The organism is Phycisphaerales bacterium (assembly GCA_029268515.1).
Classification (GTDB): Bacteria; Planctomycetota; Phycisphaerae; order Phycisphaerales; family SM1A02; genus JAQWNP01.
Genome location: JAQWNP010000012.1, coordinates 57672 through 115342, shown reverse-complemented (window position 1 = coordinate 115342; position 57671 = coordinate 57672). Strand labels below are relative to the sequence as shown.

Here is a 57671-nt window from a genome sequence, read left to right as displayed (position 1 = left end):
TTCGATAGCTGGCCCATATGATTCTCGCTAGATTGCTATCCCGTGGCCGTTCTTGCATCGTTTTGTTGCTAAGAGGCGACGATTGCTTCATGGGATCTGAAGATGAGATCAATGCTTGAGAAAAAGCCAGATATTCTTGATCGCTGCTCCGCAATCTAACTATCATTCTTTCTCTCCGCCAAGGATCAGATAGGTAGTCAGAACGAGTCGCTGGTTAAAGGCCTCTCTTATTGCCTCTTCTGTGGCAGCATTGGTTCCGTTTTTTTAGTGTTTCCGTTTTTATGTTATGAGCACACTTCTTTCCGTCCGTGACCTAGCGAAATCATTCCCTTCAAATGTGCTGTTTGAAGGTCTATCGCTGCATGTTGGTGATGGTGATCGGCTGGGGCTTATTGGCCCCAATGGCGCTAGCAAGTCGACACTACTCAAAATTCTGGCCGATCTTGAAGAACCAGATGAAGGCGAAGTTAATAGGCGTCGCGGATTGCGCCTCGTATATATCGAACAAGATGACGTGTTTCCCGACGGGGCCACGCCAATGTCTGTGATTCGGGAAGCGTTGAAATCTGAAGTTAATGATCGTGTTGATACCGAATCATTGGCAGCCATCTCATTGTCAAAGCTCGGATTTGAGGATTTTGATCGCCTTGTCAGCACCTTGTCAGGAGGATGGAAAAAACGTCTCTCTATTGCGCGTGCACTTTGCCGTGAGCCTGATGTCTTGATGCTGGACGAGCCAACAAATCATCTTGATCTTGAGGGGGTGTTGTGGCTTGAGCAGTTTGTTTTGCGATCTCGAATTGCCATGCTATTCGTAACCCATGATCGTCAATTTTTAGAGAATACGGCGAGTCGGATCGTGGAGCTTTCGCCGGCTTATCCGGGTGGTATTTTTGAGGTCGTGGGTAACTACACTGAATTTGTCAATCGCAAGGAAGCATTTCTTGATGCGCAAGAGGCTGCCGAGTCAGCATTGGCGAATAAAGTGCGTCGCGATACAGCTTGGTTGCGGCAGGGGATTCAAGGGCGGCAAACTCGCAACAAGACACAAGTACGTGACACGGTGAGTCGCCGAGCTGAATTAAAGGCGACCAAAGAAAGAAATGCAGCACCAACTCGTGCGACAACGATCGAGTTTCAGGCGACTGAGCGAAAGACAAAGAAACTTCTGGCATTACATAATGTTGCCAAGGCAATGGGCGAAAAGAAGTTATTTGATTCCCTAGATCTCACGTTGACGCCTGGGCGTCGCATTGGGCTTCTCGGTGTTAATGGGGCTGGCAAGACTACGTTGTTGCGGCTGATGTCTGGTGATTTGAAACCTGACTCAGGCACCATTAAGCGTGCCGCAGATTTGCGAGTCGTCACGTTTAGTCAGCATCGTGACATGCTTGTGCCGACGCAAACATTACAGGAAGCACTTTGTCCTATCGGTGATATGGTTGATTATCGTGGCAAGCAGGTGCACGTGAGTGGTTGGGCGAAACGATTTCTGTTTGACAAATCTCAATTGACGACCTTTGTCAGTAATCTCTCAGGCGGTGAACAAGCACGGGTATTGATTGCTAATTTGATGTTGAAGCCAGCTGACGTTCTATTGCTTGATGAGCCAACCAATGATCTGGATATTCCGTCCCTTGAAGTTCTTGAGCAGGCTCTCTTGGAATTTCCAGGGGCGATGGTACTTGTGACACACGATCGATTCATGATGGATCGAATTGCCACTGAATATGTCGGTATTGACGATGGTGGTAACGCAAGAGAGTTTGCAACGCGTAAGCAGTGGATCACATATCTGAAGAAAGGTGGTTCCTCGGGTGCGGCCGCGGTAAAGAAAGATAAGGAGCCTGCCCCAAACGTTGTCAATACAAGTAAGAGAAAACTTTCGTACAAAGAGAAGCGAGAGTATGAGGGAATGGAAGCAGCTATCTTGACTGCAGAGGCTGAGCTTAAGCAGTTAGAAACAGCAGCGGCAGATCCGTCGCTGGCAAAGAATCATAAGCAATCTTCTGAAACCTTTCAGGCGTTATCAGCAGCGCAAAAAAATGTGAAGGCGCTTTACGCTCGATGGGCAGAGCTTGAGAGCATCTGAGGTTTTTAAAATACAAATGCGATCAGCGTGATTGCTATGGAAGCGGCAATGCTTTTCTTTGGTTTTTGTAACACGGCCCCGGTTTTAGAGCCGGGGCTGTGTTTCTTTTGTGGCTTAAGCAAGGCCGTCAGTTTAAATTTCGGCGGCTTCTTTTTCAGGTATTCGGAAGAGTGTCTTCATCTGATTGTTGTAGATGATTAGGCCGCCACCATCTTCATGCGCAGTAAGCCCTGCAAGGATTCTCTCGTCATTACTCATGATGACCAATCCACCACCATTCTTTCCAGAAGTAAGGCCTGCAACTGAATTCCCTTTCTTATTGAAGATGTTTAACTTCCCGCCATTGGTGCCAGCACTGAAATGTCCAACAGCCTTGCCTTCTTTATCGATGACCTCAAACTTTTTTGCCTGAATCAAATCAGGAATGTCTTGCACACTTGTTGTAGCCAGTGCAATGCCTGCTACAAGTAAACAGGCGAAGCCGTAAACGATGCGTTTGAGTGTTCTCACCTGACCTTCGAGCGATTCAATACGTTTTTCTGAGTTCATTGCTTTGCTCCTGCAGGGGTAAATCCCGTTGGCCTCTCGTCCTTGTTGGCGATGTTCAACACGCCACCCTTTGGTGTTTGCAACACCGCACTGGCTGCTATGGAATCTGTGTTGCAGTCATTTCCAAAGTTTATCAGAAGAAGCGAAAAGTCATCAGCGTCAACATTAAAATCGCCGTTGAAGTCAGCGGAAAGCCCAATGCCTACTTCACCAAACTGAATAAGTAGTTCACTAAAATCTTCTATATCCACAACTTGATCCTGATTGGTATCGCCTTCGCATCTAATTGGTCGGGCCCATATTTCAACGTCATCAAGATTCCAGCCTGAGTAGTCCCACGCGGCGCTCGATACTTGGTAAGACCATTTGATGTAGACAGTTGGTTGATTGTCCGCAACAGATGAAATATCAAAAGTCCATTTTGTCCATTGGTCTTCGGTAATTTCATTAACGTTGCCGTTGTTCCACAGTTCAGACCACTTCTCACCGTCGTAACTGATATGGATCCAAGAGTACACCCATGGTTGCCAGTCGATATTGAGCCAGCGTTGGAAGTGTAGTTCGCTAGAGACAAATCCAGTGCAATCGATCGGACCTGCAATGAGCTCGTAGGGGCCGCCGATCTCGACAGAATAGTCGCCGGCAAGATTCATGCCCATCACATTGTCGCCGGTATGTCCGCTGGTTGGATCTGGCAGTCCAAATGATCCACCAAGTCCCTGCGGCTGTCCAAATTCCCATTCGCCATTGCGAGTCCACCCAGGATCGTTGTCCATGTTCCAGTTGTGTATTCTCGAGAGATCTGCGATGGCCGTGGCGCTTCCTGTGATGATGAGAGCGATGAAGAGCATTGCTCCTATCGTGCTGGAATTCACTTTCATGTCTTGGTGCTCCTGGTTTGAGGTGGGACACGGAATATTGGCAAGAAATGCGTCATGTTGTCATGTAGGACGCCATTGCTGTATCTAGGCAGTTGCGTTGCCGCAGCTATAGGAACATCTTGAAATCACAATTCAAAGATGTCACACAGCTCGGCTATTTTAAGAATCGTCTTGTTACTAATTCTTTTCGTTACTTTGAGGTGCTGAGAAGATTGTCTTGTTGGTGTTGTCGCGGATGCGCAAGACGCCACCATCTGGAAACCCACTAAGTGTTGCAGCTGGCTTCTCGTTCTTGTTGTTGATGAAAAGCCTGCCACCAAGTGGAGTCGCATTCAGTAACGCACCGGTTTTCCCATCCTTGTTGGCGATGTTCAACACGCCACCCTTTGGATTCGTAGCAAGTCCCGCGACTTGCTTTCCATCCTTGTTACGGATGGACAACAGGCCACCATTGAAATCTGAATCGAGTAATACGCTGACGTCCCCATTTTCATTGAGTGTCATCAACATGCCACCATTTGAGGAGTCTGAACCGAGTGATACGCTGGCTTTCCCATTTTCATTGAGTGTCATCAACTTGCCGCCATGGGGGGCAGCGGTCAGTATTGCTGCACGTTGGCCATTCTTGTTGCGAATGGCCAACACGCCACCGTCAGGGCCAGCACCAAGTCCTACAGCAATCTGTTGATCCTTGTTATTGATCAAAAGTCCACCACTGCCGTCGTCATTTCGGCCAAGTATCGCAAGTGTTTTTCCTTCATCATCGACAAGTTTGAATTCTCTTGCTTTTACGACATCAGTGGCGTCTTGGATGCTTGTGGCTGCAACGGCAATACCGGCAGCAAGTAAGCACATTCCTCCAAACATCACGAATTTGAGGGTTCTCACTTGCCTCTGAAGTATCGCGATCTCGTCCTTATTACCTGTTTGGTTAAAACTCATCTCTGAATGCTCCTTGAGGGGGTGTCAACTAAGCATGGTCTCTCTTTATGCAAATGACATGAGACCTCACATATCTTGCAATGAAGGAGGCATTTTTGTGACTATTTTTAAGCAAGAAAAACCCTTCAGGATGATGCCTGCAGGGTAATTTGTTTGAGGGCGATAATGGGATTCAGATCAATGAGGGTTCTTTTAGGCCATCACTTCTTTTTGTCCTTCTTTTTCCCATCTGGATTAAGCAAGGCGCCCGCGATATCAGTTGCTCCAATAGCGGCGGTGCCGACATTTTTCATTTGGTGTTTGGCCGTCTTGCCAACGTCTTCGAGAGCGCTGACACCCTGGCTGATGCGGACTACAAATATAATCTGAAGCACAACTAAGCAAGCGACGAGCACCACCATAATCCACTGATAACCACTCCACGAACCTCTTGTCTGCTCTGACATACTGGCTCCTTTACTTCGTTTGGGCTCGATCGAGCCAGCCTGTATTTGTTGGCAATGATGATACTGCCTCTCAACGTCATCTCATAGTAATTGAATGGCTTGGAGTGCGGCCATGTTTGGCATCAGTAGGGCCCACCTAAAGTTGCTCAAAAGGAGGTTTTATCACTTCAGATGGATCCTTATAAGCGTCCGAGAACAAGCTTGTTCTGTTAAATTAGCCACTGGTAGAATTCGACCATCGGAGGAGTTTACTGTGACAAGAAAGGCGCTCTACTTCTGGTTGTTTGTATTCGTTGAGGCGGCGGTCTTTGCCGGCTTACTGATCTGGATCATTGAGACCAATAGTCCTGTGGCAGTCACGCTGCTCATAATTGATGCCATAGCGATGATCCCGATCATGGCTTGGCTTGCTTTCTGCTTACTGTGGAATCCAATGGTCGATGTCTATTTGCCTCAGAAACCGAACCCCAATTCGGTCCATCGAAGCTACCAAAGTTTCTCTTTAGGTGTGGTCAATATGGGGCTGAGCATTCACGCAGCAGCTGACTCAGAGCACTTACATCTCAGGCCTATTAAGTTGTGGCGTCTTCTAGGCGCTCATTCTTGTAGTATTCCATGGGCAAGTATGGATCCGATGCACAATTCAAAAACAGCGGCTAGGGTTGATGGTCGATTTGTGATAAGAGGTCCTCTTTGGTGTATGCAACTCATGTCTCCAGAGGAAAGCAGTGATTAAAGTGAGCGATCTGTTGAAAGAGATTGAGCTTGCGCGGCAGCGTATTGCGCCATATGTCGTACGAACTGATTTGATTGAATCAAATGTCTTGTCAAAACGATTGGGCTGCCGTGTATTGCTGAAGCTTGAGAACTTGCAGCACACCGGATCATTCAAGGCTCGGGGGGCTCTGAATAAGTTGCTTAGTCTGACCGATGAACAACGATCTTGTGGGATTACGGCAGCATCGACAGGTAATCACGCTTTGGCGGTCGCGTATGCGATGAAGGTGACCAGTACGAATGGCACACTTTATATGCCGACGACAGCGGCTCAGGCAAAGGTCGATAAGTTGAGAGATGCTGGTGTACAGATTCAGCAGATTGGCGAAGATCCGTTGGAGTCTGAATTGAAAGCGCGTGATGTGGCGAAAGAAGAGGGCATGACTTATGTCTCTCCTTATAACGATCTGCAGGTGATGGCCGGACAAGGAACCGTTGCCTCTGAAATCCTTGAGCAGGAACCGGGTGTTGACGCCATCGTTGTATCAGTTGGGGGCGGGGGATTGATTGGTGGCATGGCCGCGGGTGGAAAAAAGCTTAAGCCAGGCCTTCATGCGGTTGGCGTCGTGCCTGCCAATAGTCCAGCAATGTATGACGCCGTACGAGCAGGGCATATTGTTGAATCTATTCTGAAGCCCACGCTTTCCGATGGAACGGCAGGTCGTCTTGAAGAAGGTTCGATCACAGTGGGTCCATGTGCCGAATTTGTTGATCAGTGGATTCAGGTAGAGGAAGAAGAAATCGCCCAGGCCATGGCAATGGTCTTCGACCAGCACGCGATGCGTGTGGAGGGTGCTGCTGGCGTCGCGGTTGCAGGGCTTACACAGATAGCGGACTCATTTGCAACAGATGCGGTTGTCGCTGTGGTGATCTGCGGCGGAAATGTGGCCCCTGCCTAATCAGAGGCAGGCTTGTAGTCACTTTGATAGCGAACTTGTAGGCAGTTATTGAACATGTTGAGCATGTTGATGTATCCAAGAAGCAGGGCGAGTTCTGCAATCTGTGCTTCTGTAAAATGAGTCCGTAGCTCATCAAATATGTTATCTGCGATCGCATTGCTGTCCTGCATTGCTGCAGCCACAAATTGAAGGGCTGCTCGTTGAGCTGGTGTCTGCGATTCACTGTCGAGAAGCATGTTGATCGGATCATCGCTAATGCCAGCATTGCGACAAATATCAACGTGAGAATTGAGGCAGAACTGGCAGTTGTTTGATTGTGATGCCTTGATAATCACGAGTTCTTTTGTGGTCTGATCAAGTGTGCCGCCAGGGTAGACAGCCTGGCTTGCTGCTGCCAGAGTGCGAAGTCCACCTGGAACCATGGAAAGTGCTTGGAGCATTTGCACTGGATCTCGCCCTTGGCTGACCAGGGCAGCGCTTTCAGCAAAGACAGGGTCATCCTTGAATGGCTGGAATTCTTTTTTTGCAACATCCTTGTTCACGGTGATTCGCATGACTCGTTCTCATTTTTCTTCAGTTGTGACATCGCCTGTTCTTGGTCGAGGTAGTGCCACATAGTCAATGCCTGCTTCACTAAACATCTCGATCGCTCCGCTAAGGCTTGCGGCCCATTGAGGGTCAATCGTCTCTTCCTTCCAGGTGACAACCCGAGAGATGCCCGCTTGGACGATCGCAATAGCGCAATGCGAGCAGGGGCTGAATGAAGCGTAGAGCGTGGTGCCTGAACAGGCGGTTCCACTAAAAGCACATTGGACGATCGCATTCATCTCAGCATGGCAGATCAGGTCATACTTGGCGGGGCGTTCAAGTCGCTCTGGCAGATCTTCAATTCCACGGGGGAGTCCATTGAATCCAGTTGCGCAGATTTGCTTGGCTGGATTCACAATAACGCATCCGACACCGCGGCTCGGATCCTTGCTCCATGTAGCGATGGAGTCTGCCAGGGCCAAGAAACGAATATGCCATTTGTCAGACATTTGCTGCAGTGTAGTGTGATGGTCGGGGTTCGGTACAATCTGGTCATGCGAAAATTAATCTTGCTACGGCATGCGAAGTCGGACTGGGATGATGAAACCCTCTCTGATCATGATCGACCTCTTGCGGCTCGAGGTATACGTGATGCCCCGCGTATGGGCCTCTTGCTTGCTGAGAAACAGCTCATTCCGGATCTCATCATCAGCTCCACAGCCTGTCGGGCCCGGACTACGGCACATGCGGTGGCGGAGTCAGGTGGATTCGATGCTCGTCTCATGGAGACAGAGTCTTTGTATCACTCTTCGCCGGGGCAGATTATTTCAGTGCTCAATCGCGAGGCATCAGATGAATCATGCGTCATGCTAGTTGGACATAATCCAGGTATGGAGATGCTTGCAAGTAGTCTTGCTGGGTCCTATCAGGTCTTCCCGACGGCAGCGATTGGCGCCTTTGATTGTGATGTTATGGATTGGGGTTCGTTTGATCTGGGAGATCCCGTTCGTCTGATCGGTCTCTGGCGACCGAAGGAAATTTGATTGGGGCCTGGCTTTGAACGCCAGTCATTATGTTTGGGTGTTAAAAAACATCGGCCTCCCTTGGAAGGCCGATGTCTCTTGGGTTTCGCTCCGTTAGATCCTGTTAGGTATGGCTTATGAGCCAGATCTAAAACGGTGCGGCTCTCAACTCTTGAGCCCCCCTTGAATTTGTTAGAGGCTGGCGCCCCAGTTGACGAGTAGTGTGGAGAAATCATCAGTGTCTACGTCTCCGTCATCGTCAAAGTCAGCACTGCAGCCTCCCTTACATGCGCTTCCGTATTCGAGGAGTAGTACTGTGAAGTCTGAGAGGCCCACGAAGCCGTCACCATCTGCGTCACCCATCAACATTGGGTAGACAGGTGTTCCGTCGAGGCAGTCAATCCAAAGTTCTTCACCGCCGATACCGATAGACTTGACGGGGCCGAGAATGTGGATTTCACCAGCGTCGTTTCCATTACCACCGGCATAGACGTCGAGGTAGCAGCCGCCGAGTGTGAGGCCGTCAAGATTACGGATATCGGGTACGGCGATGAAGTTGCCGTTGATGAGGAATTCAACACCACCGCCATACTCACCGAAGCGTAGTTTTGCGTCCTGGTAGTGAAGGGCACCAGTTGAGGTCAGGTCGATATTTGCCGTGATATTATTGAGGTGGATCTCGTAATCTGCTCCTAAGGCCTGATTGTCAAAGAAGTCTGGAAGGCTATCACGGCCATCTTGGATCTCGGCATAGCCGGGGGCGCCTGATCCAAAGTAAGGCGAAAGCTGTACTGCCAAGCCAAGAGTCGTTACCAAATCACCAACGTTGTAGGTGCTTCCTAATGGTAGGTCGTCCCAAAGTCCATCGGTACAGGGCCGCACGCCCATGTCGACCCAAACATGTAGGCCAGTGATTTCCAAATCGTTTACATCACCAACAAGGCGTACCAGGGCGGGATTGCCATCAGTGCCTCCTGAAACCACATCAATCATGACGCCGGCAGCTCCAGTGCCATTGAAATCAATGACATCAGGATGAACCTGGTTGTACATGCCGAGTGAATTGGAGAACCTAATGCGTAGTTCACCTCCGTATTCTCCTATGTAGAGCAGTAGATTTCGTTGTGGTCCGGGAACCCAGCCACCAGACGAGTCGAAGTCGTAGTGGAGGCCTGCATTGTCAAGATGTACTTCTTGGTTGTGTCCACCAGATCGTCCACCTGGCTCAATGAACACGCCGCCCCAGTTCAAGGTTCCTGAAGAATCAAGAAAAGGTTGGTAATTGAAGGCCACACCTTTTGAAAGGCCTGTCATTGGAATGGGACCAAGAATCAGGTCTTCATGGTGAGGTAGTTGAGCCGAAACGGTACCAGCAATGGTCAGGGTTGCTGCCGCGGCAAAAAGTTTTGTTGTCTGAGTTGAAAAGTTCATTTGGTTAGCTCCTGCTTTTTAGTGTCCTGTTCAAAAGAGGTAGCGAGGAAAGCGACTGTTGGGGGCAAACATTGTTGTGCTTGACGCCTTTGAATTTATGTTATGGGTCCCAAGTGGCGTTTTTGGGCGATGAGGTCTCTTTTGGGCGCCTCTGTGACACATGAATTCATAGAGATGGAACGCGCTGTCCGATGGTGGGTGTTCGATAGAAGGCCATTGCCTAGAACATTGTCATGAGCCAGCAAGGAGCTATTTGAAATGACATTCCATCCACACAGATTTGCGTCAATCACCGTGATTGTCATGACTTTCTCAATGACAATTCTGTTAGCGAGTTGTGGCGATCATCAGATGAAATCGAGATCACTGGTCGTGGGGGCGACGCCAATTGACGTGACTATTGACGCATCACTTAATCAACCAGTGATCTTCAAGAATACCGGTTCGCATGTGGTGCAAATAAAAGCAACCGACCCAGAAGGCAATCAAGATGTCTTAATATTCCTAGGGCCAGGCCAAACTTATCAGGCGGATCCGAGCAATGTTCGGGGCGTCCAGGTGAGTCAAGAAAAAGCGGATGGCCGACTGGAAATAAAGACTGAATATCCCAACAAGGTAACCATTAACTAGACAGTGGTTGGTTCCTTGGTTCCGGCCTATTGATTCTCATCTGGTTCTGGATCCTCATCCAAGATATCCATCAATTCGTCGTCTGGTGATGGAGGCGTGTCAGCATCATCTCCAGTCGAGGGTGTGGATGCTGGTGCCGTCGTTGGGCTTGCTTGAGGTTCACTTTCATCAGAAGCATCAGTGGTTGGCAATTCTGTTTGTTCCGATTGCATTTCTTCATTCAGCTCAGAGATCGTCTGTTCCTGGTCGCTTTGAAGATCGGCTTCCTCAGTTTCGTTCGTCGGGGCGGGTGTCGCTTCCGGTGCAACGTATGAGGGCGTCGTCATTGGTGGAGTCCAGGGGCCTGGCTCAACGACAAGCGCGCCTACAGATTGATCAGGTACGGTGGGATTGCGTTTGACGAGTAGGTGGGCATCGCGACCTTCTTTCCAAAGGGTTGCGGTTGCTTCATCCTGGCTGCCGTCGACATTGATCATCGCCCAGCCTTGGCCTTCGAATTCGACGACAGCAGCATCGATAGAATCCAACGCGTTGTGGGAGGTACCTTCAAAGTGAACGTGGCCGATGAGGCCTTTTTGTGAGCTGGAGTACTTCGCATTCAGCTTTACTTTGTGCATCCCGGGAATAGGGGGGATATCCGACCCCAAGACCGTATGAGTATTGCATCCAACTATTAGAAATGAAATGATCAGTAGCAAACTCATGGTCACAATACGCATGGCAACGCTCCTTTAGCAATCAAGTTCGATGGCAGCATACCCTTTAGTGGCGGCAAAGGTCAGGCAGTATCGAGAGGCGGCAGCAATTTAGTGTCGAGGGGTTCAATTTGTTGATCACTTTTAGCCTTGGTGATGCGGTAGGCCTTGGCGCTAGGGGTGGTTGTGATGACCTCAGCAATCTGTTCATCACGATAAAGCACACCACATCTGTCGTCAGCAGCAATTCCATTTGGAAACCCGCCAGCAATCGCGGCAAGATAAGCTGGTCTACGATGATGCTCACTATCGAAATGGGGACACGCGCTACCTGGCAGCAGCCCAAGGCCATCGCGGATTGGAGCGGAGGTGTTTTTCAGATAAGAATCAGTCATGCCAGCCTGGAACCAGCAGATCATGCCCGCACTGACCCCGCCGAGCACGACGCCAGAATGATAAGCTTCCTTAAGGACATGGTCGACGCCATGTGCTCGCCAAATAGCAAGCATATTGACGGTGTTCCCGCCGCCAACAAAAATTGCATCCGCTTTTAGGATCGCAGGGCGAAGTTGCTCGTGCTCGCGGCGGAACAAAGAAATGACATCAAGCTGGACTGGAACTTGGCTCGCCCATTGCTTCGCCATTGATATTGAATGCTCCGCATCTCCGCCGGCGGTGGGGAGAACGGCCAGTCGGGGCGTTCTCTTGCCAGTGAGCTTGGCCATGAATCGTACAAATCGTATCCAATCGCCTTCTTGTGGACATCCACCAATTGCCAGAATGTGACGGTGCATTGATGTCAAACTGGTCTCCGATTCGTTATGAGCTATCTGTCTGTACCGTAAACAAGCTTGCGTACGGCCTCTTCTTGGTCCGGCGGGTAGAGAATGAATGCATGATCGCCGGGTTCAAGTACGGTCTTGCCGCGAGCGGCAAAAATCTTGGGGCCACGCATGATCATCATCACATTTATGTCTTCTGGAAGTGGGAAGTCTCGCAGCTTAACACCAGCGGCGGGCGAATCTTCAGTAATAAGGAATGTTTGTTGATGTCGATCGAGTTTATCAATGGAGAGGATTTCGATTTCAGCAACTGGTTGTCGTGGAGTGTCGTTTCGAATGCGTAATATTCTTGTGATTGGTCGGACAAAGGCCCCAGGCACAATACAGCTTACAACAACTGCAAAAAACACAAGGCCAAAAAGTTCTTTCATGTTTTCGCTATGTTCATGGGCAGCTTGGATTGATAGTACTGGGATGATTGCGAGGATAATTGGGACCGCGCCTCGCAATCCTAAAAAACTAACTGCAAGCCGTTCATTCCAGCGATAGCGAAAGGGCAACAGGCACAGAATGACTGATGTGGGTCTAGCAACGAATGCAATAAAGAGGCCCAGCAGTGTGCCTGGAATAGCAACGGATCCTAGGTTTGAAGGTTTAATTAGTAGTCCAAGCACAATGAACATTGAGATTTGACCAAGCCAGGCCAATGCATCATGGACACGGAGTAAGACTGACTTGAGTGGAAGGTGCCCACTTGCGGCAGTAATGCCTGCAATATAGACCGCCATGAAACCACTCCCTTGAAGGACTGATGCAAGCCCATATGAGGCCAATGCCATGGCGACCGTACGCACGGGGTAAAGCCCGAGCATCGGAAGGCGAATCCAGTTCATAATCTTTCGATGGATAAATCCGACATAGAGTCCAACCGCTGCACCAATAATGAGCTGATAGAAAATCAGCCCAATGAGCCACCATGACAAGTCCACACTGCCAATCACCCATTCGGTTAGTGCAATCACCAGAATAAAAGCCACGGGATCATTAAGCCCTGACTCAAGTTCAATGGTGTGGCTGACCCGTCCCTTTAGCCTGAGCCCCTTGAGCACAGCAAAGGTAGATGCTGCATCGGTTGAGGCAACAATGGCGCCGAACAGTAATGCATGTTTCCAGCTTAGGATATCGAACCAACCAAGAACGAAGAAGGCGCCAGCAGCAGTAATAGAAGCGACGCCTACAACGCCTGCAGTAGCCAGTACGACGCTTGGGGCGAGGCTGCGACGGACAGTCTTGAAGTCAGTATTTAATCCACCGTGGTAGAGGATGAGGATGAGCGCCATGACGCCGACCCAATAGGCCGCATTGTAATTGGCAAATTGGATGTGCCCGAGCCCATCCTGGCCCGTAAGCATTCCCAGTCCCAGGAATAATAGTGAGATTGGAATTCCCGCCCAAGAACTCAGGCGGCTTACAGAACAGCTGATGCCGAGGAGCAGCCCCAAGGCGAGCGTCACGTAGGCAATATTAAGGAACTGTTGGTCCATTGAGTTGGCGCCATTAATGATTGGCTACATGAGTGCTGTGCTGTCCCATCCGTCTGGTCCAGAAGTCATCGATAACTGCGCAATGACCAATGCTCAAGGCCATGCCGGCATGAGTGAAGCGTCTGAAAAGCTAAAAACCGAGGGGTCTTACTTGACCGTAACGGTGTACTTAAAGCCCTTGTCTGCGTCGTTCGAGGTAGAAGACTTTCGGTAGCTGTAATTGACGGTGTACAAGCCGGGGCCATACGTTTCCCACTGGAAAACATCTGTTCCTTCTGCGCCAAGAAGATCAGAGTTCGGTGGTTCGTAGTTATGGTTGATGGGCCTCATCATGTTGGGGGTGAGAGGTCCCATACGCACCCAGCGATATCCTGTAGATGGATTCGATGGGAGTCTGATTTCTAGAATCTGCCCCTTCTCCATAATCGTACCCTGATCATTTGCTGCAGGTCCTACGGTGAGATTGGGCTTACTTGGTTTGTTCTGGCAGGCGGCCGTAAAAAAAGCTAACAGGCCCATCAAGACAATGACGTTGCTCGTCCGTACGACTTTGGAAATATGCATATTTTCGCTCTCCATTCGATGACAAAGGTAGGTCTATTTCAGGCACAAACTAAGTCCAGGGCAGGTATGGGGCAAGTTTGGGCTATTTGCAGTGCCTTTTTGGGCCAATTGGCCTCAAAAGTGCCATCTGCGTGTATTCCAGCAGCCAATGATCGGACGATATTTCCATATTGAGTGTCGAAGTTTGCAATGGGCCGTGGTACCAGGCCGTTGAAGACCGTACGATAAATGACTGAAACCTTTAGGAGGGTGAGAGATGACCATATTGCGGATTCCCCGCCAATATCATGTTAAGCGATTTGCGAGCTTGTTCTTTGGCACTTTGTGGATGGCGACAGCCGCTTCGGCTGATTTGCCCGCGTTCGATTCGGTATCGGATGGATATGAACGCGTTATTTCGACGGCCAGTGGCAAAGATTCACTTTATGGCCTCTATCTTAATAGTGAAGACCACCAGCTTTTGGCTGAGCTTCCAGCGGACTGGAAGAACCAGAAGTACTTTGTCGCTTCAACACCTGCAAAGGGCGTCATCTTTGCAGGTCTTCAGGGGCCAGATCGCTATGTCTTTTGGCGTCGTTATGGAGATCGTCTGGCACTGATCTCGCCGCAGCTCGATATCAGAGCTGATGGTGACGAAGCCACCGAGCGATCTGTCAAGCGCATCTTTACTGATGAAGTCATTCTTGAGGTTCCAATTGTGGCGATGGGTCCAAATGGCCAGCCCGTGATCGATCTTGATGAAATACTGATCAACAAACCTAGTGCGTTGGGTGGTCGTAGTCTGAACAAGCGTTTGACTGAGATTACCAAAGCCAAGGCATTCCCAGACAATATTGAAGTGGCCGTTGAAGGCCCTGATTCGAGTGGTGGCTATCGAGGCATGCATTACTCGATTAGCTTGATTCCTGATGACACTGGTTACAAGCCGCGCGAAGCTGATCACAGAGTTGGTTATTTTCTGACGTCTTATCGAGATTTGGCTCGCTATGGCACCGATGAGAATTGGACAAGGTATATCAACCGTTGGGATCTACAAAAAGCAGATCCAAGTCTCTCAGTCAGTCCACCGGCAAAGCCAATCGTTTTTTACATCGAGCACACGACCCCTGTTCGTTATCGCCGTTGGGTGCGTGAGGGCATTTTGTCTTGGAATAAGGCATTTGAGGCAGTTGGCATTGCGAATGCGATTGAGGTCTACCAGCAAGATGCACCTACTGGAGCACACATGGATAAAGATCCAGAAGATGTGCGTTATAACTTCATTCGTTGGCTGAATAACGATGTCTCTACAGCGATTGGCCCCAGTCGTGTTCATCCATTGACTGGACAGATTCTCGATGCTGATGTGGTATTGACTGATGGTTGGATTCGTGCGTTCTATTCGTGGTACGAAGATCGACCACAGGAACAAGCCACCAGTCTTACGCCAGAGGCATTGGCTTGGCTTGAGGACTATCCACAGTGGGATCCACGAATCATTTTGGCCGAGCCAGAAAAGCGAAGAGACATTTTGGCGGAGCGTGAAGCAAGGCGAGCTGCCGGAGATTTGGATCCAAGTCGATCAGAGGCGGATCCACTGCTTGCGGAAAACGTGGAGCAAACAGCTATCAGTACTTGGTTAGGTGATGATTGCCAGCACTGCATGGCAGCCCACAACATGGCAGTTGACATGGCGTTTGCTCATATGGAGCTTGATGCAATGGGTGCACTCGAAGAGCCTGAAGGCGATATGCTCGATGGCATTCCAGAGTGGTACATTGGTCCCCATCTCTCAAATTTGGTCGCCCATGAAGTGGGGCACACCATCGGCCTGCGACACAATTTCAAAGCCTCATCGCTCTATACGATGGATGAAATCAACTCCGAAGAAATCAAAGGCAAGAAGCCAATGGCTGCTTCGGTGATGGATTACCTGCCATCCAATTTCAATACGAATCCTGATGCGATTCAGGGCGATTACACCATGATTGATATCGGCCCGTATGACATGTGGGCAGTTGAGTATGGCTACACGCTTGATGATCCCAAGGACGTACTGTTACGCGTTGGTCAGCGAGAGCATGCGTATCAGACCGATGATGATACGTATGGTCCGGATCCTCTGGCTCGCCGATATGACTTTAGTCGCAATCCAATCGACTATGCCAATTCACAAATGGATCTCATTCAAGAGCACCGAGCTCGGTTGCTTGAAGATGGAGTGAAAGATGGTGAGAGTTGGCAAAAGGCACGTAAAACATACAACGCTACGCTTAGTCGTCAGCGTCGAATGATCGACATGATGGGCAATTGGGTTGGGGGTACACACGTGGCCCGCGTCAATAAAGGTGATGAGAATACCGGGGCGCCACTTGAAGTTGTTGACGTTGAGCGACAGCGTGAAGCACTTGCATTCATGATGGAGAACGCTTTCCGAGATGAGGCATTCGGCCTTTCGCCTGAACTTGTCAATATTTTGACCGTGGAGAAGTGGGGGCGTGCAGGAGGCGTCTCGGGTGATCCGACACTGCCAATTCATGATCGTGTTTCGGGGACGCAGAATACGGCCTTAACGCTCATTCTGAATCCAAGCACGCTTGAGCAAATCCGTGACAATGAGTTGCGTACGCCTGCTGATCAAGATGCACTCACTCTTCCAGAGGTTTTTGATGCAATGATGCTGGAGATCTACTCGGAAGTTGACGTTTCAAACTTGGATGACGGATACACCAATCGTCAACCAATGGTGTCAAGTTTGCGTCGCAATCTTCAATCAGGGATGACAGATCGCTTGATCGCGATGGCGACTGGTAATGCCAATGTCAGTACGGCGACCCGTCAATTGGCACAGGCAAATCTACGAAAGCTCAATGAGAGGCTCAAGGAAATCAATCTTGCCATGGATGAAGATTCGATTGACGCGTACTCAGCGGCTCATCTTGAGGACCTGAAGATTCGTACTGACCGAGCACGTGAGGCAATTTACCTGAGCCAGTGATCCAGCTAGCGGCAGGATGAAGATGGCGCCAGATGGCTGCTGGATTGTGTCGAAGAGCCCTTGTGGCTCCACATATCCCATTATTGGGCTGGCATTGTGGCGAGTTCGGCATCAGTCTGCCAAGTGATCTCATTGCTCTGGATCGTTCGCCTCCAACCAAATCGAACTCAGCCCGTGTGAGGATCGTATTAAAGTTGGTACGCGGGTTTCTAGAGCTCAATAAGAGAGCATCAAAGGACCTATTATTTATCAGGGACGCATGCTGATAAGGAGAGGTTTGGGTGATTAGAAAAGACGGTCAAGCAGGTTTGAGAAGTCGTGGTCTGTTGTGTATTGCATTCTTGGCTGTCGGTGCTGGGGTATGGCCAAGTCTTTCGGCTCAAGCTGAAATTCCAGATGCGGCGATCCAGCGCCATCTTGATGTGCCAGCCAATATTGATTTAATCACTCCCGCTGATCATCGTCAGGTTACGCAGCTCGAACAAGCCATTAAGCAGGCCGCAGCATCAACACTTCCGTCGGTTGTGGGGCTGCGAATCAACTTGCCAGGCTCAGTCCGTGGTGGAACAGGCGCCATTATTTCGTCTGACGGGTACATCATTACCGCTGCCCATGTGATTGAGGAGCCAGGGCGTCGCTGCTGGGTCTATCTGGCTGACGGAACAGCGCTCCGTGGTCGGACGCTCGGGCAACATATGGAAGGTCCAATTGACTATGGGCTGATCAAATGCGATCCAAAGGGAGCGAAGCTGCCAGTTATCAATTTTGGAAACAGTGATGCATTAGAGCAAGGACAGTGGGTTCTATCCCTCGGTCACACACTTGGTATTGAGACATCGCCTTTTCGCCCACCAAGCGTACGTGCTGGTCGGGTCATGACCAACTTTGGTCCGCTTGTCGAGACCGACGCGACTTTGAATGGTGGTGACTCGGGCGGGCCGCTGATTGACTTGCGTGGCAATCTTGTTGGCATCAATGTGGCAACCGGTGATTCTCCAGATGAAAATTCTTCAACAGCAATCAATATTACAAAGGGGTTTATTGGCCGGCTCAAGGATGAGATACGATTAGGTCGAGAACTCTGGCCTAACGATTTTGGGACTTCAATTACGAATGCCTACAGCCTTCTTGACCAGGGTCGTTTTTCTGAGGCCCAGCTCGCTTTTCAAGATTGCATTGACGCACAGCCACATCTTGGGGATGGGTATTACCATCTGGCATGTTGCTATGTGAGACAGGGAACCAATTCAAAAGATGAAATACAGCAAGAGCAATTCCATGATCTTGCGTTAGAAACCCTTGAGGTTGCTGTCGCCAGGGGATGGGCTCAAATTAATCACATTGCGAGTGATCCGGATATGCAGCCGATCCGGATGAGCCGCCGTTTTCGTGACATCCTCAATGTGGTTCGGCGCAATTGTGGCCAACAAGCAAGTCTTGGACTTGAAGGCGTCGCAGATGAGGGCGGCCTACGCATTACGCGTCTGGATCCATTTGGAACCGCTCGGGGAGCGGGCGTCGATATTGATGATGTGCTTCTACTGATTGGTGGCCAGCGAATACGAAACCTTGCTGACTTGAAAGCTGCTGAGTTGTCTTACCGGCCTAATGATGAGATTACGTTGACTGTCAGCCACGCGGAAAAACGGAGCGTGATTGAGTGCAAGATGGGTGGGCGTTGGCCTGAGTCCAGTTTTAGGAAACGAGTTTCTAAGGACGACTTGAACTTTCGGGAGGCGATGCTTTCCAAGACGGGAACCATTTCTGATTCGGTCGTACAGGTAAGCCGTGGTGGAAGCACAATTGGTTACGGTCTGGCTGTTCATCGTGATGGGTTTATCGTTGGGAAGTACTCAGATCTTGTTTTTGGTGACGAGCCATTAGTCGTCATTGGTCCAAATGGTCGAAGGTTTGATGCGCAAGTCGTTGCACATGATAAGGATCTCGACCTTGGTTTATTGAAGATTGAAACAGAGAATCTAAAGCCCATCATCTTTGCAACCGGCCAAAAACCTGAGGTTGGGAGTTTTGTATTTGCAGTTGGCAATGCTGCCACGCCACTATCGGTAGGCGTGCGATCGCTAGGAGATTACATATCGAAGATCGGGCGGTCGGACCGCCCCTTCCTTGGTGTCGTGCTGGCCAGAGGCGACTCAGAAGGCGTTGAGATCATCTCGGTTCGTGAAAATACTGGCGCCTCCTACGCACGTTTGCGTGCTGAGGATGTGATCACCGCTGTTGATGGTGTTGAAGTTAAGACACGTCAGGGGCTGATTGATTTGATTCGCGATCGCGCCATTGGCGAAAAAGTTGAATTGAAGTTCACCCGCAATGGAGTAACGAAAACAGTGACAGCGTCGTTGGGTCGACTCCCAGGCGTTGGTGCAGATGCAGGTGGGGCGCCGCGAAAAGGCCATCGGGCATTAAGCAGGCGTACGAGTGGCTTTGGCCGTGTGATTCAGCATGACGGAATTGTTTATCCCGAGCAGTGTGGAAGCGCTTTGGTGGATGTTGAGGGACGGGTTATAGGAATGAACATCTCCCGTTCAGATCAGACAAAAACCTACGCGCTTCCGGCGGATGTACTTCACAAAGCGACCAAGCGGCTGATCACAGAAGCATCTGCATATTGAATTGTCTGATCAGACGGCTCAAAATAGAGTTCATCAACTGAGGTCGGCACCTTGCTTTACATAGAACGCGGCAAGACTTTCGCGTCGGGGTGCCTCATGAAAAGCTGCGATTGTTGGAGACCAGGTGCGGCCTGATGCGCCACGCTTTGTGTAGTAGTCAGACATCTGTTGGTCATAGCGAGCAACCAGGTCCAGCATCTCTTGATCAGTGGGGTATTGGTCAGTGAAGAGAACAGCCTCAGCGGGTAATCTGGGTCGTTTGAATGGTTCTTCTCCCGGGTGCCCGACACATAAGCCAAAGAGCGGGTAGACGCCTTCTGGAAACCTCAGCAGCTTGCCCACTTTAGGAAGATCATTGCGTAGCCCGCCGATGTAGCAGATGCCCAGGTTCATTGACTCAAAGGCAAGTGCAAGATTCTGAGCAAAGAGGCTGGCGTCAATGACGCCCACAAGAAAACCTTCTAGATGGGACTCATATTTCTTTTCTGCTTGTTTGGCAAGAAGACGATGCCTTCTAGAGTCAGCGCAGACAATGAAGAATGCCCCGCAAGCCACGACCTTTTCTTGATTACCACAGAGCTTAGATAGATCGGAGCGTACGTTGTGGTCGCGAATTTGCAGAATGCTGTAGGCCTGTACGTTCGAACTGGTTGCGGCTTGTTGGGCAGCTTCTACCGCCTGGGAAATGGCTTCCTGGGGTACCGGCTCTTCTGTGAATTTTCGAATGGAGCGATGTTTGGCAATTTGATCAATCGTTGAATTCATTGATGCATATTACTGCAAATCAAATTCGCCAAGATAGTCATACTTATCACAGTTAATGCCTTTGGCCCAGCGACGTGAGCATTGATGCATACATTTGTGACGCGATTTAATCTGAGTCGATGCCCACTCACTCCTGGGCTGTGGCAACACGAACTCAACAGGGCCTGCAGCAGTCAATGCCGTCCAATCAAGCCCCATGCTATAGAAGGGGTTGATAAATCCGGCCGCATCAACATTGGTAGGTGGTATGGCTATTTCACCATCGCCAGGCCGCGGCGTAGGCATCTTGTTAATTTCTGACTCATCTAGGATGCCATCCTTATTAATGTCGAACCTCTGAATCAACCGGGCGCCATTTGGCCCCAGTTCTTCCAGACTCAGTGCGCCATCTCCATTTTCGTCTCGGTCCATAAGGTGTGGCCGCCTGTCTGTGGGATTACGGTGTCCTCTATCTGGTCCACGCCACCGGCGCGGATTTCGGTCGCTGCCTTCATGAGTGTGTGAGCCTGGTTCGTAGTACACGTCTTCTTGTGGGCTTGCGTCTATGCGCTGAAAGACAATCTTCTGTGGATGTCCTGGTTTGGCAGAGTCGCTCCACTGCAAGGTGAATTTCTGCGCAACACCAGTGTCAGGGTGCGACCACATTTCGATTCGATCGGGACCACTGCCACTGGTGCGGTTTCCAATGAGATGCTGCCATGAGACGCGGTCGTCAGTTGACAGTCTTTGTGAAGAAATGAGACTTAGGTCGTAGTTGTCGCCAAGGCGGTTGAGCACATTCTCGACGGTTAGGAAGGGGATGGAGATATCACTGTCTTTGATCAATAGATCTTGAAGACCACGTCCATGGTCTTGGAGGATAGCTTGGCCATCAGGGCGCACGATCCATGACTGCTCTCCATTGTTTCCGATCACAACGGGGTGGCCACGATGGTTGATAAACCGTGCTACATACATGTTCCCACGAAGATCTAAATGCACGGTTGTGACTGGGCCGGCAGGGTGCGGCATTGCATGCTCCATCGTAATGACATAGCTACGATCGAGGAGTTGTTGGTCAGCTTTTATCGCAGCTTCAACAGTGGCAATAGCAGGTTGACTCGAGTTTGACAGGAACCATACACCGCATACGATTAAAAAAGCTGCTGCGATCGAAGATGAGAGCAGATATAAGCGACTTCCGATGCGCCCTGCAAGAAGTGGCTTCGTTTGTTCATCGTATTGTAGTTGTTCCGCAGTTGATGCAATGTTGTTGTTTACAGCATCCCGGTCACCAAACCAGTGCTGTAGAAGGGCATGCATGAGTTGTTGGTCAGCAACATGATCAATCTCTTGAGGGGTCGGTTCATCTGTGGGCATATTCTGATCGGTGCCATCAATCAGCTCACTCCATAAGGCTGGAGGTGTCGGAGGATTTGTGTGATCTTCATTGTTCATGCTATTTCCCTGGCCAGTACTTCTTTTCGCTGCATGCATTCCAGTAGCTGTGTGCGTGCTCTCTGGAGTCGTTTTTTTGTTGCTTCTTGAGATATGCCTAGTTGTCCAGCAGCTTGCAGCATGCTGTGGTCATTGAGGTATCGAGCTGAGATCGCCGTTCCTAATTTTTCAGGCAGGGACTTTATGCAATCTCTTAGTTGTTCAATTGATTCATCAAAGCTGTGCCGCGAACTTTCATCAAGCTGATTCATCTGTTGGCTAATACGCTCAAGAACTGGTTGATCAATAAGCATGAAATCGCGCTTGGTTTTTCGGAAGTGGGCCATCACTAAGCGGGCCCCGATTCCACGCAGCCAAGGGCCAAAGGGGCGGTTACGGTCAAAGTCATCGAGCCGGCGCCATGCGGTCAGCATGGTTTCTTGGAATAGATCATCGACGACCGCTGAGTCGCGGACCGTTGCCCTGAGAAAGATCATGAGCCGGTCAGCATTCTCGCGCATGAGGATTTCAAAGACAGCTTTTGGATCTCTTGATGGAGCGGAGTCTTGCATGCTTTAGAGTGACCTTTAATCATCATAGGACGCTTCAAGAAAGTGTCTCGCCCCCACTTATTGTCTCTCGTGGTGTTTTGAGGGACTAGAACTAGGTTATTTGGTCAAAATCGAGATAAAATTCTCATTGAGCAGTATCAAATTGGGTTTAGGTTGTCCCCTTGGCCAGATATGAGACAATCTTAATTGAGCGGAAGCTCCCTTGGGAGTCCCTCGTCTTACAGCCTGTGCTTTTTATTTTTCTGGAGCCCATATGTGTGGAGTTCCAAAACTTCATTGAGCGATGGCCTTGAGTATGGCAAGTATCATGAAATTCTTCTATTCAAAACCGCCGAGCTGGCAAAGTAAGCCCAGATTAGGCAGGAGCAGTTAAACAATGCGACCCGTTTTAAATTTGAATTCAGTACGTAAGAGTCTTGGCTTGACCATTTTGTCAGTTTCGATCATAGCTGGCTTTGCCCATGGTCAAGATCGTGGAAATCGCCAAGGTCAGAATGAGCGTGGTGACCGGCAGCCGGGTGGCAGAGGTATGGGTGGCATGAATCGAATGCCTGGCCTTACTCAAATCGTTGGTGATGAGATTTTTCGTCCCACGTACATGGTCAGAGATCTCAATATCTACACAACAGAGCTAGGGCTTGATCGTGACCAGCAGTCCATGGTGAAAACACTGATTGAGGATTATGACGCAGCCTTTCGTGTCAATGTTGATGAGATTCAAGCTGAGCTACAGGATTCTCGCCCCGACCTAGAAAATGATCCAGAGGTAGAGGAACGGCGAGAAGTATTGCGCGAGCGATTTCAAGAGGTTCGTGCAGATATTGAAGAGCAAATCGAACAGATGCGAGAAGCCGGTGAGATCGACGGTGATGATCGCTCTGCGACTCGGGAATTATGGCGATCACGTATGAGTGATATGCGTACGGAGATGCAGGAATCGATGTCAGAGTTCATGCAAACAAATCGTTTCAAAACGATGTATGCAGAAGGGGCAAGGATTCTGTCAACTTGGCTGGCGTTGCGAGATCAACTTGATACTGAGTTTCAATCAAACCTATCTGTCGTGCTGACTGAAGAGCAGAATATGATATTGCCCTCAGCCAACCGAGAAGTACGCCGGGTTAATTCTGCTGGACGCGGTCGTTTTGCTGGCGAGGGAACGAATCTCGTGAACGTCCTTCGAGAAGTGGGTGTTGATGAAACTGGCGGTGATATAGAGTTGGCAACTTCTTTGAGCACCTATATGTCTGATCTGGATGACGCGATACAAGCCCGTAATCAATTATTGATTTCTCAGGTTCCAACTTTACTTAATGCGTTGGAACGATCTGCGCCAAAATCAATTGAACGCTTGGTGCGAGAGCAATCCGCGATACATCAGAGTGTCCGTAACGTGCAAGATCAGTACATTGTGATGATCGCGATGCAGCTTCCAGAGGATAAGGCAGCAGCGTTTTCGCAAGAGGCTTTGCGAGCTGGCTACCCAGATATTTATTCGCCAATCGGCGCCCAGCGAGCATTTGATGCTGCCAATAAACTGAGCGATGTTGACGATAATAAGCGTGAAGCAATCGCTGCTCTCACCGAGCAATTTATGGTTGACCTTGCTGTTAACAATGAGTCAATCTTAGAGTTGACTCGAGTAGCTGAGCCTGAGGAATTCCAGGAACGTACTGCTCGACGTTTGGTGATGTTGGCAGGCGAGTCAATGGAGCGAGATGACGATTCGACTGGTGACCGGTTGAATGAAACATACCGGGTCCGGTACGACAGTGGGAAAGGCTATCTTGAACAGCTCGCAATGATTTTGACAGAAGAGCAGTATGCCTCATTGCCTGGTACAGATGAAAGATTCACCCGCGGCAGAGGAAACAACCGTGGTTGGCAGCAGGGCGGGGCAAATTACCAAGAGATGATGAAGCAATATGACAAGAATGGTGATGGTGAACTTGACGATGAGGAACGGGACGCGCTTCGTCAGCAAATGAGAGAGCGGTTTAATGGCGGCGGTCGTGGTGGCGAAGGCGGCGGCGGTCGTGGCGGTCGTGGCGGCCGTGGTGGTGAAGGCGGCGGTGGCCGTGGTGGTGAAGGCGGCGGTGGCCGTGGTGGTCGTGGCGGAGTTGAAATCTAGACTGCTCTTAATGACGAGTTATGTTTCGCGATCGTAGATGCGGTCGCGAAGAATCGAAGTGATGTCGTTCTTGAGACGGGAGTTTGGTTTGCGTGTATCAAGTTTCTGGTTTGCAGTGATGATTGCTGCTCTTCTTCCATTAGCAAGCTGTATAACGCCTGGTCAGATTCCGACTGAGCCCCAACCATTGCCAGAGATTGTTGTAGAGCAATTCATGCAAGCTTTGGCAAGTGGAAATGATTCACGGGTCCATTCACTTATGGATCATCGTCAGGCTGGTCAGCAGTTATCTCAGACAGAGTTAGACGCGATCACTCATAGATGGAGCGCCAATGGTGGTTCAGGCGATGTGATGGGCGTAAAAATTAATGGCCATAGCGCTGTGGTGGCTGTGATGCGTATGACTGCCGACGGGCAATTTACTTCTGATCTAACACCTGTTTATCTCAATGAGATAGATGACCTCTGGCGTATCTCGCCACTGGTGACAAAACCAAATTTAGATTCATCAGAGACTGATGCACTTGAGAAGTGGTATGTCCGTGAGAAAGCGTCTCTCACGCATGATGTCTCTGAACAAGATTGATACTGTCTTGTTTATGACTTGGTTAACATTATTTCATGGGCCCTTGCGCTGACCTGAGCGATCGAGAAAGACCCATTCTCATCGATCAGTACAGCCTCTTCTGCCAGGTTAACCGTCGGGCAGATATGCTCAGGAATCAGCGACAGTAGTTCGCCGCGTTTAGGTACTTCGCCATGAGTTCTAAAAGGTAGGTGTTCTTCGCTTGGATGCATCGCAGTGAGATCAGGGTATTCAAGTGCAACGCAGCAGGGGTCCCCAATCTCTGCAGCAATAGACTTCGAGCCCGCATTTGTTGTAATGGTATCCGTGGTGGGTTGGCTGATGGCTCTTGTACGTAGAAGTGCAGCGGGGCGTAGATCTAAATTCTGAAGGGCTCGTTGGCTTTGGGCGTCATGGAAAACCACGGTACCGGGTGAGATTCGGTGATTGGTACCGTCCAGTAGTTCGAAGGGCCCATAGGCAATCGCGTCAAGAAAACTCAAAGTACCGCTGGTGAGTACTTCAGGGCATGGCAAATTTTCATCTCTTAGATTGTTAAGTAAACAGACAAGCCGTGCATACCCATCAAATGCAAGCCTGCGGCGCGTAGAAGCTTCTTCGTTTCGAATATGGCCTTCGTAAAAATGGATGCCTCGAAAGCGATCGCCGCTCTTTCTCACGATTGAAAATATGGTCTGCTCATCTTCCAGTGGCATGCCGCTACGGTTCATGCCAGAGTTGACATCAATAAACACGCCAATAGAAGGTCCAAGGGCATCAATTGTTTCCAAGTCTTCGCATAGGACGCTTACGATGGTCTTGGGGAATTCTTCTGCGAGTTGTTTGAGCCGTTCAAGTTCAGAACACGCTAGAGGATGCGCGATCAGTAGGTCAGCATCATCGATCTTAAGATCAGATAGCACTTGCAGTAGGGTGTGGGCTTCGCGTGTCGTGGCGCACTTAAAGTGTCGGACGCCCGCGAGACACAGCATCTGATAGATCTTAGGAATTTTTGTGGTCTTCAAGTGGGGGCGCCAGCGACTGACGTCTCCCGATAGGGCTTGAATAAGGCAGTTGATATTATGGCGAACGAGTGGCAGATGAATTGTTAATGCTGGAGTCAGCATGTTCTCCGTGAGTTGGGGGGGGAGTTGGTAATCGGCTAATTCCAGGTGTTCAAAAAGCGTCATCGGTTTGGTAACCTATTTGTATAAAGGTTGATTGTTTACACTGATGCAAACCAATCCACCGCTGTGATGGGCTTTTTAAGAAGCATCAGATATTATGATCGGGTTTGGAAAACTATCTGTCAAAGGTAGTGTGATCGTCAATCTCGCTGCCATAGAATTCTTCGGAGGTTCCAGGTGTGGTCCATCATGATCTAAACTCGCTGGCGCAACAGAATATTGAGATGGTGAGGCTGTTGTGGTGTGATCTTGTCGGTATTACTCGTGGTATCGCCCATCGGATTGATGGACTTCAGGCATCGCCATGGGCACCATTTGCAACAGTCGAAATGGCTTTGGGTGTCATGGTTGATCAGCCAAAGTTGGACTGCCCGATACCCACGACTGGTCAGGTATTTCTTCATCTTGATGAGTCGAGCCTGAGGGTGCTGCCCTATGCACCTGGACATGCCAGCGCTTATGGGAATCTGCTGGATGAAAATGCTCAGCCATGGCAATTCTGCCCGCGTACTTTTCTCCAGCGGCAGGTTGAAAGGCTCGGCCAGATGGGGCTCCAGATGCAGGCAGCTTTTGAGAGTGAATTCGTGCTGTTTACGCCAACTGAGGAAGGCTTGTCTCCAACAGACCATCATTCATATGCGTCGGTGCAATCACTCAATATGAAATACGCGGTACTTGAGGCTATGAGGGCTGCCCTCACAGTACAGGACATCAAGGTATTAGGATTGTTGGCAGAGTCAGCTTCTGGCCAGCATGAGGTTGTTATTGAGCATTCAGATCTTCTTCAGGCTGCTGATCAGCAGCTAGTCGTGCGCGAGACCGTGCATGCGATAGCACATCAGCATGGAATGGTCGCATCATTTTTGCCCGTTTTATTTTCTGAAGAGGGCGGTAATGGTTCGCATGTTCACTTCAGTCTCTGGCGCGATGGGGTCAATGTTACTGGTGATCCGGAAAGTGCCTCAGGTCTTTCCAGTTGGACCCAACATTTTATGGCGGGTGTATTGAGGCATCTGCCGTCGATGCTGGCAGTGACCACACCAACAACGAATTCATTTCGTAGGCTGCAGCCAGGGCATTGGAGCGGTGCTTTCCAAGGGTGGGGCTTTAACAACAGAGGTATGCCGCTTCGGGTTCCGACACAACCGGCGCCAAAGCTTCCTTCAAATATCGAATTCAAGTCGTGTGATGCGACAGCGAATCCTTACTTAGCCTTAGGGGTACTGCTTGCTGCGGGAATGAATGGCCTTGAAGAAAGCAGTGTGCTGGGTAAGCCGGTTCCAACTTTTCCAGAAGCAATGTCTTCTGAAGATCTTAAGGCACTGGGGGCTGTCAGGCTGCCTGATTCGCTGGCGAAATCACTCAATCACTTTGAAGAAAATCGTGTCTTTGCAAAGGCTATGGGTGATGATCTCTTTGAGTCTTATCTTGGTATCAAGCGTGATGAGGTGAAAATGTTCTCATCCCTTTCACTTGAAGATGAAATTGAGTGTCTTTTAGATCGGCATTGATAATGCTGGCATGCGGGAGTTTAAGTTAACGTGCGATCCATGATGGGCCGGCTGTTATTTAAGTGTTATGCCAGCGCAGAATCGCGTCATTTTGGTGCCCGGCATCAAAGTCAATATGTTGGGCAGCATCGGTGGGCGTTCTATGAGTCTGGTCCAGATGATGGTCATCCCATTATCGTGTTTCATGGTCTGGCAACCGACAAAACAATGATGCTTCCAGTATGCAAGCAGCTTATGGATCGTCATAAACTCATTCTTCCTGATGTTCCGCCTTTTGGTGAGCACAGTGTTGACTCATCGATTTGTTATGACGAATCTTTCTATATCAAGGCACTATGGGGTTTTATTGATTCAATTGTGCCAGAGCCAAACAAACCCGTCACGCTCATGGGTTCATCAATGGGTGGTTGCTTGGCAGTTCTGCTGGCCTTGGCTCGGCCACAGGATGTTGACCGACTCGTGCTTTTTGCACCAGCGGGTGTCATGGCTCCGGAGCCATCACCGTTTATTAAAAAAGCTCAAGCCGACCACTCGCAACTTCTGATTCGAGATCTGGATACCTTTGATTCCTTTTTGTCGGTTGTATTTCGAAACCCGCCCCGATTACCCAAGCTATTGCGGTGGTGTGTCGCAGCAAAGTTTGCTCAGGAAATGGATCGCGTGCTGAAAGTCTATGCAGATTTTAGAGAGATGCTTTTTGATGGAATTCGCCATCGGCTTGGCGAGATCTCAGTGCCCACTCAGCTATTGTGGGGCACCCATGACGACATGCTCGATAGCTCCACGGCTGATATTTTTGAGCAGGCAGTCACTGATATTGAGGTGATCCGGCTGATCAATGAGGGGCACGTCATGTTCCGCGAGAATCCACAAGCCACCTTCCAAGAGGTCAGGCGGTTCCTGAGATAGGTTTATGGGCCTGTGAGCGATGCCTGCGGCCCATCCTCGTCATGCACGGTTATACTGATGGGCCTGCCAGGTCGCCGCCGCGTCAAATGACGGGCAATTGTCATGGGGCCTGAAACATGTTGCTGTCAATTTGGAGTTCGATTCATGAAGCTACCCATTGTCTTTGCCCTGACCATGCTATTTGGAGCATCAACCGCGCTGGCTCAGAATACGCCACCAGTGCCAGGAGGCGATGCGCCGACTACCCAAGCTGATGCCAAAGCCCCTGCATCGGATATGAAAATCACAGTTCTGAAGGTTGGAGAGAATCCCGCAGAATTGCGAATGAAGCCCGTGGCTGGTACGGATGTGACGCTTACAGTCACAACCAAGATGTCGATGACGACGAAAATGGGTGACAATGCCCTGCCTGCACAATCAATTCCAACATTGGTCATGACACTTAAACAGTCAGTCGAGTCAGTTGATCCTGATGGCACTGCACACTGCAAAGTTACATTTACTGCATTCCAGGTCAAACAGGAGGCAGGTGATACGCCAGGAATTGGTGACATGATTGATAAGATGATGAAGGGTCTGATCAATCTAAGTGGTGACTTTACGATCAGTGATCGCGGCATCTCTTCCCCTGTTAATTGGGTCTTTGGTCCAGATGTTGCGCCAATGATCCGTTCTCAAATGGAGAGTATGTCGCAGTCGATGGATCAATTCAGTCTGCCGCTTCCAAAAGAAGCGATTGGTGAAGGTGGTCAGTGGAAGATCGTTGGTCAGATAGATACGCAGGGCATTAAGCTAGAGCAAACACGGACAGTGACACTCAATAAGCGAAATCAATCAATTCTTGATTTGACAATTGATGTTAGTCAGACTGCGAAGCCACAGGATGTCTCTATGCCAGGCGGCCAGAAGATGCATGTAGATAGCATGTCAGCGACTGGTACGGGGCAGGTGACTGTTGATTTGGCAATGCTTGGGGCTACAAGCGGTATGTCTGAGGTGAAATCTCATTCGAAGATGGAAATAGAGGCTGGCCCTGGAGGGAAGCAGACATTAGTTCAGGATGCGAGTATTACAGTAAAGATCGATACCGCACCTTCAACGAGTTCATAATAAATCTCATCAGCTCTATTGAGAGTTGGTCATGTAAATCAAAGAGAACGGAGCGGCGTGCCAGGAAACGCCGCTCTTGTTCATTTTGGGATTACGCCTTGAGACATGAGCCAGGCGATCGCATCAGGGAGCACCATATGCACGATGAGAACATGCCCGGCTGTTGGTACCAGACGTGATCGAATGTCTGTCCCAGCTCGCTGTGCTTGCTCAATGCGTTCTTCAGCAGCTTTGGCTGGAACCATCCAATCATTCTCTGCAAGATATGCAAGGGTCGGTGGGATGGTTGCATTTTCAGGAATTCGGCCATCGCCTGCGATAGCGCAGATTGCAGCGATGTCACCAGGGCGTTGCGCTGCGAGTGTCATGGTCGTCATCGCGCCAAGTGAGTGTCCCAGCAAGTAGACACGATCATGGTCAATTGAGTACATGTTTGCGACGTCTTCAAGCAGTGCATCAAGATAATCAGCTGATTGCGCCAGCTCATAAGTTCGTGGTGAAACGAGCAGGAATCCATGCTCATCAGCGAGTGTTTTAATCGTGCCACCACCGTAGCCCTCTGGAAAGAGGTGCTCATTTCCGCCCATTCCATGTAGCGCAATGATGACCGGTAATGGGCTGTCTTGGCTTTTGTTTATCAGCGTTTGAGGCGCATAGATTCGGTAGGGTAGCTTTCCTTGAGCACAGTTGATTAAGAACCAGCGATCGCCCGTCGCATTTTCGTAGGGGTCGATGCCTGATTTCAGAGCAGTCAGCTCTTCATCTAATTGGTTTGCAAGCAAACTTCTATCGAGTAGATGGTCGTCAAGCCGGCTCGGATGGCGAAAATCCCTGAGCTGAGCATTGCGATCAGCAAAACGAGAGGCTGGGCGAGTGAGCTCTGGTGGCAGTGGGGCTGCTTTTTCTAGTTGGGCGTTTTGTGATTGGCGTTGTTTGCTAAGCGGTTGGCTGTACAAATAAATTTGCCCAATAGGTATTTCGATTCCATCTTGGCACAACAATGAAATGCCGATTGGTCCAGTCGAGCCTGCCAGATCGTAATTACTGAGTTGGACCGGCATACTCACATTCCAGGAGCCATCCGATGAGGGGGGGAGTTCCAGGGGCTGTTGCCACCTGAGCTCTCCTTGCGGTGACCTGAGACGAAGCATGTAGCTCAGTGAGGATTCTGTCGGCTGACCGAGGCTATAGCGGCTGGTCAATGTGAGTTCTTTGGGTGGAGTGCCTGTCGCTTCGATGCTCAAGCTGGCCGCTGCCATGTGTGCTGTTTCTGGGGTAGCTTTAACCATCTCAAAGAGCACTGCCTGGTCAAGAAGGCGTAATGCGCGCTCCATATCACGTCCAAAAAGCGCTCCAACCGCGCGATCAACCTGCTCCTGAAGTGGGGCGAGGTACTCTGGGGAGCGGGGCATCCTCTCCAGGAGCTGCTCGAAACGAATGTAGGGGTAGACGCCATCAGCAATGGTCAAGGCCGCAGGGGCTCGACTTTGTCCAACGGCGCTGACTTCTGCCCCAACGATGGCGAGTAGGAGTAGGCCTGCTGTTTGAAAATGGGTCAACCAGGGTGTTTTTTTCATGGTTTAGAGAATGCTAAGACAGTGAAATTGAGTGTGGGGCTCTTGTGAGCCCATGCTGAATTCGGTTCCAGGCCGCAACGTTTGATTCTACGTCATGGGGCATCTGCGGTTCGCTGAGATTCTCCTGATGGCGGCAAACTAACCCCTTTTTTTGAGGACTCAAAGCGGTGATTCGGGTACAGTACGATTGAATCATGAGGCCCAGGCTTCTTGGGGTGGGACGCAAGGATGCAACGCTATTTAAGGACAACCCACTAAGCAGCCGGTAGATACTGGCAAGGTACAAGATTCATGACCAATATTATGACCACTGCAAGGACGCAGACACCACTCCCTGAGGCAGTCAGAGAGCTTCAGCCGCGCGCGCGACGCGGGACTAGGCCTTTGGTGCGCGAGGCAGAAGAAATGACGCCCGTTTTAGCCTCCATAAGCTCATCACACGACCTGGACTACCACCTGGACCGATTTGAACAGACCGCGCTTGTCATTCTGTGGGACTATGGAGTCACAGGGGCGCCTTGGGATCTACCTCGTGATCAGCGCGCCCTGATTCAGGGGATGACAAGAAAGAAGCGAGATTTCTACCTATCGCTCTACTACGACGCTCGTGCATTAATGCACTGCATTACCAAGCTACGATTTCAGGTCGCAGAGGGTAAGTTCGATGAGACGTCAATTCTTGAGTCGATGCAGGCGGGTGCTTTGGCTGAGAAAATTCTCGAGCGTGAAGCACAGACAGGTATTCTTACTGGTCCGGCTCGGGTTAAGTTTGCCCAAGCTCGGCAGCAGTTGAGACGTGATACAGAGCGTCAAAACCAACGTGTATTACATGCACTTGATACCTATGAGAGACTCCAGGCCAATGGCTACGAGCCACGACAAGCACAGGCTCGAGTTGCCGCTCACTTTGATGTATCTCCAGATACGCTTCGGAGTTGGTTTGCTAGAGCGAGAAAAATTCGCCGCGCATCAACGAGTTCTTAGGCATTACGTTACAGCTTGAACAGTCACCGGAACTGACTTAGAGATTGGTGTATTGCTGCCTTGCGCTGTCCGCTCTAGTGGGACAAGCATGTTTGTTTCCGGGTAATAGGCGCCTACGCAGCCAGCGGGTATATCGTAGGGAACGACGCTAAAGTTCTGTACGCAGCGAGTTCGGCCTTCGATATTGCAGGTGATGTTGACATGTTGCCGAGCTTTGAGTGATCGGGCGGCCATGTCATCTTTGTTCATGAAGATGACGCGGCGATCTCCGTGTATTCCACGGTAGCGGTCATGGAGTCCGTAAATAGTAGTGTTGAATTGATCATGGCTGCGAAGTGTGGCCAGTAGAAGCTCTTCGCCTTCGGCATGAGGCGCAAACGGCTCGGCGCACATAAACCGAGCCAGGCCATCAGGTGACACGAACCAACGATCACGAGGGGGCACCGGTAGGTAAAAACCTTCAGAGGTCGAGCTTCTGCGTGTGTAATCTTCACAATCAGGCACGACCTTGCCAATAAGGTCACGGATCTTGTTGTAGTCGCCAGTCAGTTCGAGCCAGGGGACTGGATTGAGTGGGCCAAGTGTTGCTGCGGCCATATGACAGATGATTGATACCTCGCTGCGGAGGTCAGGTGATGCTGGTTCCAGCTGTCCATGCGAACGGTGAACTTTGCTCATCGAGTCTTCGACGGTGATGTACTGTGTGCCGCTTGCTTGTTGATCAGTCTCGGTTCGGCCTCTGCAGGGAAGAATCAGCGCACGCTGTCCGGTGACAAGGTGTGAGCGATTAAGCTTGGTTGATATTTGCACAGTGAGGCGGCATCGTTGAATCGCCTTGGCTGTGAATCCTGTATCAGGCGAAGCGGATAGAAAATTACCGCCGAGCGCAACCAGTACATGGGCTCGGCCATCTTGCATTGCCATAATTGACTCGACAACATCCAAGCCTCGTTTGCGTGGTGCTGAAAAATGGCACGTTTTGTCGAGCGCATCAAGAAACGCTTCTGGCATATTGTGGCCAATGCCCATGGTGCGATTGCCCTGCACATTACTGTGTCCTCTTACTGGGCAGAGGCCCGCCCCTGGGCGGCCAATGTCTCCGCAAAGCAAACATACGTTGACAATTTGTTGTAGAGTTGGGACTGAATGGACATGTTGTGTGAGACCCATTGCCCAGCAATAAATAGTGCCTTTTGATTCAGTAATAATGTCAGCTGCCGCTTCAATTTGCTTGCGGCTAAGCCCGCTCAGTTCCTCGAGGGTTGGCCATTGCAGATTGGCAACCTGATCTTTGAGTGTTTCAAATCCTTTGGTGTGCTCCGCAATAAATGCATGATCAATCTTGCTATGAGCGCCCCCATCTCGTTCGATAAGTAATTTGGCAATGCCTTGAAAGAGCGCTTGGTCGCCGCCGAGACGTACCGGCAGGTGCAGGCTTGCAAGTGGGGTGGTAACCCCAAGCATGCCCTTTAGTTCCTGGGGATGTCGAAAGCCAATGAGACCGGCTTCAGGAAGTGGATTGACGGACACGATCTTGGTGCCATTGCGGGCGGCTTTTTGTAAAGCGCTGAGCATTCGGGGGTGATTCGTGGCAGGATTCTGTCCGATGACAAAAATAGCGCCTGCTTCTTCGAAGTCTTCCAGTCGCACCGTTCCCTTTCCGATGCCAATTGTTTCACCTAGGGCAACGCCACTTGATTCATGGCACATGTTTGAGCAGTCAGGCAGGTTATTGGTGCCTAGGGCTCTTACGAAGAGCTGGTAGACAAAAGAGGCTTCATTGCTGGCGCGGCCAGAGGTATAGAAAAGCGCCTCATTCGGATCATCAAGCGATTTTATTTCCTCTCCGATAAGCGCGTAGGCATCCTCCCAAGAGATTGGCTGGTAGTGCGTTCTGTTGTGATCAAGAAGCATTGGATGGGTGATTCTGCCTTGTTTTTCAAGCCAGTGATCCGACTGTCGTGACAGCTCGTTGATGCTGTGTGTTTTGAAAAATTCGGGTGTGATCCGTTTGCGTGTTGCTTCTGAAGCCACTGCTTTGGCGCCGTTTTCGCAGTACTCAAAGATAGACCGATCCTGATCTGGATCTGGCCATGCGCAACTAGGGCAGTCGAAGCCATCCTTTTGGTTGATGTTTGAGAGCACTTTGAGTCCACGAAGGAGGCCCGGTTCACGTGACTGGTGTTGCATCGCCGCTGTGACGGCATGTACTCCAGCGGCATGTTTCATTGACGGCTTAATGGTCAGTTTCTCAGAGGACACCCCTGATTCGATCGAGACATCACGGACGTCATTGTTCTCGTTCTTTTTCAAAGTTGATTCTCCAAGATCTGAGCTTCACCCGTATAAATGGTCAATCGATTCTTTCGAGCAAAGCCAATGAGGGTCATGTGGGCGGCAATTGCGTAGTCAACAGCAAGTGAAGATGCGGCGCCGACTCCAATGACAATTCGAAGGCCAGCGATATGGGCCTTGTGCACAAGTTCATAGCTTGTTCGGCCACTGACTAGTAGGACAAAGTCGTTAAGCGGTAGCTGTTGTTCGAAGAATTTCTTTCCAATAAGTTTGTCTAGAGCATTGTGTCGGCCAATATCTTCATGGGTCGAAAGTAGGTGCCCTTGGCAGTTTCCTATTGAGGCAGCATGTAAGCCGCCGGTCGCCTGAAAAATCGCTTGGTTTTCCCGAAGGTGGTCAATGAGTTGTTGAATATTGTTGGCGCTAATATTGGGTGTGGGGCTTGTCGGTAACTCATCACTAGGCATTTGAAGGTCATCTGGGCTCACGGTGGCGCAGACGCCACAGCTTGAATGCACATGCCCTCTACGCAACATTGGTTCGCGGGCACGGGTGACGCCTTGCCGTAGTTTTATGACAACCTTATCGACGGTCGCTGTTTGTGATGGAGCTGGCACCACTTGTACAGACTCAATATCACTTCGCTGGCGTATCAATCTCTCGGTAAAAAGAAGGCCAATTCCAAGATTGGCGTCCTCGCCTGGAGTTCGCATGGTGACAGCAATATTTTCGCTTCTGATGACGCCACGAGACCAGTCTTCTAGCACGACGGTGAGCGGTGACTCTACAGCAAGATCATCTTGAAGACCCATCGTTGTTACGCCATTGATGCGCGTGACTTGACATGTCTGGGTGGCATTGTGAACTTGATTCACCAAGACCTTCCTCTGTTAGCTAAAATGAACCTTGCCTACCGTTTATCATACTGAATTTGGCCTTTCGGCGAGGTGGCTGTGAGTTCTCTACACTGGGTGACTGTGAAGTTCTTGCTTCTTATTTTGGGCTGCTCGCTCACTGTCTTTTCATGTAGCAAGCCCCCGCCACCCCCAACCGTCGGCGGGCTGGCTCTGGTTGCTCATGCGAACTGTCTTGCTTGTCATCAGGCAGGGGAATTTGCTCCTTCTGATCTGGTGACAGGAATGATGCCAGGCCCTCGGCTTGATCAGGTTGGGGCTCGGCTTTCTCCTGAATATCTGTATGACTTCTTGGTGAATCCATCAGCGGTTAAGCCAGGCACGCCCATGCCCAACGTGCTGCATGGTCTAGAGGTGCATATTTTAGATAGCACTGTCGGGGATCTGGTTCAATACCTTGTCGCTCGCGGTGGCCCACTCTTAGACACCGATACTGAAATCGATGCATACTTAGTTGCGGAAGGGCAAGGACTCTATGAAACAATTGGATGTGTGCCTTGTCATGATGCGGGGATTGATCCAACTCGTTTAGCACGCCAGACGACACATGCAAGCCTCTCAAAGTTCTTGAAAGATCCAAATCACATACGTCCTGGTGGTCGCATGCCTGACCTAAGCCTGACTCAATCAGAGGCAGATGCAATTGCTGCGTATCTTTTGCGAGAGCAAGCTGGTGAACAACTGTCGCCGCTTCCTGGCCTTCGATGGTTTGCCTATGAGGGACATTTTGATGATGGTCCACTAGAGCTTGACGGTTTAGAGCCGGTTGATAGCGGCGTTGCTGATCGTATTACAGCGGGGCCAGCGCCTCGGGAGGATCACTTCGCGCTTCGCTTCCAAGGCACCATTGAGATACCCCAAGAGGGCACTTATGTATTTGCAACAAACAGTGATGATGGATCATGGCTTTGGATAGATGGGCAATTGGTGGTTGATAATGGCGGCATTCATGGAATGGCATGGCAAGAAGAAGAAATTGAGTTAAGTGCAGGCTTGCATGAGATCAGAGTGGAAATGTTTGAGGGTAGCGGCGGGCAAGGGCTGGAAGTCTTCTGGTCCGGCCCGGGATTTGAAGAAAGACTATTAGAGGGTGAATCACTTCGTCATCTAGGTACGAGGCTGGTCGCACCATCTGGAGCCATCACACTTGACCCGGCTCGTGTGGATCGAGGTCAAACGTACTTCGTCACGTTTGGTTGTGCCCAATGTCATGAACCCGAGGCTCATGATCAATCTGTTTACCGATCGGCCACTTCATGGCAGAATTTGCCAGCAACAATGACGGGATGTCTTGCAGAGAAGCCACCATTAATGTTGCCAGCCTATCCATTTACTGATGAAGCGCGTCAGGCAGTGCTGGGTGTGTTGGCGGCACGCGGCGCAATACCCGGGGGGATAAGTCCTCAAACAGAAGTGGCCTGGCGGATGACGGCCCTTGGCTGTGGGGCATGCCATGTACGCGAGGGTATTCCACATCAACCATCAGATAAAGCGATGCTCGCATTTGTTTCAACTGTTGAGCTTGGTGATGAAGGGCGTGTGCCGCCAAATTTAACAGATGTCGGTCACAAGTTAGAAAAGCCGTGGATTGATCATGTCTTGGCCACTGGACAAAAGGTAAGGCCTGGCATGTCTACGCGAATGCCTCGTTATGCGCCCCAGCAGATACAGGCCTTCGCATCTTTGTTAGAAGAGGCAGACTCAACTCCACGTGATACAGTCCAGCCAGTATTCCAGCTAGAAGATGTAGAGATTGGCCGGCAAATAGTTGGAACATCTGGATTGTCTTGTACGACGTGCCATGATGTGGCTGGTCACCAAGCATCAGGCGTATCTTCTGTCGATCTGGCGGGGATACATGGGCGGATCAGGCCCGGTTGGTTTCATGAATTCATGATGGATCCGATGTCAAAGAATGCTCAGACTCGAATGCCTAAGTACTTTTCAAAGGATGCGGCCATCTTTCCTCATCTTGCTGGGGGTAATCCAGAGCAGCAGATTGATGCCATATGGAACTACTGTTCGTTGGGAGCATCGATGCCATTGCCTGATGGGGTCAATGTTGATCGGGGGGAATTCGATATTGTCCCAGTTGATGAGCCCCGTGTGGTCGGTGTATTTATGGACGCGGTAAGTCCTCGGACCCTGGCAGTTGGCTACCCCGAGAAGCTCCATTTTGCCTTTGATGCTCAGTCTGCGCGCTTGGCACAAGTGTGGCGAGGTGAGTTCATCAATACGCAAGGTACTTGGGAGGGAAGAGCTGGGGAACTGGAGTTTCCAGATGGCGCTGACCTTAAGGTCATGCCAGCTGGGCCAGCGTTAGCGCGACTCGAAGATCTTGAGACTGTTTGGCCAGAGGCTGACGACGCATCTTGGCAGATGGCATCTGTTTCATATGATGCCAAGCGACGCCCTAGTTTTCTTTATAAATTAGATGAGGTGACCACGAGAGAGTTGCCTTTGCCTGTCGTGCATCGTGGTGGCACTCGGCTCGTGCGTCACTTTGAAGTTCGTTCTTCTCAGGCTGAAGAGGGGCTTTATCTTAGGGCAGCAGTTGCTGACGAAATACGTGAAGCCTCAACAGCTAAATTTCAAGTAGGTGAGCAGGAATGGATTTTCTTGCAAGGATCTGGAGGTGTTGTGCGTCAGATGGGATCGCAGCAAGAGCTTCTTGTGCCACTGGAATTTTTGTATGACGGTGAGAATGAGGCTGGTGATTATGTAGCAAACTTGACAGTGGAGATGGCGTGGTGATGTGGATTCAAATACTCATAGCTACGATGGCTCTAACGGTGAAGACTCACGAGCATGATTACTACACGATCTCCACGATTCGAGAACCAGATGATGTGGTTCTCGAGGTTGGGGGAATTGCTGTTCTTGGCCCCGATGAAATTCTTGTGTCGACGCGCCGCGGCGAGGTTTATCGTGTGCGTGATCTTGATGCCTCTGAGCCAACTTGGACACTCTTTGCTGAAGGGCTTCAGGAGCCACTGGGATTACTGAATCACGATGGTTGGATTTATACTGTGCAGCGCGGCGAGCTTAGTCGTATGCGCGATCAGGACAATGACGGTCGCATGGATGAATTGCAGACGGTTTGCGATGATTGGCGAATCAGCGGCAACTACCATGAATATGCCTTTGGGCCCAGATTAGATGGGGCAGGTAATTTTTGGATTACGCTGAATAAGCCATTTGGGTCAGAGCCGTTTGGTCGCCAGCTTTGGCGTGGCTGGGCGGTATACGTGACGCCAGAAGGAGAAATGGTGCCCGCTGTTGCAGGGCTGCGTTCTCCTGCTGGCGTGCAAGGCAGTCCAGAAGGTGAAATGTTCTATACCGACAACCAAGGAGAATGGTGTGGTGCGAGTAAGCTCGCCCATTTGGCCGAGGGTGAGTTTCATGGGCATCCGTGGGGCATCGATTCAGCGCATGATCCTCGCTCACGTGTTGAGCATCCGGGGACTATTCCGGATGGTCTTTTGATGCACGAGGTTGTGGAAGAAGTGCCTCATTTTAAGTTGCCCGCGATATGGTTTCCTTACGGCAAGATGGGCAAATCACCGGCTGGTATGGTCTGGGATACCACCGATGGAAAATTCGGTCCATATCAGGGGCAGGTCTTTGTTGGTGACCAGCATGATTCGTCACTCTTGCGCGTTGCACTGGAAAAAGTTGATGGCCACTGGCAAGGCGCATGCTTTCCATTTCTAAAGGGACTGGATAGCGGTGTCATTCGTGTGGCGTGGATGGATGATGGTTCAATCATTACAGGGTCGACCAATCGTGGCTGGGCATCGCTTGGCAACAGGCCCTACAGCCTTCAGCGTGTCGCCTGGAATGGAAAAGTTCCATTTGACATTCAACGGATGTCATTGACGAAAGATGGATTTCAATTACGTTTCACAAAGCCTGTTGATGTAGAGACGGCGGCGGACCCGTCGTCGTATCGGATGCAGAGTTACACGTATAAACTTCATAGTCCCTATGGGAGTCCAGAAGTTGATCAGAAGACGCTCAAGATTCGTTCCGCAGAAGTCTCTCCGGATAGGCGCGAGGTGCACCTCTCTGTTTTTCCGCTGCGAGAAGGATATGTTCATGAGCTCATTGCAGATGGCGTCCGCAGTGAAAGCAAGCAGCCATTGTTACATTCTGATGCTTACTACACGCTTATCCGTTTTCGTTCGTCGTCCGACGGCGAAGAGGCAGGGCCAGCGGTAGGGCCGCCAGAATGATGACTGCTGCGGGTTCGGGTACTGGAATCGCCGAGAAGTTGATCTCAACCTGCGCATTGTCGTTGGCTTGTAAGTCGAGCGTGTAGGTCCCTGGTCCTAAAATCTGTTTCAGATCTTCATCTAAATTGCCAGTACTGATGGTTCGCTCCCAGATCGAATCTCCAGTATTTGTTTCAAAGAGCCCGGCATAGGCCACTTGTCCGGTCACGTTCATGTTCAGTGAAGCAAGTAACAACTGGTTATTTGTAAGTCCAAAGTTGACCTGGCCACTGAACTCTGTCAGAGAATCCGTAGATTCAAGTTGCATCGTGAAAGTTTCAGGGAGGTATTGAAACGAGCCATTGCCGAAGATCGATGAGCTGATCGAGAGTGATGCAGCATTGGCGGGTCCACTCGCTGAAGCAGATGCATTGGCTCCTGCACTCGATTGCATGTTGATAGAGGCGTCGTATAAAACAAAAGAAGCCGTTGCGGTTGTTGTGGTCAAGAGCATTGAGCAGAGCAGTAGCGCAGGGCGGATCATCGGCGGTCTCCATATTGGTTGGATGCGCTGGCTCCGCCGGCTGCTAAGTGGGTCTGAGGAGGTTCTTCGGTCCAACAGCCTCTTTTTGGTGAGAAAACAAGCATCACATGGTGGCATCGAGGTAGATTGCATCGAATGGATTCCTACCTGAGCATTGCTGGGCCCAGCTATGGCGAAATCGAGAAGATCAAGGGCTCTCGTTTTCTTTCGGCAGCCTTTCCACTAAGCGCAGTCAGCGATGCAGAGAAGGCCCTCGATACCGTGCGTAAAGCCCATCAGGGGGCGACGCATCATTGCTACGCATGGAGAATCGTTGTTCAGGGGCAGAAATCTTCAGATGACGGTGAACCCGCTGGCACAGCTGGTAAGCCAATTGCTAGTCAAATTGCCGGCCATGAGCTTTGGGACGTGCTGGTGGTGGTGGTGCGGTATTACGGTGGCACCAAACTTGGCACTGGCGGCTTGATACGTGCTTATGCAGCAGCTGCAAAAGCAGTGCTCACTGATGCTGTCTTTGTAGAACGTCGCAAAATGGCGACACTACGCGTCACCCATGCATATGAACATGCCAGTGCGATTGCGGCAGTGATTGCTCGTTATCAGATAGAGATCGTTGCTCGTCGTTATGACGTTACGACTTATCTTGAGTTGAGCGTGCCTGAGGTAAAGCTCCGTCTAGTGATTGCGGATCTCCGGGACGCAACCAGTGGCCAGGCCATCATAGAATCACTGTCTTGAAATCAGTGATGAGATGAAGGTCTCGTCAGGGGCGGCGTAGTCGCGCGTGAAGTCGGTCGAGGGCAGCTTCAATGGTCTTTTCGCTTTTGCAAAATGCAAATCTCACAAGATTCTCTCCATGCTCTGGATTCGCATAGAGTGCGCTTGCTGGTATTGCTGCGACGCCAACTTCTTCAGTCATATAACGGCAGAACATTCGATCTGATGGAAAGCCAAATGCGCGGTGATCCACCAAGACAAAGTAGCCAGCATGAGGCTTAAATACAGTGAAGCCCACATTGCCTAATCCTTCCATCAGCAAATTTCTACGATGGTTAAATGTGCTGCATAATTCAGTGAAGTAGTCGTCACTGCAAGAGAGTGCTGTGGCAGCAGCCCATTGAAGTGGCGGAGGTGCTGAGAATGTGAGAAATTGATGGGCTGCTCGAACGGCTAAAGACAGTTCTGGTGATGCAATGGCCCATCCTATTTTCCAGCCAGTCATCGAGTAAGTTTTTCCGAGGCTGGACAAGGTGATGGTTCGATTCCGCATTCCAGGCAACGTGGCCATGCGAATGTGTTCCCGCTCGTAAGTGAGATGCTCATACACTTCATCAGTGATGACGATGAGATCTCGCTTTTGAGCGATCTCGGCAATTGCACTGAGTTCTTCTCTTGTGCAAGCATGGCCGGAGGGATTGTGCGGTGTATTGACAATGATTGCACGCGTTCGCTCATTGCATGCAGCATCAAGTTTCTTTGCGTCGATCACAAAATCGGGTGGTGTTAGAGCGACAAATCGGGCAGTTGCCCCTGCAAGGCAGATGCATGGGACATATGAATCATAGCTAGGCTCAAAGACAACAACCTCATCACCAGGCTCCAGTAATCCCAGGAGTGTGGCAGCAATTGCTTCTGTGCAACCAGATGTGACCGTGATTTCGGTTTGTGGATTTGTTTCGATGCCCGAGTCTTTTTTGAATCGACCCGCGATTGCTTCAGTGAGCGCTGGAAGTCCAGCCAGGGGTGCATATTGATTCGACTTGTTATTAATCGCTTCAATGGCGGCATCTTTAACAAACTGAGGCCCATCAAAGTCTGGTGCACCTTGGCCTAAATTCACGGCTTTATGTTGTTGGGCCAGGCGGTTCATTTCAGCAAAGATTGATTCGCCAAAGCCTCGAAGCCGTTTATTGACATAAATTTTATGTGAATGTGTGTCGATATCAGGGTCTTTCATGCCCGTAGCCTAGCAGGTGTAAAACTATTTTCATTCGCTTGGTAGTGGTGAAAGATCATGGTGGACAGTAAGATTCAGGCTTCACCCCCTCAATGCAGGAGCATTAATGTGAGTACTCATCCGCGTATTTTGGCCATTTCAGGAAGTCTACGAAAACACTCTTGTAACAAGATGTTGCTTGAGATTGCTGCGATGGGCGCAAGAGAGGCTGGTGCGGAAGTGACCATGCTTGAGCTGAACGATCTTCCACTGCCACTTTATAACCAGGATATCGAGGACAGTATGGGGGAGCCGTCTGAGGTTGTTGAACTCAAGAAGATGTTTATGGCTCATCAGGGTCTTCTCATCGCATCTCCGGAGTACAACGGGTCACTCACAGCAGCTCTTAAGAACTTGATTGATTGGGCCTCACGTGCAGATCAGCAGCATCCACCGCTGGCTTGTTTTTCGGGAAAGGTTGCTGGCATCATGTCAGTGTCACCAGGGAAAATGGGTGGTTCGCGGGGATTAATGCACCTTCGCACCATACTGCAAGGCATTAAAGTCCAAGTCTTGGCTCATCAAATTTGTATTGCAGATTCATCTCGCTCTTTTAATGAAAAGGGTGGGCTTGTTGAGCCATCATTCGATCAGGGGACACGAATGTTGGGGTCACAGGTCGCTCATCAAATTAAAGAAGCTGCAACGTCCGCTGCCTGAGAATATCTATGCACGGATCAATTAAGAGTGTTGGCGCTAGCTTGCTAAAGCGTATCGATATGAGTCACTCTTGCCTCTCTGCGCGCAGAGGAACTGATCGAGATCATCTGGTGAGTCTAATGTTTCATGGCATCTCAGCCAGCGAGCAAGTGCTTGGTGGATATGGTGATGATCAGCTGGTTAATACAATTGATGAATTTGCCGAGGTCATTGAGTATTTTCATTCACAAGGGTTTCAATTTCTGCGATGTGCGGATCTCTTGGCCGATCTGCCCAGAAATGGCCGGTTTGTTCATCTGAGTTTCGATGATGGATATGCCAATAATCTGGCGGTGCTTCCAGTGCTGGAGCAATTTCAAGTGCCTGCCACGTTCTTTATTGCCACGGGACATATTGAAAGTGGTGATGCATTTTGGTGGGATGCGGTGTATCACGTCGGATTAGAACAGGGGCATGGGCGAAGGCAAATTGATCGTCTGCAACTGGAGATAAAAAATCAGGCTCCCCGCGCATTTCATCGGTCTCTTGATACTCTTTTTGGAGATGGGCCAATCAGGCCGCAAGGAGATCATGATCGCCCTATGACGATTGATGAGCTCAAACAATTAGCAGCTCATTCTTTGGTCGAGATCGGCAACCACAGTCACAATCACTACGCACTGCCGCATTGCACGCCTGAAGTTGCTGTCCAGCAGATCACCGATGCTCAAGAGTGGCTGGTTGATGTGCTGGGGCAGCCAGCGAAGGCTTTTGCATATCCATATGGGTATTGGGATAAGACCTCGATTCAGGCAGTTGCTGCCGCGGGCATTCAGCTGGCGTTCGGGACTCATGGTGGGCGTGCAAGAATACCCATCCAGGGCCATTGTCAGCGGTCGATTGGTCGCTATGAGCTCAAGACCGGGGATCCAATCAATGGACAGTGCCGGATGATGCGGTCACCATGGAGTGTCTTCGACTTCGCTCATAAAGTGTTGATCAACAAGCACTGAGAGCCAGTTCCTGGCTATGATATGCCTTCGTGCGGGCCCTACACATCAATGACTATGCGGAGAGCAAGGGCGGGGCCGAGGCTGTGATGGCCTCCACACTGCATGCGCTGAGAGAGCAGGCCGTTGATGTGGACTGCTTCACGGTAGCTGATGTTGCATCACACCGTCGCACGCCTTGGTCATATATCAGTAACGGGCCTGCCGCGCGGGCTTTGTCGAAACGGCTGGAGTCATTTCGTCCGCAGATTGTCCATCTACACAATTTCTATCATGAACTTTCTCCTGCCATTCTTGTTCCGATCATGCGATTTAAAGCATCTGGATGTCGGGTGGTCATGACCGCCCACGATTACCATTTGCGTTGTCCCGATCCAACGCTGCGATGGTTTAATCAGGAGGGTGCTCACCTGATTGATCCACAAAGCTCAATCAATTGGCGGCGTTATTGGGCAGGCCGCTGGGATCAGCGTGGGTTTGGCTATCACCTATTGAGAACGTTTCAGCATTATTGGAACTATGGTGTGCGTCATCGTCTAAAGACCATTGACTGCCTTCTCTGTCCAAGCCACTTTTGCCTCGATGTGATGTCAGTGCTCGGTATTCCTTCTGAATACCTGCCTAATCCCGCGCCTTCTCCTGAGAAATGTTCAGAGTATGAAAGAGCAGACGTGCCGACGTTGCTTTTTGCAGGAAGATTAGAACCAGAAAAGGGTGTCGAGCAAGTTGTTTCAATTTGGCCTAGAGATCATCAGGTGCGTTTGGAAATCATTGGCGAAGGTTCGCGTCGCGGTGCAATTGAAGAGTTGATTGTGCGACGCGGTCTTGAGAACAGTGTGCTCTTGCGTGGTCATCTCGAGCAGTCAGAGGTGATGGATCGTATGGGTAGGGTGCATGGTGTCCTCTTGCCATCTCGCTGTTACGAGAGTGCGCCCAATGTGTTGGTGGAGGCCTTAAGCCGTCGAACCCCCGTCTTGGTTTCTAACTTAGGTGGCATGGCAGAGTTTGTGCGGGAGACAGGTGCTGGATGGACCTTTGAACTGGATGATGAGATCAGCCTCAGGACTGGTTTGGCTGAGATTGAGAATGTCTGTCGTCTGCAGCGAAGTCCAATTACTGATCCTGAGCCGCTTCTATCGCCACGAAGTAGGCAAGCCTATGTCAGTCGCTTGATCGAGGTCTATCAGTCGTTGATTCAGCCGCGTCGTGAAATGAGAGAGGTCTCATGAAGCGTCTGCTATTAGTAACACCATTTTTCCCACCGCAGCATGCTGCAGCATCTCTTCGTACGGCCTCGTTTGCGAGTGCCTGGTCAGAGCTTGGCGCCGATGTCACAGTGCTCACAACGAAGAAGCGCCATGATCAACAAGGTATGCCATCTGTATTCGCAGGTGTTGATGTCCAGGAGATTCCTTTTAAGGTCAAGGGATTTGTTGAGCGGGCTCGGGCAGGTCATAAGCGTGAACAGCTTGATGAACGAAACGCCAATCAAGCCCAGGAGGGAAAAGCCGCAAAGGTGAAGCGATGGACGGGGGCGTATAGCGCCGCTCGTATGCCAGATGTGACTGATGCATGGGTCGGCCCAGCGGTTGACTGGGGAAAACGCAATGGACCTTGGGATATTGTGGTTAGCTCCATAGGTCCGTACACGGCGCATCTGGTGGCATTAAAACTAAAGCAAGCAGGTGTCGTAGGCCAATGGGTCGGTGACTATAGAGATCTTTGGACAGGCAATCATATCTACCATGGATTGTTTCCATTCACGATCAAAGAAAAGTATCTTGAGCGTCGATGCCTAGCGGCCATGGATCACGTCACTGCCGTGAGTAGCCCATTGGCCAGCTGGCTGCGTCAGAGGAGCAAGGCGCCCATCCATGTTGTGCCAAATGGATTTGATCCCGCTATCGAACGTCCTGTGGAGCCATCTGCCGAGAACTCGCGTGTCTTCCGGCTTGTTTATACAGGATCTATTCATCAGCGCGGCCAAAGCCCAGAACCGTTGCTGAAGGCACTTAAGATTTTGGATGGCAGGCGAGACAAAGCAATGCTTCCAATTCAATTGGTTGTCGCAGGATCAAGTGAATCTCTGTGGCGTTCGCATGCCATTCAACTAGGGATTGAGCACCTCATTGATGGTCGAGGTTTGCTTTCTCAAGAGGAGTCATTGTGTTTGCAGGCGAACGCTAATGCATTAATTGTGCTTGATTGGAACCATGTAGATGCTGGTGTCTTGACGACGAAACTCTGTGAATATCTGCCTTGTGATGCGCCTGTGCTGGCGATTGGAGGTCGCCTTGGTGAGGGGGATTGTGTTATTGCGCAAGTCCTTCAAGCAACTGGTCGTGGTGTTCATTTAGGTGATAATGAGTGTCATATTGCTGAAGTGATTGAATCACTTCTGGCACATCCTGACGCATTAGGATTGGTTAAGAATGAGGCTGAAATCTCCGTTTATGAAAGGCCTCGGATTGCAAAAAAAATGTGGGGTATAATCGCCGCTGATTAGCTGCAGGAGTGGTATTCACGGTGTCTTGGAATTGGCATTTTTAGAAGAGAAAAAAATGAAAAGTCTCGTGAAATTGGCTTTCGTGTCTTGTTTTATATCCCTCTTTTCAGTGGCGGTTTTTGCAGACGGGATTTCTCAGGATCGTATTGATCGGTTGGATAAAACACTGCAGGAGTGGCAGACCGAATATAAGATCCCTGGCCTCGCAATTGCTGTCATCTATGATAATCAACCTATTCTGATGAAGGGATATGGTTTTGCAGACATCAAGTCGGAACGCCCTGTAACGCCTGAAACCATTTTTGCAGTCGGGTCAACAACGAAGGCATTTACATCAGCATTAATTGCGATGGAAATTGATCAGGGCGTGATGGCCTGGGATGATCCGATCACTAAGTTTCTTCCTGACTTTCAGCTACAAATTGAAACGGATGATCCCGATGCCAAAGTGCTGATGACAGATCTCCTCTCGCATCAGACTGGCTTTACGAGAATGGGATTGCTGTGGGCTGGTGGGCAGGCAAGTGACAAGGTGATCATGGAGACGGCGATTTCTGCTGAGCCTCTGGCGCCATTTCGTAAACGATTCCTTTACAACAATGTGATGTACATGGTTGCCGGTCAGGGACTTGCTCAGGCAGCCGGTCAATCCTGGCGTGCGCTTTTGGAAAGCAGGATTTTTAAGCCGCTCGGTATGACCAGTTCCACTACTTCGGTCAAGGAGGCTCAAAAAGATGATCGTTTGGCCACGGGCTACTACTGGAATGATGAGAAGTCGATATTTAAAACAGTTCCGATGCGCGATCTTCTTAGTGTGGCGGCTGCTGGTGCCATCAATTCAAATGTCAAAGACATGGCTCAGTGGTTGCGCTTGCAGTTGGGGAAAGGGCAGTTCAATGGTACCCGTCTCATTGATGCCGCGCGATTTGATGAGATGTGGGAGGGCCGGATCACCATTGCAGGTGAGACAGAGTACGGACTTGGTTGGATGGTACACAACGAAGGGGACGATCTAATCCTAGAGCATGGCGGTAACATTGATGGATTTGCAGCATCAGTTGCAATCCGGCCACAAGATGGTCTTGGCTATGTGCTGTTGTGCAATGTCAGCGCTACTCCTTTGCAAGCTATGTATGAGACCGTCTTCGATTTACTACTAAACGATCAGGTTGATGAAGAGCCGGCTCTTCAAGTTGTCGAGCCCTTGGAAATGCTTGAGCCATATGTGGGTACATATAAAGCGAACTTTGGCCCATTCGTTAACGCTGATTTTGTAGTTTCGGAGAGTGAAGGCAATTTGTATATCGATGTGCCTGGTCAAATGAACTACCAGTTAGTAGCACCAGATGATCAAGGTCGTCGCTACTTCGCGATGACGCGAGAGATCTTTGTGACGTTCGATGAGAATAATAAAGGTGATGTCTCGGCTTTGCGCATGCACCAGAATGGTCTTGCTTTTGATATGCCTAGAGAAGGGGTGCTCTTGATTCCGGAGATTCCAATCTCCTTGCTAGAGCCTTATCTGGGGACCTATGAAATGACAGAGGAGAATGAGGGTCCGGTCTTGACCGTCTTGATTCAGGGCTTAAGGCTGGCCGTCGATGTGCCTGGGCAGATGATCTATGAACTTGAGTCGCCAGATGAATCAGGAAGGAGAGCCTTCCGGGTAAAGGAGAGCATTGGCGTGGTGTTCAAGGATGGCCAGACGCCTCATTCGATGACAATGTTGATGGAACAGGATGGGCAGATCAGAGAATTCCATCGCACCAAAACGGCCGAAGGAGCGACGTTGCCAACCCTGGCCGAGCTGGATCAGCTGCGGGGGACCGCCAAGCGAGGGGAAACCTTGGCTTCTTTCGGGGTGCTTGGAATGGAGTGGGCCATCAATATGAAGCAATCGGGTGTCTCTGGTGCCGCCAAGCATTGGCTTGCGGGTACTGATCGGGCTCGGACTGACATCGATTTTGGGATATTTGGTTTGATAGAAATGGCAGTCGATGGAGATACGGCTTCAGAGCGATCAAGTTTTGAGCCATTCAAACAACTGTCTGGCCGTCTATTGCGCCAGGCCCAACAAAGTCATCCAGGTTTCTTTCTTGGTGACTGGCATGACTTCTATGAAAATATCACCGTTGTTCGAAGAACAACATTAGAGGACCAGCCGGCTATTCTTTTGTTGCTCGAAAACGATGGGGCGCCCTCAGTTGAATGTTATGTTGATTCCAATACAGGTGATGTTCTACAGTTCGATACGGTTGCCATTCAGCCGGGCATGGGCGAGTTTCCAGTGTCAGTTCTATTGGCAGACTACCGAGAGGTTCGTGGATTGAGAATTCCTCACGTGATGACAACAAAGACGGTTGAAGCAGGGGATATGATCATGAGCCTCCAAGACGTTAAAACCAATCTCAAGATTGGGGACGGTATCTTTCATCTGGTGCCGCGAGAAAAAGAGCACGCGACACCATAATTTTGAGAGACTCAGACGGGAGCCTCTTTTGGATTGGATCAAGCAAAGAGTTCATATAGGCAAATTCCCGACGCCAGTCTTTGATGCTGAGCGTTTGCGCCCCGGACTTTGGATCAAAGATGATGGCTGTTGTCACAACCTTGTGGCTGGTAACAAAGTTCGAAAATTAGAGTATTTATTCGCGCAAGGTGATGGTCCTGTCGCCACGATGGGGGCCGTCGGATCACACCACATCCTGGCCACAGCAGTGCACGGCGCTCGTTTAGGTCGCCCCGTGAAGGCCGTTGTGTTTGGTCGTCCTTTTGACGAACATGCTTCCCAAGTCTTGGCAGCGACGTTGCCACTCGTGTCAGTCGAAATGGCGAAGAATCAACTGCAGGCATTCAAGAAGCTACAGCAACTTGGGCGGTATGGAGCGGTCATTCCAGCGGGCGGATCGAGCCCGGTCGGCGTTTTAGGATTTGTGGCAGCTGGTTTGGAGCTAGCGCAGCAGATTCGGCTGGGCCTTTGCCCTGAGCCAAGAAAGTGCTTTGTGCCGTTGGGTACTGCAGGTACCGCTGTGGGATTGGCAATGGGCTTCCATGCGGCAGGCCTCGAAACAAGAGTGATCGGGGTTCGTGTGGTGCCCGAGGCATGGCTCTCCGTTCAGCAGATAGAGCAACTGGCACGGGACACATCACGAATCACGAAAACTGATGCTATGGTTCCTGAGATTAACAATAGATTTCTGGGTGCAGGGTATGGCCATCACACTGCCTTAACTCAGCGAAGTGTTGCTCTTGCTCGCAGTATGGGGTTCGCGTTAGAGGAAACCTATACCGGAAAAGCCCTTGCCGCAGCGCTCGATGACTCAGGTGGACCGGATCTCTATTGGCAAACCCACTCGACGCAAAGTCTCTCGCCATTGCTGGCAGGAGCGCCAGTACCCAAGCCTCAGCAATGGGGGTGGACATCAGGTGTCTTTGCTTGAGGTCATGGTCTCGAGTCCGAACTGGACTTTATCAAGGCCTAAGGCTTCATGAGCAGGACTGCATCGCAAGCCAACAGTCCAGTCGAGCACTTTCAGAAGAAGGAAAGAAACCCCGCCACTCCAGACCAGTACATAGCCAATGCCTCGAAGCTGATCCAAGAGCTGGGCAGCATTACCATTGAATAGGCCATTGCCTCCTTCGGGATTGACTGCCAGTGTGGCGAAGAGCCCAGTTGCGATGGCGCCCCATATCGCGGAAATGCCATGTACGCTAAAAACATCTAAAGAGTCATCACACCCAAGTCGCTCGTTGATGATGTACATGGCTGTGTATGACACGCAACTGGCAATGGCTCCAATCACCAGTGATGCCATTGGTGTGATATAGCCACAAGCCGGCGTGATGGCGACCAGTCCTGCAACCATGCCTGCTGCTAGACCTGGTCCTGTGATTCGTTTTAATCGGCTGTATTCAATTGCGATCCAAGCGAGCCCGCCCACAGCGCTCGCAAAGATCGTATTCACCATTGCGGTTGCAGCGATCTCGTTTGCGGCGCCGGCACTGCCAGCATTAAACCCAAGCCATCCAAACCAAAGAAGGCTGACGCCAAGCAAGCAGAAATGAAGATGTGGACCAGAAGGTCTTTCTGAGTGTTTGTGCCCGGCGCGAGGTCCAATGACACAGCCTGCAACAAAGGCTGCAGTCGCTGCATTCAAGTGCACGACCATGCCACCAGCAAAGTCAAGGGTGCCCTTGTTCTTCAGAGAGAAGAATGTATTTTCGCCAGGGTGGTTGCCCCAGAGCCAGTGTGCCACTGGGCAATACACCAAGATGATCCAGAGTGGAATAAATAAACAGAAAGCGGATAGATTAAGTCGTTCGGCAAAGCCCCCGATGACCAGTGCTGCGGCCACCATTGCGAAGGCGCATTGAAAAATCATATCGAGCTGCGAAGGAATGTTTATGCCAGGGTAGTTCCACATTTCCTTGAGGCCGACAAAGTCAAAGTTCCCAACCAGGCCACCAAGCATGTCCGGGCCAAAGGCCAGGCTATAAGCAAGAATAGGCCAAATTGTTCCAACCAAGCACATGACAAGAATAGACTGTACGACGATTGTGTAGGCATTCTTGCGGTGTACCAGGCCACCATAGAAGAAGCCAATGCCAGGTGTCATCATGAGAACGAGCGCCGTTGCTGTCAGCATCCATGCAATGTCCCCGTGGAGGCCAGTGTTCATGGGTGATGCAAGCAGAGGCATAGAAAATTCTTTCAGCATTTAAGACAGGTGTTCCCAGGTGCTCTGTAATGGTAACTTATCTGGCCAGCAAAATAAAAAACAAGAGCGTGGCCTAATCTATGTTGAGTTCTCTATTTTGTGGTCTTATCAAAACCAGCGATGATGCAATTTCTTCACGCGGTTTATGATTTCTAGAGTTCTGGGCATTGGCTGATCAGCGATTTCGCTAATGGGATTCCCCGCAAGTGTGTTCAAGCAAATGTCCATGCTCTCTGTGAGTGCAGGGATTGAATATCCGCCTTCGAGAATGAGTGACATTTTCCCGTTGCAATGCACTTTTGCCAGCCTGTTAGATATTTGTGTCATGACTCCAAATCCATGTGTGGTTACACCCATGCCCCCCAAGGGGTCATCCTGATGGGCATCGAAGCCAGCTGAGATTAGTATTAGGTCGGGTTTGAAGTTTTTATTAATTGGTTCAATGATGTGTTCAAATATCTGTATGTAATCGGCATCCATTTGCCCTGCAGGCATCGGCACATTGACGGTGAATCCTTTGCCAGGACCATTGCCGATCTCTTCTAGATAGCCCGATCCAGGATAGAGTGGCGATTGGTGAATGCTTATAAAAAGAACGTCATTGCGGTCATAGAAAATGTTCTGCGTGCCATTGCCGTGATGTACATCCCAATCGATGATGCAGATGCGATTGATGTTAAGTTCGTCCAAAGCGTGTTGTGCAGCAACAGCGATGTTGTTAAAGAGACAGAACCCCATTGCTCGAGCAATCTCGGCGTGATGTCCGGGGGGGCGAATGGCGGCCAATGTCGGTTGTCCAGGCTGATCGCATGCAGACGTGACCGCTTTAATGGCGGCCCCGGCTGCAATGGTCGCGGCTTTGACTGACCCAGGGCTTATTGCGGTGTCGAAATCAAGGAGTAGGTTTCGATCAGCGCAGTTGATGAGATGCTCAACGTAGTTGGCGCTATGGACACGGCTCAGTTGAGTCGCTGTTGCAGCCTCTTGATCGCGAATCATTTGCAGAGACTGTGTCGGGGTTTCCTTGAGTATGGCTGCAAGTCGGTCAGGCACTTCCGGACTCGTGAAGCCATGGATATCTTTCGCAGGATCATGCTCAAGCATGGCTTGGTGAGAATAGAGGTGGGGGTAGACCATTGCGTTGAAGATATTATCTCCTGTCGAGATCATGCGTAATGAAAGAGCCAAAAGTCAAAATAGAAGTAGCTCTCACTCTTGCGGCATTGGCCAATAGTGATTGATAGTAGGAGGCTCTTCTTTATTGCTCTGGCTGCAAGCAATGATCGCTATGCATCGGTAGTGAGTGTCTTGTCGGTCGAACTTCTGCTCGGAGTGGTCTTGGAATGGTCCGCTTCAGTGTTAGGCGGGACCCAGGGCTCGAAGAGATCGGTCTCAATATCAAAGAGGCTGAGCAATCTTCCAACGGTATGGTCAACCATATCCTGGATTGTCTGCGGCTTGTCGTAGAAGGCTGTTACCGCAGGTGCGATGATTGCCCCGGCCTCTGTTGCCTGCAGCATGGTTTTGATGTGTCCAGCGTGCAGCGGGGACTCGCGTAACAATAATGCAAGTTTGCGGCGTTCCTTAAGTGTGACATCCGCCGCTCTTGCAACAAGATTAGTGGTGGTCCCGTATGCAATCTCAGACATCGTCTTTATTGAGCATGGGGCAATGATCATTCCTCTGGTCTTGAATGACCCTGATGCGATGGACGCGCCAATGTCACCAGGGCCATAGATATGATCGGCCAATGCCTCCATGCCACGTTTGCTGACACCAGTTTCATACTCTCGGACGAGTTGGGCAGCGCGAGACATGACCAAGTGAGTCTCAAATCCCATCTGGGGTAATACTTCAAGTAAGCGAATGGCATATGTGATGCCGCTGGCGCCAGTCACGCCGATGATCATGCGTTCTTTCATCAGAGGGCCTCTAAAAAGGGATTGGATTCCGGCTGCAGAATCAGATTGTAGGCCGTCATTCTGCTTGCAAGCAAACGCCCCCCGAAGATAAATCTCCGGGGGGCGATGAAATCAACAAGAAATATAAGCTCTGATTATGGGCAGCTGGTTCCAAAGACGACCAGGAAGGCAGAGAAGTCTTCCAGGCCCACACTTCCGTTTCCATCCATATCTTCAGGGCAATCGCTACATGGGTTGCCGAAGGCCACCAAGAATGATGAGAAGTCAGTCAGATCTATTTGGCTATCACCATTGAAGTCGCCATCGCAGTCCTCTGGTTCCGGATCATCTGCACACAATCCAAACACAGCATTCAGTACATCGACGCGTGCATCGATTGATGGAACATTTTCCAGGCCAAAGCCTAGATACCAAGCACCATAGGTTTCATTGGTGTATTGGATTGCTCCATCACCACTGTCACCAGTAAAGGCGAGCTCGCCTGCGGTCGTACTGATGTTGTCAGTGTAGTTGGTGTAGAGGAAATCCATTGGCAGGGTCAAGCCGTTGAAGGTGGCATTCGCACCACTAAACGTGGTGTGCCCCACATCACTTTGTCCAGATGACATTTTCATGTAGTTGGCCATCAGTGGTGTTGGTGTGGCATTGTCTGCGCCACCCTTATCCCAGAGCCAATCCTGGCTCGATACAAACAAACAGCCGCCGCCATCAAGATAGGAACTAAGAGCTGTTTCGCCATCCGTACCAGGTCCAGCAAAGCCGCCGAACTCAGCACCGGTGAACCATAAGACGAGGTCATAGGAGGCAAGTTGCCCGGCTGTGGGTTCGTTGTCACTGTTGACGGTGTCGTAGATGTCATAGGCAACGCCCATTGCATCGAGTGCATTGGTGTAGTAGTCGCGGACATCTGGATTGTTGTCATCGTCATCAACCAGCAATACTGGTGGAACGCCAACCTGGATCGAGACAACAGCGGAATTAGAATTCGTGCTGTTTTCCATGACATAGTAGGTGAATGAGTCTGCTCCAGAGTAGTTGTTATCTGGAGTGTAGGTCACTGTTGCACCATTGAGCGTGTATGGGACGGTTGCAATGTTTGAGCCGCCATCACTGAGCACGCCATTACTTGGAAGCGATTCAATGACATGGTCAATAGGGCCGCCTGTGCCTGACGCCCCGGCAAGGGTAATCGTCTGTGCAGCATTGAGCTCGCCACCAGAAGCCACGTCCACGGCTGATGGAGGACACTGATCTCCTGATGAGGCAATCTTGAGTTTCCAAGAGTTCAATTCACCTTGGTCGGCGCTGGCATAGTCACCGACCTCTAATGTCCAGTCGCCGTTGCTGCTCTCGCCGTTGAAGTCTGAGAGAAGGCCAGGGCCATCGACGTCGAACGTTCCTTCGTTAAAGGTTGCCTGGACATTGTCTTCATCTCCACCAGTTCGATTGCGGAGATATACAGTTGTTCCAGCAGGGCTTCTGAGAATGACCTCAAGGTCACCAGACCACGTATGTGTGATATCTACTTCAACATCGACATCACCAATGCAGTAGAAGTCTGCGACGTTGATCGTGCTCACGATCACGGTGTTGTCAACGATTGACGTTGGCGTGTCAGTCGATGCATAGCTGTAGCGGCCTACATCGAGTGTGATTTCACGCGTCGTGTCACCATTGTCACCATCCAAGTTGTTGAAAGAGATCAAAGCAGCCACGATTCCAGCTGGAAGTACATCTGCCTGCCTGTTAATGGAGATTTCCACATCCAGGCTTGGATTAGCTTCTGTCAGGGTGGTCGTCAACGATGGTGAGCCATTGATGTCGATCCATGACTGATCAGCAGAGATCTCAATATTGAGATCTGTTGGTCGCGTCGAAGTCAGGGTATAGGTTTGAGTCGAATTGAACGGGCCACCCACAGGGCCGCCTGTCTCGAAACCAATATCTGGTGTGAGTACGAAGTTTGTTTGCCCAACTTCGATCGTGTGTTGCTTGCTCACAACTGTCATATTCGTTTGATCTGTGAAGCTAAGGCCTGCTTGATAGAAGCCTGCGACCAGTGCATTGGCTGTGGCCGGATCGACGGTCACGCCAACATTAAGGGTTGATCCAGGATTCAATGTGCCTGAAATTGGGCTTGTTGACCCGTTGATTTTCAAGGCGATCGAGGCATCAAAGCCAATTTCATAAGCAATTGCTACGTCAAAGTTATTTTTCAGTGTGTACTCGGCATTGCCTCCGCCAGCTTCATTTTCGAATGGTCCACCAATGGCACCAATCCATGTTGTACTGCCGGGGCCTTGGATGCTCAGGCCGCCGCCGCCGAGGGTGTCTATCTCTGTTAAGAGGAAAAATGGATCAAGCCAAGCTTGCAGGCTCGAAGTCTCATCGCCATTGTAAGGATAAGAGATGGCGAAAGAGCCGTACCAGTCACTGGTAATGCTGCTGCAAGAGGCAAATCCGCCATGCAGTTGTCCGATGACTTGGTGATTCTGGTTAAACAGAGGTGAGCCAGATGACCCGCCTTCGGTGGTGCCTTCCTCCCAAGCAGTAACCCGGACATGGCTGCCGTTAGTCACTTCGGCTTCACCGAGATAATCAGTAAATGTGCCTGCATCATCATCAAACGAAATGCGTTTTTCGTCTACGCTTGGATGGTGAATGCCAACCATGCTTGTTGGAGCGTCGGGGGTGGCATTCCAGCCGCAATAGGAAACCTCAAAAGCTTCATCAACAGGATTTACGAATTTGACGAGTGTAAAGTCGGACGCAGAGCTGCTTGCCAGGAACGTGGCTCCGGTTGAGAACTGACTCAAAGAACCGTCACCAGGGCCGCCACTTGCTTCGCTTCCGGGTGCACGGCAAATACTATTTTCAAAATTCCAGTAGGCAACCAGTGATCCAGCATTGCCACTATTGATGCCACAGTGGTCTGCGGTCATGAAGAATGGCTGGCCGTCCTCTAAATGGTTGTTGATCATAAAGCCAGAGCAGAAGCCGCTGCCACCAGTTGAAATGGCTGCAACACAGGCAATTTCTGCATCCCATTCGCGAATATCATTGCCATTGACCGTGTCGCAAATGACGTCGATATTGCAGCTTCCAGAACGGACGAAGTAGGGGATCGGATGATCATTGTAAAAGCCACCAAGATCCAGCAAATCGACCATTTGATTGGTACCGCGGAAACAGGTGGACATGCCGGTAATAGCACAGTCTTGTGCTAGAAATTCCTCGAAGTCACGGAAATTTCGTCCCGTGTATCTCAACTCCATATCAAACCAACGTGTTGGGTCATATGGCTTCACAGGGACAAATGCAGTATGAACGATTTTAGGCCCAGGCATCCGCAAGCCTTGGTGACTGACCAAGTCAGGTGCGATAGCAATTTGCTCGCCTGTCATTTCCCAAATCAGATGACCAGACTTATCTGTGAGTAGGATTCTGGTGTCCGCAGCCAGGTGTCTCGGTAGATTGCGGTCCAATTGGATGATGGCGCCAGCGGCACCAATGTTGGCATCCATGTCTTGTTCGGTACAGGTGAAGCGGACTTTCCAAAACGACATCGGCCCTTCCTGGGCATTTCGTTTCATTCCAGTCGTTCCGCAGTTCTCTGGGGTAAGCCCGCGCCAGTCCATATCCAATTGGGCGCCCGCTGGCCACATGTTTGGGTCGAGGTTCTGCCCTTTGGCATCTCGGCCAGCAAGCGCGTAGAACATGGCGTAGCGGTATGCCTTGGCTTCATGTTGATCTGCCATCACAAGATCCGCGACTTGTTCCACATCAACAGCAGGAAAGTTAATAGATCCGTCTTGCCCGATGGAAACTCGGTCGGTTGTGTAATTTCCGGGATCAACTGCGGCATTGGTGGTTGATACGGTCGTGAGGCCCGCAAGCAGGGCTGTGCAGGTCAAGAACTTCAGGCCAGTACATGTAGCGCTCATTAATGATCACCTTTCTCAAGAGAACCTCACTAGGAGCCACTAATTTGTGCCTGTGGGTTCTGGATTCTTCTTAGCAAGACCTATAACAAGCCTATTCACAACTATTTGGACGATAGGATTGCTGTCCTCAGCCTGTAGATACCGCCGGGGACAGTAAGTCTCTCTTTCCTCTCACCATTGAGAGTATCACTGGATCGAGCCATCAACAACCTAGAAATTGTGATCTAAACATCTAAAATATGGGTTTTACATCGATGGCTGCCAGATTTGTGCCCTCCGGGCCCCCGTATGGTGCAATATAGGCCCTAACTTCCTGCGGAGGCCACATTTGTGGATGTGGCCTGTAGTTCGATCATATTCCGATAGGCTCCACCTCTGGTCATGAGTTGGTCATGATGGCCATGCTCAATCACCCGCCCATGGTCGAGCACCAGAATAAGGTCAGCCTGATTGATTGTGCTTAGGCGGTGGGCGATCACAAAGCATGTGCGACCAAGCATCAGCGTATCAAGACTGGACTGAATGATCCGCTCGCTAGCGGTGTCTAGATTGCTGGTTGCCTCATCGAGAATCAGAAGGCGAGGATTGGCTAAGATCGCTCGAGCAATTGCAAGTCTTTGCCGCTGCCCACCGCTAAGTCGCACGCCGCGTTCGCCAATAAGCGTGTTGTAGCTGTCAGGTAGCTGGTCTATGAACTCACTTGCATGTGCTTGTTGAGCAGCGGTGATAATTTGTTCTTGTGTCGCAGCTCTACGTCCATAACCAATGTTTTCGGCGATGGAACCATCGAAGAGGAAGATATCTTGTTCGACGACCCCGAGCAGGCTGCGGTAGGAACGTAAGTCTACTT

47 protein-coding genes (1 of these 47 only partly in view) are annotated in these 57671 nt (G+C 50.3%); 22 read left to right on the top strand and 25 right to left on the bottom strand.

The genetic code is table 11. The features are described 5' to 3' along the window. The first annotated feature begins 286 nt into the window (after positions 1-286). Positions 287-2092 (top strand): ABC-F family ATP-binding cassette domain-containing protein, encoded by a 1806-nt coding sequence (locus P8J86_09110; GenBank protein MDG2054854.1) that lies wholly within the window; start codon positions 287-289, stop codon positions 2090-2092. A gap of 132 nt (positions 2093-2224) precedes the next feature. On the opposite strand, the gene P8J86_09105 is transcribed toward P8J86_09110, so the two are convergent. The 4 genes from P8J86_09105 to P8J86_09090 all read right to left on the bottom strand — a co-directional run bounded on the left by P8J86_09105 (position 2225) and on the right by P8J86_09090 (position 4910). Next, on the bottom strand, positions 2225-2641 hold the full coding sequence (locus P8J86_09105; GenBank protein MDG2054853.1) for a hypothetical protein: 417 nt from the start codon (positions 2639-2641) through the stop codon (positions 2225-2227). Then, complete coding sequence (locus tag P8J86_09100; GenBank protein MDG2054852.1) at positions 2638-3522, bottom strand: hypothetical protein; 885 nt, start codon at positions 3520-3522, stop codon at positions 2638-2640. Before P8J86_09100 ends, P8J86_09105 begins: the two co-directional genes overlap by 4 nt. 177 nt (positions 3523-3699) lie before the next feature. Then, on the bottom strand, positions 3700-4464 hold the full coding sequence (locus P8J86_09095; GenBank protein MDG2054851.1) for a hypothetical protein: 765 nt from the start codon (positions 4462-4464) through the stop codon (positions 3700-3702). A 200-nt stretch (positions 4465-4664) separates the two neighbouring features. Beyond that, positions 4665-4910 carry a hypothetical protein gene (locus tag P8J86_09090; GenBank protein MDG2054850.1) on the bottom strand — a complete coding sequence of 82 codons (246 nt, stop codon included), beginning with the start codon at positions 4908-4910 and terminating at the stop codon, positions 4665-4667. Positions 4911-5163: 253 nt separating this feature from the next. Here P8J86_09090 and P8J86_09085 point away from each other — a divergent pair, with 253 nt between their 5' ends. Both P8J86_09085 and P8J86_09080 read left to right on the top strand, forming a co-directional pair. Beyond that, the gene (locus P8J86_09085) at positions 5164-5646 is read left to right on the top strand and encodes a hypothetical protein (GenBank protein ID MDG2054849.1); all 483 of its coding nucleotides are present in this window, start codon (positions 5164-5166) and stop codon (positions 5644-5646) included. Position 5647: 1 nt separating this feature from the next. Beyond that, positions 5648-6586 carry a pyridoxal-phosphate dependent enzyme gene (locus P8J86_09080; GenBank protein ID MDG2054848.1) on the top strand — a complete coding sequence of 313 codons (939 nt, stop codon included), beginning with the start codon at positions 5648-5650 and terminating at the stop codon, positions 6584-6586. On the opposite strand, the gene P8J86_09075 is transcribed toward P8J86_09080, so the two are convergent. Together P8J86_09075 and P8J86_09070 are read right to left on the bottom strand one after the other, a co-directional pair. Beyond that, complete coding sequence (locus tag P8J86_09075; GenBank protein MDG2054847.1) at positions 6583-7140, bottom strand: carboxymuconolactone decarboxylase family protein; 558 nt, start codon at positions 7138-7140, stop codon at positions 6583-6585. The genes P8J86_09080 and P8J86_09075 overlap by 4 nt on opposite strands. Positions 7141-7149: 9 nt before the next feature. Further along, positions 7150-7623, bottom strand: coding sequence for a dCMP deaminase family protein (locus P8J86_09070; protein ID MDG2054846.1), 474 nt, complete (start codon positions 7621-7623; stop codon positions 7150-7152). Positions 7624-7668: 45 nt separating this feature from the next. On the opposite strand from P8J86_09070, the gene P8J86_09065 reads away from it, so the two are divergent. Next, positions 7669-8157: a histidine phosphatase family protein gene (locus P8J86_09065; GenBank protein ID MDG2054845.1), complete on the top strand. Its 489-nt coding sequence runs from the start codon at positions 7669-7671 to the stop codon at positions 8155-8157. 171 nt (positions 8158-8328) lie between these two features. Here the strand turns inward: P8J86_09065 and P8J86_09060 are convergent, their stop codons facing one another. Then, positions 8329-9567, bottom strand: coding sequence for a hypothetical protein (locus P8J86_09060; GenBank protein MDG2054844.1), 1239 nt, complete (start codon positions 9565-9567; stop codon positions 8329-8331). Between the two features lie 258 nt (positions 9568-9825). On the opposite strand from P8J86_09060, the gene P8J86_09055 reads away from it, so the two are divergent. Beyond that, a complete protein-coding gene (locus P8J86_09055) occupies positions 9826-10197 on the top strand; it encodes a hypothetical protein (GenBank protein MDG2054843.1) in 372 nt (123 codons plus the stop codon). 26 nt (positions 10198-10223) lie between these two features. Here the strand turns inward: P8J86_09055 and P8J86_09050 are convergent, their stop codons facing one another. From P8J86_09050 to P8J86_09035, 4 genes are all read right to left on the bottom strand, one after another. Then, positions 10224-10916: a hypothetical protein gene (locus P8J86_09050; GenBank protein ID MDG2054842.1), complete on the bottom strand. Its 693-nt coding sequence runs from the start codon at positions 10914-10916 to the stop codon at positions 10224-10226. A 59-nt stretch (positions 10917-10975) separates the two neighbouring features. Next, positions 10976-11686, bottom strand: coding sequence for a peptidase E (locus tag P8J86_09045; protein MDG2054841.1), 711 nt, complete (start codon positions 11684-11686; stop codon positions 10976-10978). Between the two features lie 32 nt (positions 11687-11718). Then, complete coding sequence (locus P8J86_09040; GenBank protein MDG2054840.1) at positions 11719-13218, bottom strand: potassium/proton antiporter; 1500 nt, start codon at positions 13216-13218, stop codon at positions 11719-11721. A 147-nt stretch (positions 13219-13365) separates the two neighbouring features. Beyond that, the gene (locus P8J86_09035) at positions 13366-13782 is read right to left on the bottom strand and encodes a protease inhibitor I42 family protein (protein ID MDG2054839.1); all 417 of its coding nucleotides are present in this window, start codon (positions 13780-13782) and stop codon (positions 13366-13368) included. Positions 13783-14038: 256 nt separating this feature from the next. Here P8J86_09035 and P8J86_09030 point away from each other — a divergent pair, with 256 nt between their 5' ends. Next, complete coding sequence (locus P8J86_09030; protein MDG2054838.1) at positions 14039-16759, top strand: zinc-dependent metalloprotease; 2721 nt, start codon at positions 14039-14041, stop codon at positions 16757-16759. Between the two features lie 281 nt (positions 16760-17040). Beyond that, positions 17041-19392, top strand: a complete 2352-nt coding sequence (locus tag P8J86_09025; protein ID MDG2054837.1) for a trypsin-like peptidase domain-containing protein — start codon at positions 17041-17043, stop codon at positions 19390-19392. Between the two features lie 33 nt (positions 19393-19425). Here the strand turns inward: P8J86_09025 and nfsA are convergent, their stop codons facing one another. Genes nfsA through P8J86_09010 form a run of 3 tightly spaced genes read right to left on the bottom strand, consistent with a single transcriptional unit; the run spans position 19426 to position 22145 of the window. Next, positions 19426-20157: an oxygen-insensitive NADPH nitroreductase gene (gene nfsA, locus P8J86_09020; protein ID MDG2054836.1), complete on the bottom strand. Its 732-nt coding sequence runs from the start codon at positions 20155-20157 to the stop codon at positions 19426-19428. Positions 20158-20166: 9 nt separating this feature from the next. Beyond that, entirely contained in the window at positions 20167-21594 is a 1428-nt protein-coding gene (locus P8J86_09015; protein MDG2054835.1) for a hypothetical protein, read from the bottom strand. Next, on the bottom strand, positions 21591-22145 hold the full coding sequence (locus tag P8J86_09010) for a sigma-70 family RNA polymerase sigma factor (GenBank protein ID MDG2054834.1): 555 nt from the start codon (positions 22143-22145) through the stop codon (positions 21591-21593). Before P8J86_09010 ends, P8J86_09015 begins: the two co-directional genes overlap by 4 nt. Positions 22146-22521: 376 nt before the next feature. Between P8J86_09010 and P8J86_09005 the strand changes: the two genes are divergently transcribed. Together P8J86_09005 and P8J86_09000 are read left to right on the top strand one after the other, a co-directional pair. Then, a complete protein-coding gene (locus P8J86_09005; protein MDG2054833.1) occupies positions 22522-24276 on the top strand; it encodes a hypothetical protein in 1755 nt (584 codons plus the stop codon). 61 nt (positions 24277-24337) lie between these two features. Continuing rightward, positions 24338-24862, top strand: coding sequence for a hypothetical protein (locus tag P8J86_09000; protein ID MDG2054832.1), 525 nt, complete (start codon positions 24338-24340; stop codon positions 24860-24862). 11 nt (positions 24863-24873) lie between these two features. On the opposite strand, the gene P8J86_08995 is transcribed toward P8J86_09000, so the two are convergent. Continuing rightward, on the bottom strand, positions 24874-25968 hold the full coding sequence (locus tag P8J86_08995) for an alanine racemase (protein ID MDG2054831.1): 1095 nt from the start codon (positions 25966-25968) through the stop codon (positions 24874-24876). A 239-nt stretch (positions 25969-26207) separates the two neighbouring features. On the opposite strand from P8J86_08995, the gene P8J86_08990 reads away from it, so the two are divergent. The 3 genes from P8J86_08990 to P8J86_08980 all read left to right on the top strand — a co-directional run bounded on the left by P8J86_08990 (position 26208) and on the right by P8J86_08980 (position 29558). After that, positions 26208-27539, top strand: a complete 1332-nt coding sequence (locus tag P8J86_08990) for a glutamine synthetase family protein (GenBank protein ID MDG2054830.1) — start codon at positions 26208-26210, stop codon at positions 27537-27539. Positions 27540-27578: 39 nt separating this feature from the next. Then, positions 27579-28448, top strand: a complete 870-nt coding sequence (locus P8J86_08985; GenBank protein MDG2054829.1) for an alpha/beta hydrolase — start codon at positions 27579-27581, stop codon at positions 28446-28448. Positions 28449-28592: 144 nt separating this feature from the next. Further along, positions 28593-29558: a DUF6263 family protein gene (locus P8J86_08980; GenBank protein ID MDG2054828.1), complete on the top strand. Its 966-nt coding sequence runs from the start codon at positions 28593-28595 to the stop codon at positions 29556-29558. Between the two features lie 80 nt (positions 29559-29638). Here P8J86_08980 and P8J86_08975 read toward each other — a convergent pair whose 3' ends face one another. Further along, positions 29639-31135 carry a hypothetical protein gene (locus P8J86_08975; protein ID MDG2054827.1) on the bottom strand — a complete coding sequence of 499 codons (1497 nt, stop codon included), beginning with the start codon at positions 31133-31135 and terminating at the stop codon, positions 29639-29641. 291 nt (positions 31136-31426) lie between these two features. Between P8J86_08975 and P8J86_08970 the strand changes: the two genes are divergently transcribed. Further along, on the top strand, positions 31427-32119 hold the full coding sequence (locus P8J86_08970) for a hypothetical protein (GenBank protein MDG2054826.1): 693 nt from the start codon (positions 31427-31429) through the stop codon (positions 32117-32119). Positions 32120-32122: 3 nt separating this feature from the next. Here P8J86_08970 and P8J86_08965 read toward each other — a convergent pair whose 3' ends face one another. Then, positions 32123-34432: an FdhF/YdeP family oxidoreductase gene (locus P8J86_08965; protein ID MDG2054825.1), complete on the bottom strand. Its 2310-nt coding sequence runs from the start codon at positions 34430-34432 to the stop codon at positions 32123-32125. Next, a complete protein-coding gene (gene fdhD / locus P8J86_08960) occupies positions 34429-35289 on the bottom strand; it encodes a formate dehydrogenase accessory sulfurtransferase FdhD (protein ID MDG2054824.1) in 861 nt (286 codons plus the stop codon). The genes P8J86_08965 and fdhD overlap by 4 nt, the downstream gene beginning before the upstream one ends. A 78-nt stretch (positions 35290-35367) precedes the next feature. Between fdhD and P8J86_08955 the strand changes: the two genes are divergently transcribed. Together P8J86_08955 and P8J86_08950 are read left to right on the top strand one after the other, a co-directional pair. After that, complete coding sequence (locus tag P8J86_08955) at positions 35368-38082, top strand: PA14 domain-containing protein (protein ID MDG2054823.1); 2715 nt, start codon at positions 35368-35370, stop codon at positions 38080-38082. Then, a complete protein-coding gene (locus tag P8J86_08950; GenBank protein ID MDG2054822.1) occupies positions 38079-39563 on the top strand; it encodes a hypothetical protein in 1485 nt (494 codons plus the stop codon). The genes P8J86_08955 and P8J86_08950 overlap by 4 nt, the downstream gene beginning before the upstream one ends. On the opposite strand, the gene P8J86_08945 is transcribed toward P8J86_08950, so the two are convergent. Beyond that, positions 39499-40086: a hypothetical protein gene (locus tag P8J86_08945; protein MDG2054821.1), complete on the bottom strand. Its 588-nt coding sequence runs from the start codon at positions 40084-40086 to the stop codon at positions 39499-39501. The genes P8J86_08950 and P8J86_08945 overlap by 65 nt on opposite strands. Before the next feature lie 135 nt (positions 40087-40221). Here P8J86_08945 and P8J86_08940 point away from each other — a divergent pair, with 135 nt between their 5' ends. After that, positions 40222-40824, top strand: a complete 603-nt coding sequence (locus P8J86_08940) for a YigZ family protein (protein ID MDG2054820.1) — start codon at positions 40222-40224, stop codon at positions 40822-40824. A gap of 25 nt (positions 40825-40849) precedes the next feature. On the opposite strand, the gene P8J86_08935 is transcribed toward P8J86_08940, so the two are convergent. Continuing rightward, positions 40850-42043, bottom strand: a complete 1194-nt coding sequence (locus tag P8J86_08935; GenBank protein MDG2054819.1) for an aminotransferase class I/II-fold pyridoxal phosphate-dependent enzyme — start codon at positions 42041-42043, stop codon at positions 40850-40852. A gap of 108 nt (positions 42044-42151) precedes the next feature. Between P8J86_08935 and P8J86_08930 the strand changes: the two genes are divergently transcribed. Genes P8J86_08930 through P8J86_08905 form a run of 6 tightly spaced genes read left to right on the top strand, consistent with a single transcriptional unit; the run spans position 42152 to position 49677 of the window. Further along, positions 42152-42742 carry an NAD(P)H-dependent oxidoreductase gene (locus P8J86_08930; GenBank protein MDG2054818.1) on the top strand — a complete coding sequence of 197 codons (591 nt, stop codon included), beginning with the start codon at positions 42152-42154 and terminating at the stop codon, positions 42740-42742. A gap of 8 nt (positions 42743-42750) precedes the next feature. After that, entirely contained in the window at positions 42751-43734 is a 984-nt protein-coding gene (locus tag P8J86_08925; GenBank protein ID MDG2054817.1) for a polysaccharide deacetylase family protein, read from the top strand. 29 nt (positions 43735-43763) lie between these two features. Continuing rightward, positions 43764-44960, top strand: coding sequence for a glycosyltransferase (locus tag P8J86_08920; protein ID MDG2054816.1), 1197 nt, complete (start codon positions 43764-43766; stop codon positions 44958-44960). Next, positions 44957-46237 (top strand): glycosyltransferase, encoded by a 1281-nt coding sequence (locus tag P8J86_08915; GenBank protein MDG2054815.1) that lies wholly within the window; start codon positions 44957-44959, stop codon positions 46235-46237. The genes P8J86_08920 and P8J86_08915 overlap by 4 nt, the downstream gene beginning before the upstream one ends. Positions 46238-46292: 55 nt before the next feature. Next, positions 46293-48707, top strand: a complete 2415-nt coding sequence (locus P8J86_08910) for a serine hydrolase (GenBank protein ID MDG2054814.1) — start codon at positions 46293-46295, stop codon at positions 48705-48707. A gap of 28 nt (positions 48708-48735) precedes the next feature. Next, the gene (locus tag P8J86_08905; protein ID MDG2054813.1) at positions 48736-49677 is read left to right on the top strand and encodes a pyridoxal-phosphate dependent enzyme; all 942 of its coding nucleotides are present in this window, start codon (positions 48736-48738) and stop codon (positions 49675-49677) included. Here P8J86_08905 and P8J86_08900 read toward each other — a convergent pair. From P8J86_08900 to P8J86_08880, 5 genes are all read right to left on the bottom strand, one after another. Further along, positions 49660-50937 (bottom strand): ammonium transporter, encoded by a 1278-nt coding sequence (locus P8J86_08900; GenBank protein ID MDG2054812.1) that lies wholly within the window; start codon positions 50935-50937, stop codon positions 49660-49662. The two genes, P8J86_08905 and P8J86_08900, sit on opposite strands and share 18 nt — an antisense overlap. 126 nt (positions 50938-51063) lie before the next feature. Continuing rightward, on the bottom strand, positions 51064-52125 hold the full coding sequence (locus tag P8J86_08895) for a histone deacetylase (protein ID MDG2054811.1): 1062 nt from the start codon (positions 52123-52125) through the stop codon (positions 51064-51066). Between the two features lie 116 nt (positions 52126-52241). Beyond that, the gene (locus P8J86_08890; protein MDG2054810.1) at positions 52242-52877 is read right to left on the bottom strand and encodes a UbiX family flavin prenyltransferase; all 636 of its coding nucleotides are present in this window, start codon (positions 52875-52877) and stop codon (positions 52242-52244) included. 134 nt (positions 52878-53011) lie between these two features. Next, positions 53012-56821 (bottom strand): proprotein convertase P-domain-containing protein, encoded by a 3810-nt coding sequence (locus P8J86_08885; GenBank protein ID MDG2054809.1) that lies wholly within the window; start codon positions 56819-56821, stop codon positions 53012-53014. A 305-nt stretch (positions 56822-57126) separates the two neighbouring features. Beyond that, positions 57127-57671, bottom strand: the 3' end of a protein-coding gene (locus tag P8J86_08880) for an ABC transporter ATP-binding protein (protein MDG2054808.1). It continues 1429 nt past the right edge of the window; the window shows 545 of its 1974 coding nt (coding positions 1430-1974); its start codon lies off the right edge, out of view — the gene reads right to left on this strand; the stop codon is at positions 57127-57129.

What these genes read in the sequence shown, in the direction of transcription:
- P8J86_08915 (MDG2054815.1), top strand. Translation starts at nt 44,957, where the DNA reads ATGAAGCGTCTGCTATTAGTAACACCATTTTTCCCACCGCAGCATGCT.
- P8J86_08970 (MDG2054826.1), top strand. Translation starts at nt 31,427, where the DNA reads ATGACCAATATTATGACCACTGCAAGGACGCAGACACCACTCCCTGAG.
- P8J86_08985 (MDG2054829.1), top strand. Translation starts at nt 27,579, where the DNA reads ATGATGGGCCGGCTGTTATTTAAGTGTTATGCCAGCGCAGAATCGCGT.
- P8J86_09015 (MDG2054835.1), bottom strand. Translation starts at nt 21,594, where the DNA reads ATGAACAATGAAGATCACACAAATCCTCCGACACCTCCAGCCTTATGG.
- P8J86_08945 (MDG2054821.1), bottom strand. Translation starts at nt 40,086, where the DNA reads ATGATCCGCCCTGCGCTACTGCTCTGCTCAATGCTCTTGACCACAACA.
- P8J86_08895 (MDG2054811.1), bottom strand. Translation starts at nt 52,125, where the DNA reads ATGATCTCGACAGGAGATAATATCTTCAACGCAATGGTCTACCCCCAC.
- P8J86_08940 (MDG2054820.1), top strand. Translation starts at nt 40,222, where the DNA reads ATGGATTCCTACCTGAGCATTGCTGGGCCCAGCTATGGCGAAATCGAG.
- P8J86_09055 (MDG2054843.1), top strand. Translation starts at nt 9,826, where the DNA reads ATGACATTCCATCCACACAGATTTGCGTCAATCACCGTGATTGTCATG.
- P8J86_09095 (MDG2054851.1), bottom strand. Translation starts at nt 4,464, where the DNA reads ATGAGTTTTAACCAAACAGGTAATAAGGACGAGATCGCGATACTTCAG.
- P8J86_08885 (MDG2054809.1), bottom strand. Translation starts at nt 56,821, where the DNA reads ATGAGCGCTACATGTACTGGCCTGAAGTTCTTGACCTGCACAGCCCTG.
- P8J86_09110 (MDG2054854.1), top strand. Translation starts at nt 287, where the DNA reads ATGAGCACACTTCTTTCCGTCCGTGACCTAGCGAAATCATTCCCTTCA.
- P8J86_08995 (MDG2054831.1), bottom strand. Translation starts at nt 25,968, where the DNA reads ATGCTGACTCCAGCATTAACAATTCATCTGCCACTCGTTCGCCATAAT.
- P8J86_09060 (MDG2054844.1), bottom strand. Translation starts at nt 9,567, where the DNA reads ATGAACTTTTCAACTCAGACAACAAAACTTTTTGCCGCGGCAGCAACC.
- P8J86_09070 (MDG2054846.1), bottom strand. Translation starts at nt 7,623, where the DNA reads ATGTCTGACAAATGGCATATTCGTTTCTTGGCCCTGGCAGACTCCATC.
- P8J86_09010 (MDG2054834.1), bottom strand. Translation starts at nt 22,145, where the DNA reads ATGCAAGACTCCGCTCCATCAAGAGATCCAAAAGCTGTCTTTGAAATC.
- P8J86_09000 (MDG2054832.1), top strand. Translation starts at nt 24,338, where the DNA reads ATGTCGTTCTTGAGACGGGAGTTTGGTTTGCGTGTATCAAGTTTCTGG.
- P8J86_09005 (MDG2054833.1), top strand. Translation starts at nt 22,522, where the DNA reads ATGCGACCCGTTTTAAATTTGAATTCAGTACGTAAGAGTCTTGGCTTG.
- P8J86_08900 (MDG2054812.1), bottom strand. Translation starts at nt 50,937, where the DNA reads ATGCCTCTGCTTGCATCACCCATGAACACTGGCCTCCACGGGGACATT.
- P8J86_08910 (MDG2054814.1), top strand. Translation starts at nt 46,293, where the DNA reads ATGAAAAGTCTCGTGAAATTGGCTTTCGTGTCTTGTTTTATATCCCTC.
- P8J86_09040 (MDG2054840.1), bottom strand. Translation starts at nt 13,218, where the DNA reads ATGGACCAACAGTTCCTTAATATTGCCTACGTGACGCTCGCCTTGGGG.
- P8J86_08935 (MDG2054819.1), bottom strand. Translation starts at nt 42,043, where the DNA reads ATGAAAGACCCTGATATCGACACACATTCACATAAAATTTATGTCAAT.
- P8J86_09050 (MDG2054842.1), bottom strand. Translation starts at nt 10,916, where the DNA reads ATGCGTATTGTGACCATGAGTTTGCTACTGATCATTTCATTTCTAATA.
- nfsA (MDG2054836.1), bottom strand. Translation starts at nt 20,157, where the DNA reads ATGAATTCAACGATTGATCAAATTGCCAAACATCGCTCCATTCGAAAA.
- P8J86_09065 (MDG2054845.1), top strand. Translation starts at nt 7,669, where the DNA reads ATGCGAAAATTAATCTTGCTACGGCATGCGAAGTCGGACTGGGATGAT.
- P8J86_09105 (MDG2054853.1), bottom strand. Translation starts at nt 2,641, where the DNA reads ATGAACTCAGAAAAACGTATTGAATCGCTCGAAGGTCAGGTGAGAACA.
- P8J86_08975 (MDG2054827.1), bottom strand. Translation starts at nt 31,135, where the DNA reads ATGAAAAAAACACCCTGGTTGACCCATTTTCAAACAGCAGGCCTACTC.
- P8J86_09045 (MDG2054841.1), bottom strand. Translation starts at nt 11,686, where the DNA reads ATGCACCGTCACATTCTGGCAATTGGTGGATGTCCACAAGAAGGCGAT.
- P8J86_09035 (MDG2054839.1), bottom strand. Translation starts at nt 13,782, where the DNA reads ATGCATATTTCCAAAGTCGTACGGACGAGCAACGTCATTGTCTTGATG.
- P8J86_09090 (MDG2054850.1), bottom strand. Translation starts at nt 4,910, where the DNA reads ATGTCAGAGCAGACAAGAGGTTCGTGGAGTGGTTATCAGTGGATTATG.
- P8J86_08980 (MDG2054828.1), top strand. Translation starts at nt 28,593, where the DNA reads ATGAAGCTACCCATTGTCTTTGCCCTGACCATGCTATTTGGAGCATCA.
- P8J86_09030 (MDG2054838.1), top strand. Translation starts at nt 14,039, where the DNA reads ATGACCATATTGCGGATTCCCCGCCAATATCATGTTAAGCGATTTGCG.
- P8J86_09100 (MDG2054852.1), bottom strand. Translation starts at nt 3,522, where the DNA reads ATGAAAGTGAATTCCAGCACGATAGGAGCAATGCTCTTCATCGCTCTC.
- P8J86_09075 (MDG2054847.1), bottom strand. Translation starts at nt 7,140, where the DNA reads ATGCGAATCACCGTGAACAAGGATGTTGCAAAAAAAGAATTCCAGCCA.
- P8J86_08925 (MDG2054817.1), top strand. Translation starts at nt 42,751, where the DNA reads ATGCACGGATCAATTAAGAGTGTTGGCGCTAGCTTGCTAAAGCGTATC.
- P8J86_08890 (MDG2054810.1), bottom strand. Translation starts at nt 52,877, where the DNA reads ATGAAAGAACGCATGATCATCGGCGTGACTGGCGCCAGCGGCATCACA.